The following is a 57,671-nucleotide window of genomic DNA, read 5'->3' on the forward strand; positions in this document are numbered from 1 at the left end:
CTGATTGCTCAGAGGCGCGTCGGAAATCGGCCTGGTCGTATCGAGCCGCGAGCCATAAAACGAAGACCTCAAGCCTACCCCTTGCTGACCAAACCACGTCGGTCAGCAAGGGCAGATGTCAGAAAAACGGGCACCCAAAACATGTTAAGTAAGTGCCATTCAAGTCTGTCCCCTTTTTCCCTTTTATTTGAATAAATCTCTAATCTCTTCAAAGGTTGGCATCGTTGCTGGAACCACCGAGAGTTCGCAGTCCAACGCAGCCAAAACGCGCGCGTAAGCGATCATGCCAACAGAAAGGGTACCTTTCTCCACCGCTATGACTTTGTATCGCGTCAGTCCCGCCAGATCGGAAAGCTGAGCCTGCGTCAGGCCACGATTTATACGTTTTTCACGTAATTGAATGCCCAGACGGGTAATTAAAAAGAGAGTAATCCATGTTGCGCTACCGTAACATTTTGATCTCAATGTGGCGTATGCGGAACATTTAATCTATTTGGCTCAAGAAGCCCGTCGTGAGACGGGCTTCTTTGTGAACGACTACTCCTTTAGTTCAACGTGATCCAGTGCCTGATTTACCGCCAATTCACCGAGCATGACCACTTGCGCAATGCCTAGGGCAGTCTTGCGGTGTGAGGTGTCGAGCATGGCGGCGAAGTTGTTGAGCATTTCGCTGGCTGAACCCAGAGTTTCGCTGGCGTTGGCCAGCAGGGATTCGGTGTTGTACTTCGGGTTGGCGAGGTACATGGGCTCGGGTTTATGCGTGCTGGCCATGATGAAGGCGGACGGTTTGAGGTAATGGTCAAGGGCGCGTTCGGCGGCGTCGTTGAGTTTTTTTGAATCGAGGGATTCGTAGGGGGATGCGAGATCTGTTTCTGGCGGGTGTGGCGTTGATCTGATCATGTTTCGTCTCCGGTAAATGGAGCCGACACCGGATCGCTACTAAACGAAGGGGTGGCAGCTGAACGCAGGTTAGTAGACCGGGGAGACGCGACCGGCGCACCCGAAGGCGCCCTGCGTACAGCTACCATCAAGTGCAGGCTTAGAAATACCTGACTGAACGGATGCACATACGCTTCGCGTAACCTCGGGCTACTAAACCCGATCACTGGAAATCAGTGACGCGAATCAAGTTACCGATGGCCCGCCAGGCGCACAAGCCGGCGGATTCTGGCGTAGTGGTAGGCAACGACGCAAGGTGTTGTAGGCATCCGGAAGTAACCGCCGACAGATCTAAACAGCACTGTTTAAAGGTAGGAGCTGCCGAAGGCTGCGATCTTTTGATTTTGTCTTTTTAGAATCAAAAACAAGATCAAAAGATCGTCCGATCGCGGCCCGAGCCTTCGGCAGCTCCTACGGTGGGGATTGGGCTATTTGTCGTGATCGATGTCGAGTTTGGAGAAGGTCACTTGGCCACCTTCGCTGGTGTACCCGGTGTTGTCCTGCACATAAACCCCAGCCTTGAAATACAGCGGCTTGTTGCGCCACGTCGCACTGATCTGTGAATCCCACTGATAACCCGCCGCACTCACACCCAGTGCACCGCCAGGACTGAGGTGAATGAGGTAGTTGAATTCGCGATCCAGTTTGACCCCGGTCGCAAGGGTGATGACGCGGCTTTCGTCGTCGTCCGGGTGCATGCGCACCTTGATCACCAGGTTGCCGGTTTCGGTTTTTGTCTTGTACTGATACTCAAGTTTGACCATCGGCTTCTGGCTTTCATAAGCATGAATCTGGCCGATGACGATCTTGCCGGAGCTCGGTACTTTGTTCACCGTGACGGTCGCGCGCAATGAATTGTCGGCATCCGGGTAATACCAGTTGCGCAGGGTGCCGTTGCTGTAGGTTTCGCGCAGTTCGGTGCGCGGATAAATGGCGTTTTCGGTTTTTGACCCGGTAACCGGTGACCAGAAGAACAAGGTGCCGGTGTCGGAATGGAAGTACTGATCTTTGAAGCCGTTCACCAGTTTGGAGGTTTCGACGGTGTATGGCGGGCTGCCAACGGGAACGCTGAGGTTCCAGGTTGCGAGATCGATCATGTCGGTTCTTCCACTCAAGTTTCACTGCACGTACGTGCCAGAAGCTCTAGCCCGCACGTTTTGGGGCGGACTTTATAAGCGTAGAGGGATTTTTTGTTAATGCCCGTTTGGCAGATGATTGACGTCAACATCCTGTCGAAATGCCATCTCTGCCGGTTTCCGGGGGCTTCAGCGGTGACCGTTAGTCGGCAAATTCACGCTTTGGTTAAATGATGGCCTGATGACAGCTTCTGCTTTCTTGGATCCAGTACTAGAGTGAAGGCTCAGTATGTGTGCGGTTTTTACCGGAAACCGACCGAAAGTCCCGACAAGAGAAGCAGCATGGAATGCGCGCAACCCCCGCCAGGTGAAGGCAGCTCTGTCCTTTTGATCGTTGATGATTACCCTGAAAATCTGATCAGCATGCGCGCGTTGCTGCAGCGCCAGGATTGGCACGTCCTCACGGCAGCCTCCGGTTTCGAAGCGCTCAATATTCTGCTCTCCCACGACGTCGATCTGGTGCTGCTGGACGTGCAGATGCCGGGCATGGACGGCTTTGAAGTCGCGCGCCTGATGCGTGGCAGCCAGCGCACGCGCCTGACGCCGATCATCTTTCTGACCGCCAACGAGCAATCCCAGGACGCCGTGATCAAGGGCTATGCCAGTGGTGCGGTGGATTACCTGTTCAAGCCGTTCGACCCGCAGATCCTCAAGCCTAAGGTGCAGGCGTTGCTGGAACACCAGCGTAATCGCCGCGCGTTGCAGCGCCTGAGTCATGACCTGGAAGTGGCGCGCGCCTTCAATGCCTCGGTGTTGGATAACGCCGCCGAGGGCATTCTGGTGGTGGGCGAAGACGGTTTGATCCGTTTTGCCAATCCGGCGATTTCGCGGTTATTGAATGCGCCGGTGAAGGAGCTGGAAGGTAAAGAGTTTCTCGATTTTCTTCAGAAGCCGCACATTCCGCTGTGGGCCGATTCCGAGTTTTATGCCAGCTACAAGCGTGGCGAGACGTTAAGGCTGCACGACGCCTTGCTGCGCACCGCGCCCGGCCAGCAAGTGCCGGTGGCGCTGTCCTGTGCGGCGTTGCCCGCCGAACAGCATGCGATGGTGGTGACCGTGCTCGATATGTCGGTGGTGCGTCACTTGCACCAACAACTGGAATTCCAGGCGGTGACCGATCCACTGACCGGGTTGCTCAACCGGCGCGGGTTTTACCAGACTGTTGAAAATCTGCTGTTGCGTGGTGAGCGCAGTGATAGCAGTTGGGTCTTGCTGTATCTGGATCTTGATGGCTTCAAACGGGTCAACGATTCACTCGGTCACGATGCCGGCGATCGGGTGTTGCGCTGGGTTTCCGAGCAATTGAAGGCATGTCTGCGGCCGTTCGACATTCTTGCGCGCATGGGCGGCGATGAATTTACCGCGCTGCTGGATCTGGAGTTTCCCGAGCAAGCGGCGAAGATTGCCGAAAAACTCATCGAACGGGTGTCGATCTGTCAGCAGATTGAAGGGTTGGACATCGCTCTCGGTGCCAGCATCGGCATCGCCACTTACCCGGACTGCGGCTCCAACCTTGACGGATTGCTGCGTGCCTCCGACATCGCCATGTATGAAGCCAAGCGCGCCGGACGTCAGCAATATCGCTTTTATGATCATGAAATGAACGGCAGGGCGCGTTCGCGATTGATGCTTGAAGAAAGTGTGCGTGCGGCCATCGAGAACCGCGATTTCAACTTGGTGTATCAGCCGCAAGTGGCCATCGACACGGGCCAGATTCGTGGCTTCGAAGCCTTGTTGCGTTGGCAGCATCCGAGCGTTGGCGATGTGCCGCCGGGGTTGTTCTTGCCGTTGCTGGAAGAGGCGCGGCTGATCAGCCGCCTCGGCAGCTGGATTTATCATCGTGGTGCCGGTCAGCGCAAAGCCTGGGAAACCCTGTTTGCCGAGGATCTGGTGCTCGGTGTGAGTTTGAGCAACACCCAGTTCAGCCTGCCGAATCTGGTCACCGAGTTGCGTCAGGTGATGGAACGACATGCCTTGCAGCCTCGGCAACTGGAGGTCGAGGTCACCGAAGAAGCGCTGATGCAGAATCCCGACGAAACCCGCAAACAACTGCGGTTGCTGCGCAATCTGGGCGTGCGGGTGGCGCTGGATGACTTCGGTTCCGGGCCGTGTTCGCTGGCGCATCTGCGTGATCTGGAGCTGGATACCCTCAAGCTTGATCGCCATCTTATTGCGCGGTTGCCGGACTCCAAACGCGACGCCTCGCTGGTCAGTACGGTGATCAGTCTGTGCAAACAATACGGTTTGCTGGTGATTGCCGAGGGGGTGGAAACCATCGAGCAATACCAATGGCTGCAAGCCCATGGCTGCGAATACGTGCAGGGTTTCCTCGTCGCGCGGCCGCTGATGGCCGAGGACGCGGTCAGCTTCGCCGAGCCGTTTGACTGGAGCGCACTGCCCGGTTGAATTCGCTACACTGGCGCACCTTTTCGAACCGTGTCGCTCGTCCATGACTGTGTTGAAGTACCTCCAGGCCTATCCCGCGCAATTACAGGATCAGGTGCGTCAACTGATTGCCGAAGGGCGTCTGGGTGATTACCTGAATCAACGCTATTCGGGGCGCCACGACGTGCAGAGCGACAAGGCTTTGTACAGCTACGCGCTGGACCTGAAGCAGGAATACCTGCGCAACGCCCCGGCCATCGACAAGGTGCTGTTCGACAACCGCCTTGACCTGACCCACCGCGCACTGGGTCTGCACACCACGGTGTCGCGAGTGCAGGGCGGCAAGCTCAAGGCCAAGAAAGAGATTCGTATCGCCTCGTTGTTCAAGGAGGCCGCGCCGGACTTTCTGAAAATGATCGTCGTGCATGAACTGGCGCACTTCAAGGAATCGGATCACAACAAGGCGTTCTATAAATTGTGCGAGCACATGCTGCCGGGGTATCACCAGGTCGAGTTTGATCTGCGTGTGTATCTGACGTGGCGCGATATGCAGGCTTAACAGTACGCAACCAGGAAGGTGTGGATGGACGTCAGCAAGACCAAAAGCAGTTTCTACCGTCGCTTATATGTGGCGTACCTGATCGACAGCGGTCTGGCGCCGAGTGTGCCGACGCTGACCGACGTGACCGGCATGCCCCGGCGCACGGCGCAGGACACGATTGCCGCGTTGGCCGATCTGGATATCGTTTGTGAGTTCGAGCAGGAAGAGGGCGCGCGCAATCACGCCGGGCGCTATCGGATTCGCGAGTGGGGAGCGATTGATCGTGGGTGGATCGAGCGTAATTTGCGGCAGATCAAGGCAGTTCTGGAGTATCCCTGAAAAAGAGCCCCTCACCCAGCCCTCTCCCGGAGGGAGAGGGCGCCGATTGGGGGATATTGGAGAGATACGCCGACCTGAACGAATTGCTGTGAATCCATAATCGACGCGGTTTTTCAGGTCGATGTCTGACGCAAGACAACTCGGTCAGTCCCCTCTCCCACTGGGAGAGGGCTAGGGTGAGGGCTGTTCAGGCCCGACGCATCCCAATGTGTGGAATGTCATCCTCCAGATACTCTTCACCCGCCACAACAAACCCGTACCGACCGTAATACCCCTGCAAATGCGCCTGCGCCGACAAATAGATCGGCACTTGCGGCCAGTGCTTCTCGGCCTGTTTCAGTGCTTGCTCCATCATTTCGTGCCCCAGCCCTTTGCCGCGCCCTTGCGGTGCGGTAATCACGCGGCCGATCACCACGTCACCCCCCTGGGATTCCGGATCCAGCAGGCGCAGGTACGCCATCAACTGGTCATCCTCCCACCCCATCAGATGGTAGGTGTCGCCTTCCAGATCCTGGCCATCGAGGTCCGGATAGGCGCATTTCTGCTCGACGACGAACACGTCCGAGCGCAGCTTCAACAGCGCGTATAGCTGTTCCTTGCCCAGATCACTGTGATGTTTGCAGACCCATTCGATTGTCATTTGCCGATTCCTTGAACGTGTCGCCCGATACTAAGCGCCCACGGCAAAGATGTCTGTATGGCGTAAGAGTCTGTGACAAGGGTCAAAATGCCATCATTCCTTTCTCGCAGCCTCGGTGACTTTGTGTAATCTGCTGGAGAGCCCTGTGCACTGGCTGCAATGAGCTAATGTTAGGGCCTGGGTTTTGCCGGTAAGGGGCCTTGGGGTTTTGGCTGAAAACATGCTGGGCAACTCGCCCGCTAAGGATTTTCAAGCATGCCGCGTTTGCATCGAGCCGTTGCTTTGACCGGATTGCTCTTGCTGGCTCAGACCGCTGCAGCGGAGAAGCTGCGGCTGGTGTTTGATATCTGGCCACCCTTTACCGACGACACGCTAGTCAACGGCGGTCTGGCTACCGACATTGTCACCACCGCACTCGCCCGGGCCGGCTATGCCAGCGGTTATGAGCAGGTGCCGTGGGCGCGGGCGCTGCTTGGCGTCGGCGAGGGCCGCTACGATGTGTTGGTCAACGCCTGGTACAACGACGAACGCACCAGGTTCGGCCAGTTCTCCGGGGAATACCTGCTCAACCGCATCCGCTTTCTCAAGCGCAAAGACACGCCACTCGACTATTCCAATCTGCAGCAACTGCACACCTATCCGATTGCGGTGGTGCGCGGCTACGCCTATTCGGCGCCGTTCGATGCCGACACGGCGTTGCAGAAAGTCCCTGTGCATAACTTCGCCATGGCCGTGCGCATGCTCGCGGCAGATCGGGTCAAGTTGACGCTGGAGGATGAATATGTGGCGAAGTATTACCTGGCGCGGGAATCCGCCAAGGTGCGCGATTCGGTGGAGTTTTTACCCAAGCCGTTGAGTGAGAACAGCCTGCATATATTGGTGAGCCTGAAGAATCCGCAGCATGAGCAGATTGTCGCGGGGTTTGATAAGGCGATTGCGGCGATGAAGGCGGATGGGAGTTATGACAAGTTGTTGAGGCAGCATGGGATGTGAGTTTCTGATTTCAGAGTTGCGTTGTTGCTGATGGCCTCATCGCTGGCAAGTCGAATCGTCGCACCGCAGCTCCCACAGGTTTTGCGGTGTACACAAATCCTGTGGGAGCTGGCTTGCCAGCGATGAGGCCCGCCAAGGCAACTCAAACTTCGGCGGTGTCCTTGATCAGATGCGCCGCCAACGTCCGCAGCGGCCCCAACTGCCTGCAAATCAACGCCAGTTGCGTCTGCACCAACCGCTGCCCCTCATCGATCTCATCGGCCATCTGCTCCAGCTCATTGGCCAGCGCTTCTTCTTCATCACTCTGAATCGCCACCGGCTGCTTGTTGGCCAGCCCTTGGGCGATTTCATCAATACTCGTCGCCAGTTTCACCCCGGCGCCTTCGATCAAATGCTCGCGCACATCCGCCGGCAACTGCGTCTCGCGATGCGCGCCCAGCCCTGACAGATAACTCAGCAAGGTGTGCGACAGCACCAGAAAGCGGAAGCCGACATCGGCTTCCTTACGGAAATGCCCCGGCTCCATGAGCATGTTCGCCAGCGTTGTCGACAGCGCCGCATCGGCGTTGTGCGCGTTGCGGCGGGCCAGCCGATAGGCGAGGTCATCACTCTTGCCGGCGGCGTATTGCTGCATGATCTGGCGCAGGTAGATGCTGTTGCAGGTCAGGGTGTTGGCCAGCACTTTGTTAAGGCGTCGGCCCTGCCAGTCCGGTAGGAACAGGAACACCGTCAGACCGGCAATCAGGCTGCCAAGCAAGGTATCGAACAACCGTGGCAGGAACAGTCCGTAACCGTCACCGACCTGATTGAAGCAGAACAGCACCATGATGGTGATCGCCGCTGTCGCCAGGGTGTAGCGGGTGGTGCGGTTGGTAAAGAACACCACGCCGGCAGCGATGGCGAAACACGACTGCACCAACGGGCTCGGGAACAGATCGAACAGCGCCCACGCCACGGTCAGGCCGATGGCGGTACCGAAAATCCGCTGACCGAGTTTGCGCCGCGTCGCGCCGTAGTTCGGCTGGCAGACGAACAGCGTGGTGAGGATGATCCAGTAACCCTGCGACGGGTGAATCAAATGCACCATGCCGTAACCGATACTCAGCGCCAATGGCAGGCGCAGGGCATGCCGGAACAGCAGAGACGTCGGCGTCAGTTGCGTGCGCAGGCGCACCCAGACGTCTTTGAGGTTGCGCGGCGAACGGTCGAGCAGGCTGCTGTCAGTCGCATCGGCCAAGGCGTCGGGGTTGCTCGCGTCGCTAAGCAAGCGGTCGAGGGTGCCGAGGTTGGCCGCCAGTGCGCGCAGCGAACGCAGCAATCCGCGCCAGGCCGGATTGCTCTGGATGCGCAGGTGTTCGAGGGAGGCGTCGAGGTCGCTGAGGGCTTCGGCGAAACTCGCGTCATAAATAAATGGCTGGCGCATCTGGATCGATTCGGCCAGAGCGCGGCAGGCCTTGCCTTGCTGGCGCAACAGGCGTTGGCAGCGGAACAGCACGTCGCTGTGGAAGAACGCTTCGGCCAGTGCGTTGTACGGATAGTGCGAAGAACTCGCGCGTTCGTGGATGTCCTGAGCGAGGAAGTACAGCTTCAGATAACGGCTGACTTTCGAGCCGGGGCGGCCATTGCCGACGCGGTGCAGAATGATTTCCTTGGCACTGTTCAGCGCCGCCACCACGCGACCGTTTTGCTGGGCCAGTTCCAGCCGCCGGGCTTCGACGTCCATCTGCCGGATCGGCTCGAACAGCGAAGATTTCAGCTTCAGGTAAAACCCCAGTTCGCGGAACAGTCGCGCCAGACTCTGCTGCACCGGCTGGTTGGAAAACATTGCCTGCCACAACACCGAGAGCAAGCCGTACCACGCCGCACCGGCGACCAGCAGCATCGGCTCGTGCCAGAAGTCGGTGACCGCGCCACCGCGCTGGTCAACACCGATCATCGTGTACACCGACAGAATCAGCGTCGCCGAGGCAATCGCGCCATAGCGCTCGCCGAGCGCCCCGAGCATGGTCAGGCCGAAACTGGCCAGCGCCAAAGCAATGGCAAACACAATGGGGTAAGGGAAGAGCAATTCCACCGACAGCGCGGCGATGCTGAAACACACCAGGGTCACGGCGAGGGCGTTGAGGCGGCCCTGCCAACTGTCGTCGGTTTCGGCCAGGGCGCTGGCGATAATCCCCAGGAACAACGGGATCAGCAGGCCCATTTCATCCTGATACCAACACAGCGCCATGCTGCCGGTCAGGGCGATGAACACCCGCACGCTGTAGCTGAATTTATCCAGCGCCCACAGGCGCCGCAAAGACTGACGAAACGAGGTCGAGGACATGAAGTGCGAAGGCCTTCCGAGGCGATGCCGCTAAATTGAGCCAGTAATGACGCCGACGCAATGGCGCCGATCACATCTGACAGCAAAAAGTGTTCCTTTGAGATCTTGTGTAGAACTAAATCTTGAATTGGGCACGGAACCCTGTGGGAGCTGGCTTGCCAGCGATGGCTGCATGACAGTCAACAATGATGTTGGATCTGCCGGCCTCATCGCTGGCAAGCCAGCTCCCACAGGTTTTTGTATTTAGCTTTGAATTAAGCGTACTGCGCGGCAGCGTAGCCGGAGGCCCAGGCCCACTGAAAGTTGAAACCGCCCAGATGCCCGGTCACGTCGAGCACTTCGCCGATGAAATACAGGCCAGGGCTTTTCAGTGATTCCATGGTCTTGGACGACACCTCGCGGGTATCGACGCCACCGAGCGTTACCTCGGCCGTGCGATAACCTTCGGTCCCCGCCGGCACCACTTTCCAGCTGCCCAGCTTGTCGGCGATTTCCGCCAGTTCCGCGTGGGTGTACTGCTTCATCGGCTTGGACACGAACCAGTTGTCCGCCAGTAGATTGGCCATCTTCTTGGTGAAAATCTCACCGAGCAGGGTTTTCAATTCACTGTTCGGACGCTCGGCCACTTGCTGCTGCAGCCAGCTCGCCGCGTCGTGATCCGGCAGCAGGTTGATCTCAACCGTGTCGCCGGATTCCCAGAACGATGAAATCTGCAAAATCGCCGGGCCACTGAGGCCACGGTGAGTGAACAGAATATTCTCGCGAAAGCTCTGATCGTTGCAGCTCACCAGACAATCCACCGAAGTGCCGGACAGCTCGGTGCACAGTTCCTTGAGCTGATCGGTGATGGTGAACGGCACCAGCCCGGCGCGGGTCGGCAGCAGTTCATGGCCGAACTGTTTGGCCACTTGATAACCGAAACCGGTGGCGCCCAGCGTCGGGATCGACAGACCGCCGGTGGCGATCACCAGCGACTGGCACTGGATCTGGCCCAGTGTGGTGTCGAGCAGGTAACCGCTTTCGATCTTCTCGATGGTCTGGATTGAGGTGTCCAGATGCAGCTCCACACCGACCTGATCGCACTCGGTCAGGAGCATTTCGAGGATGTCGCTGGATTTGTTATCGCAGAACAACTGGCCGAGTTTCTTCTCGTGGTACGGCACGGCGTGTTTGCCGACCATGCCGATGAAATCCCACTGGGTGTAGCGCGCCAGTGCCGATTTGCAGAAGTGCGGGTTCTGCGAGAGGAAATTGCTCGGTTCGGTGTACATGTTGGTGAAATTGCAGCGACCACCGCCCGACATCAGGATTTTCTTGCCGGCCTTGTTCGCGTGGTCGAGCAGCAACACCTGACGCCCGCGTCCGGCAGCGGTCAGTGCACACATCAACCCAGCGGCGCCAGCGCCAATGATCACGACTTCGGTAGAGCGCAAAACGGTGTCCTCACACAATGATCATTCCCACGCTCTGCGTGGGAATGCCGCCATGGACGCTCTGCGTCCGTTGTTATGTGACGCGGAGCGTCACGGGATGCATTCCCACGCAGAGCGTGGGAACGATCAGGTCAGAGGATGCGGACGCGCAGCGAACGGCCCTTGATCTTGCCGTCGTTCAAACGCTGCAAGGCTTGCATGGCCACGGTGCGGTCCACGGCTACATAAGCCTGGAAGTCGAAAATCGCGATCTTGCCAACCTGCGCACCCGGAATGCCGGCATCGCCAGTCAGTGCGCCCAGAATGTCGCCCGGGCGAACCTTGTCTTTACGGCCCGCGCCGATGCACAGCGTGGTCATCGGCGGTTGCAGCGGGGCGAGGCCCTGGGACTTGAGGTTATCGACCTGATCCCAGTTCAGCGGCGACTTCTGCAGTTGTTCGATGGCTTGCGCGCGGTGCGCTTCGCCCGGTGCAACCAGACTGATCGCGATGCCTTTCTCGCCAGCGCGACCGGTACGGCCAACGCGGTGAATGTGGATTTCCGAATCGCGCGCCAGTTCGACGTTAATCACCATGTCTAGCGCATCGATGTCCAGACCACGGGCGGCGACGTCGGTGGCAACCAGTACCGAGGTACTGCGGTTGGCGAACATCGCCAGCACCTGATCGCGGTCACGCTGTTCCAGATCGCCGTGCAGGCCGACGGCGGAAATGCCCTTGGCGGTCAGGTGATCAACGGTTTCCTGCACTTGCTGCTTGGTGAAGCAGAACGCCACGCACGATGCCGGGCGGAAGTGGTGCAGGACTTTGGTCACCACGCTCATGCGATCTTCCGGGGAAATCTCGTAGAAACGCTGCTCGATCTGCGTGTCATCGTGGAACGCTTCGGCTTTCACCGTTTGCGGATCACGCATGAACTTCGACGCCAGTTGCTTGATGCCCACCGGGTACGTCGCGGAGAACAGCAGGGTCTGACGACGTTCCGGGGTCTTGACGATGATGTCTTCGATGGCGTCGTAGAAACCCATGTCGAGCATGCGGTCGGCTTCGTCGAGAATCAGCGTATTCAGGCCATCGAGCACCAGCGAACCTTTGCGCAAGTGCTGCTGGATACGCCCCGGGGTGCCGACGATGATGTGCGCGCCGTGCTCCAGCGAAGCGATTTGCGGGCCGAACGACACGCCGCCGCACAGGGTCAGGACCTTGATGTTGTCTTCGGCACGGGCCAGACGACGGATTTCCTTGGCGACTTGGTCGGCCAGCTCACGCGTCGGGCAGATCACCAGCGCTTGGCAACCGAAATAGCGCGGGTTGATCGGGTTGAGCAGGCCGATGCCGAACGCGGCGGTCTTGCCGCTGCCGGTCTTGGCCTGGGCGATCAGGTCCATCCCCTTGAGGATCACCGGCAAGCTCTGCGCCTGGATCGGCGTCATCTGGGCATAACCGAGGGATTCGAGGTTAGCCAGCATGGCGGCGGACAGCGGCAGAGTATTAAAAGCGGTGGCGATGGTGGTCACGGGACTGGCCTGCAAAACAAAATGTCGCGCAGTGTAGCAGCCCCGTGCCACTTTCTTCGAAAGTTCTGGACGAACAGTGGTTAATGTTCGATGTGTTCTTCCGGACGTTTGGCGCGGCGCCCGTCTTCTTTCGACAGTTGCGAGAAGATCGTCGCGGCCAGCATCGCCATGATGCCGACGGTGACGAAGGTCAGCTGGAACGCACCCAGCACGGTTTCCACGCCATCGTTACCGATCTCTGCGGTAAACCCACCGAGCAAAGCACCGGCGCACGCCACCCCCAGGCTCAACGATAATTGCGCCACCACCGACAGCAAGCTGTTGCCGCTACTGGCGCTCGCATCGTCGAGATCGATCAGCGTCACCGTGTTCATCGCGGTGAATTGCAGCGAGTTGATCGCGCCGAGAATCGCCAGCAGACACAGTAGCAACCAGTACGGCGTCTGCTCGCTGACCAGGCCCATGCTCGCCAGCATGATCCCCAGTGCCAGGGTGTTGCCGGTGAGCACGATGCGATAACCAAGCCGCTCAATCAGCGGCCGTGCCATCCACTTGGCAAACATTGCCGCCGCCGCCAGTGGCAGCATGCTCATCCCCGCTTGCGACGGTGAATAGCCCAGCGCCACTTGCAGCAGCAACGGCACCAGAAATGGCAATGCGCCGCTGCCCAGGCGGGCAAAGAGGTTGCCGAGAATGCCGACGGCAAACGTGCGGGTCTTGAACAGCGATGGCGCGAACAGCGGGTTTTCGATGTGCCCGGCGCGCAACCAGTACGCCGCCAGACACGCCAGACCGGCGAACAGCAGCAACATCACCCGCAGATGCGGCAAGTGCAGTTCGCCAAGGCCTTCCATGGCGATGGTGATCAGGATCATCGCCGCGCCGAACAGCAGGAAACCCAGGCTATCGAAACGCGTGCGCTCGGTGCCGCGCAGGTCGGGAATGAATTTCCACACCGCGTAGCAACCAATCACGCCGACCGGCAGGTTGATCAGGAAAATCCAGTGCCACGTCAGGTACTCGACCATCCAGCCGCCCATGGTCGGGCCGATCAGCGGACCGAGCAGGCCGGGGATGGTGATGAAGCCCATGATCCGCACCAGTTCGGATCGCGGATAGGCGCGCAGTACGACGAGTCGCCCGACCGGTAGCATCAGCGCACCGCCCAGGCCCTGAATCACTCGGGCGCCGACCAGCATGCTCAGACTGCTCGACAAGGCGCAGAGCAGCGAGCCGAAGCTGAACAACAAGATCGCGCCGAAGAAGATTTTCTTGGTGCCGAAACGGTCGGCGATCCAGCCTGAGGCCGGTATCAGCAAGGCCACGGTGAGCATGTAGGCGATGATCACGCCCTGCATACGCAAGGGATCTTCGGCCAGATCGCGAGCCATGGCGGGCAGGGCGGTATTGAGAATGGTCCCGTCGAGGGACTGCATGAAGAAAGCGATGGCGACGACCCACGGCAACCAGCGGGCGGTGATGGCGTCGAGAGGCGGGCGGTTGGGCATGGAACCTCTTGTCGTTGGAGTTAATGCATATCCATGATCGTTCCCACGCTCTGCGTGGGAATGCCTCCACGGACGCTCCGCGTCCGCTTTTGGCTGGGACGCAGAGCGTCCCCTGCTGCATTCCCACGCAGAGCGTGGGAATGCTCGCCGTCAGAGGGTCAGAGTCAAACGGCTGACCAGCGCCCCCGGCAGCAACGCCGACGAAGTATTGCGCTGGCTGTACGTACTCGCTGACAGCAGCAACTCGCGCTCGGCGGTCAACGCTTCCAGCTGCGAACCGAGCAGGCTGTAAGCGCTATCGTCGAAGCGCATGGTGCTGACCGGCGCCTGGATCTCGCCGTTCTCGACCCAGAAGGTCGCGAAACGGGTCATGCCGGTCATGCGCGCCGCCGGTTGATCCGAGAAGTTCAGGTACCACAGGTTGCTGATGTACAGCCCGGTACCCAATTGCTTGAGGATCTCTGCTTGCGCCAGATCACCCGCCGCCATGTTCAACGCGCTTGGCATTTCACCGCCACCGGCGCCGTTGGCGGTCAGGCCATATTCCGCTGCACTGCGCGAGCCGACAAGTTGATCGCCAGCCTTGCCTTCGACGATCAGGCGCAAATCACTGCGCGGATACCCCTCGCCGGAAAACGCCGGGCTCAGCGATTCGCTGACTTTCTCATCCAGCGACAGCAGTGGACTGAACGCCTGATCGCCGACATACAGCTTCTGCAACGGGCTGCTCTTACTGGCGATCGACTGCGCCGAGAAACCGCCCCAGCTCAGCATGCCCATGATTTCTTCCAGCGCCGCCGGTGCCAGATACGCGCGGTACTGCCCCGGCGCCAAGGTGCGCAGTGGGCGGCCGAGAAACTCCAGTTGCTCGCGAGCCTGGCCGAAGCGCTTGGCGAAGCCTTCGCTGCTCCAGTCATGCCCGGCGTAGCTGGCTTTCACCGCTTCACCGTTCTCGTGGAACAGGCTGAAATCGAAGTTGAAGCTGTTCGCCTGATGCCAGCCAAACGCGCCTGAAGAACTGGCGAAACCACGGCTGATCGGGCCGGCCGCATAAAAGCCCACCAGATCCAGACCTTCAGCTGCAGCGCAGATTTCATCGACAACCTGCTCGGTGTCCGGCAGCGGATGTTCCTGCACGTTCTGACTCTGCCAGCCGTTGTGATTGAGCAGCAGGTACGGATCCTGCGGCAGCAACGGCAGGGTTTCGCGCAGTTGTTGCAGGCCTTCGGCGAGGCGTCGCAGATCGCCTTCCTGATCACCGGACAGGGTGACTTGCAGGTCGGCGTGGCGACCGTCGTTGATCAGTTTCAGAACGATATTGGCCTGCTGCACTTGCCCGGCCTGACGCACCTTGGCGTGATTGAAACGCACGAACGCCGAGGATTCGGCGGCAAAGCTGAGGGTGAACTGTTCCGGCTCGCGCACGCTGTCGCGCAGCCACTCGACCATGACCTTGAAGGCGTCGGACTGACTCTTCGAAATGCTCATCAGGCGTCTCCCCCAAACACATCAACGTTGCTGAATACGCAGGCCGGCGAAGCGTGGCCGACGCGGATCACCTGGTTCGGTTCGCCCTTGCCGCAGTTCGGCGTGCCCAGCACCTTGACGGTGTTGGCGTCGCCGACGGCGCGCAGGCTTTTCCAGAAGTGCGCGGAAATCGCCCGATAGTTCGGGTTTTTCACCACACCTTTGAGTTCACCGTTTTCGATCAACTGGCCCCATTCGCAGCCGAACTGGAATTTGTTGCGCGCATCGTCGATCGACCATGAGCGGTTGGTGCTCATCAGGATGCCGTTCTCGATGCCTTCGATCAGTTTGTTCAGAGGCTGATCGCCCGGTTCGATATTGAGGTTGGCCATGCGGTCGATCGGCGGCCGGTTCCAGCCGCAGGCGCGGCTGTTGGCAACGCCATCGAGGCCGGCGCGGAACTGCGACAGCGCACCGCCCAGCGGGCGCAACAACAGGCCATCGCGGATCAGGAATTGTTTGCTGGCCTTGCTGCCGTCGTCGTCATGACCGTAGCTGGCGAGTTCTTCGGGAATGCCCGGATCGAAGGTCACGTTGAGCAGCTTGGAGCCGTATTGCAGGCTGCCGAAGTCGCTGGCCTTGACGAAACTGGTGCCGGCGTAATTGCGCTCGTCGCCGAGGATGCGGTCGAGTTCCAGCGGGTGGCCGATGGATTCGTGGATTTGCAGCATCATTTGATCCGGCATCAACAGCAGGTCGCGCGGGCCTTGCGGGGTGTTCGGCGCGAGCAGCAGTTGCAAGGCCTGATCGGCGACTTGCGGGCCGGCGCCGATCAGGCCGCAGCGGCTGATCACGTCAGCGCCGCCCTGTTGGCCGAAGTTCTCGCGGCCGAGGCTACGGGTCTGGCTGTCGTTACCGTCGTAGGCGGTGACGTCGAGGCCTGGATAGACGAAGCGTTGGGCCTGGCGCAATTCAGCCCCGGCGCTGCTCAGGTAAATCTGTTCGACGTGGGTAATGCCAATGCTCACCTGCCAGTTCACCAGGCGCTCATCCTTTGGCACCGAGGCGGATTCCGCGCCGAGCAGCTCAAAACATTCGCTCAGGGACGGGAAGGCTTGGTCGAGATTGGGTGAAAAGTAATCAGCGCGATCGCTGGACACCGGCTGATCGCGCAGGTCGAGCAAGGCGTGTGGCTTGAGCCGGCGCGCTTGCAGCTCGGCGCGTTCGAGGGCGGCCTGCAGACCTTGTTGCGACAGGTCGTTGGTCGCCGCGTAGGCCTCAACGCCATTGACGCGCACGGTGAGCATCGCGCCTTCGTCGCGTCTCAGGCTCGGCGGCTCGGCGACATTCTTGCGCACCGACAGATATTGCCCGGACTCGCGTACATACCGCAGGGAAAAAAACTCAGCGCCCGTGCGCAAGGCAGCAAAGCGCTGCTTGAGCTGGGGGTGGAAATCGAACATTCGGGAACCTCCTTGTCAGGGGGAAGCGGTAGAGCAGCGGCGGGGAGGGGGTGAAACGGTTGCGCGAGGTCTAGAGTAGGCCTGCGTGGGGGTAGGATCAAGTGAAGAGGGGGTGTAGGGGGATTTACTGTGCGAGGCAGGAGATCGTTCCCACGCTCTGCGTGGGAACGCCGCCATGGACGCTCTGCGTCCGCTGTGTGACGCAGAGCGTCACGGGATGCATTCCCACGCAGAGCGTGGGAACGATCACTTCAGGCTACTGCGCAGCCGGGGTGATATCACGCATCGGTTTGCCCTTCACCGGCGCATCACCCGCGACGTAGTACGGCGCGGTGCTGCGCGGCAGCGGCTGGCGGCCACGGATCTTGTCGGCGATTTTCTCGGCGATCATGATCGTTGGCGCGTTGAGGTTGCCAGTGGTGATGATCGGCATGATCGAGGCATCGACCACACGCAGGCTCTGCATGCCGTGCACGCGACCTTCGCCATCCACTACAGCCATCTCGTCGGTGCCCATCTTGCACGAGCAGGACGGGTGGAACGCGGTTTCGGCGTGCTCGCGGATGAACTTGTCCAGCTGCTCATCGGTTTGCACTTCAATGCCCGGGCTGATTTCACGGCCACGGAAAGCGTCGAGTGCCGGCTGCTGCATGATTTCGCGGGTCAGGCGGATGCCGTCACGGAATTCCTGCCAGTCCTGTTCGGTAGCCATGTAGTTGAACAGGATGCTCGGGTGCTGGCGCGGGTCTTTCGACTTGGCCTGGATGCGACCACGGCTTGGCGAACGCATGGAACCCATGTGCGCCTGGAAACCGTGCTCTTTCACACCGTTGCTGCCGTTGTAGTTAATCGCTACCGGCAGGAAGTGGTACTGGATGTTCGGCCATTCGAATTCCGGACGCGAACGGATGAAACCGCCGGCTTCGAACTGGTTGCTGGCGCCGATGCCGGTGCCGTTGAACAGCCACTCGGCACCGATGGCTGGCTGGTTGTACCAGAGCAGCGACGGGTACAGCGAAACCGGCTGAGTGCACGCGTATTGCAGGTACAGCTCAAGGTGATCCTGCAGGTTTTCACCGACGCCCGGCAGGTCGTGAACGACCGGAATGTCGAGCGACTTCAGCAGTTCGGCAGGGCCGACACCGGAGCGCTGCAGAATCTGCGGCGAAGCGATGGCGCCGGAGCACAGCAGGACTTCTTTGCGCGCTTTGACTTCAACGCGTTCTTCCGCATCGCCGACCAGGTAACGCACACCGACGGCACGCTTGCCTTCGAACAGGATCTTGTCGGTCAGGGCGTGGGTGACGATGGTCAGGGTCGAACGCTTTTTGGCAACGTCAAGGTAGCCACGGGCGGTGGAAGCACGACGGCCGTTCGGCGTCACGGTGCGGTCCATCGGGCCGAAGCCTTCCTGCTGGTAACCGTTGAGGTCTTCGGTGCGCGGGTAACCGGCCTGCACGCCTGCTTCAACCATGGCGTGGAACAGCGGGTTATTGCCCGCCTTCGGCGTGGTCACACTGACCGGACCTTCGCCACCGTGGTAGTCGTTCGGGCCGATGTCGCGGGTTTCCGCTTTGCGGAAGTACGGCAGGCAGTCGAGGTACGACCAGTTTTCCAGGCCTGGCAGTTTCGCCCAGCCGTCGTAGTCCATAGCGTTACCACGGATGTAGCACATGCCGTTGATCAGCGAAGAACCGCCGAGGCCTTTGCCGCGACCGCATTCCATGCGGCGACCGTCCATGTGTGGCTCTGGATCGGTTTCGTAGGCCCAGTTGTAGCGACGACCTTGCAGCGGGAATGCCAGGGCAGCGGGCATTTGCGTGCGGAAGTCGAGACGGTAGTCAGGGCCGCCGGCTTCGAGCAGCAGAACGGTGACGCCTTCGTCTTCAGTCAGACGGGTCGCCAGGGTGTTACCGGCCGAGCCGGCACCGATGATGATGTAATCGAATTCTTGGGACATTGAATGCACCCTCTTTAGATATGGTCAGGTCTGACCTCGGCGAGTGCTGCGCACTCGAATCGCTGGCAAGTCAGCTCCCACAAAGATTGGGGGCTGCCACAGATTTGATGGACGACCCCAAAACTGTGGGAGCTGGCTTGCCAGCGAAGAGGCCTTCGCGGGCAATGCAAATCTCGGGTTAGAACACCGAAACGTAATCGCCCAGCTCGACCTGTACCGATTTGATGCGGGTGAAGTTGTTCAGCGAGCTGATGCCGTTTTCACGACCAACACCCGACTGCTTGTAACCGCCGACCGGCATTTTTGCGTCGGACTCGCCCCAGGCGTTGATCCAGCAGATACCGGCTTCCAGTTGATGAATCACGCGGTGTGCGCGGTTCAGGTCTTTGGTGACGATACCGGCGGCCAAACCGAAGTCGGTGTCGTTGGCGCGGCGGATCACTTCTTCTTCGGTCTCGTAGGAGAGGATCGCCATCACTGGGCCAAAGATTTCTTCACGAACGATGGTCATGTCGTCGGTGCAATCGGTGAACACGGTAGGTGCCACGAACGCGCCTTTGGCGAATTCGCCGTCGGTCAGACGGTCGCCGCCGCACAGCACGCGGGCGCCTTGTTCTTTACCTTTGGCGATGTAGCCCAGCACGCTTTCCATGTGCGCGAAGCTGACCAGTGGGCCGAAGTTGGTGTTTTCGTCTTCCGGGTTGCCGACGCGGATGCGTGCAACGCGCTCAACGATCTTGGCTTCGAAAGCGGCTTTCAGGTGCGCCGGAACGAACACGCGAGTGCCGTTGGTGCAGACCTGACCGGAGCTGTAGAAGTTGGCCATCATCGCGGTGTCGGCAGCGCGATCGAGATCGGCGTCGTCGCAGATGATCAGCGGGGATTTGCCGCCCAGTTCCATGGTTACGTCTTTCAGCGACGAAGCCGAAGCGCTGGCCATAACCTTCTTGCCGGTGTCGGTGCCGCCGGTGAAGGAGATTTTTTCGATGCGCGGGTGCTCGGTCAGCCAGGTGCCGACTTCACGGCCGCTGCCGGTCAGGACGTTGAACACACCGTTTGGAACGCCGGCTTCGGTGTAGATCTCGGCCAGTTTCAGGGTGGTCAGCGAGGTCACTTCGCTTGGCTTGAAGATCATCGCGTTACCAGCGGCCAGCGCTGGAGCGGATTTCCACAGGGCGATCTGGATCGGGTAGTTCCACGCGCCGATACCGGCGACAACGCCCAGCGGCTCGCGACGGGTGTAGACGAAAGAAGTGTCGCGCAGCGGGATCTGCTCGCCTTCGATCGCTGGCACCAGGCCTGCATAGTATTCCAGCACATCAGCGCCGGTAACGATGTCGACGTACTTGGTTTCGGAGAAGGATTTGCCGGTGTCCAGGGTTTCCAGCGCGGCCAGTTCATCGTTGCGCTCGCGCAGGATGTCGACGGCACGACGCAGAATGCGCGAACGCTCCATGGCGGTCATCGCAGCCCAGATTTTCTGGCCCTTTTCAGCGCTGACCACGGCGCGCTCGACGTCTTCCTTGGTCGCACGTTGCACCAGTGCGAGGACTTCACCGTTAGCCGGGTTGATGGCTTCGAAGGTGGCATCGCTGCCGGCGTCGGAGTACGCGCCATCGATGTAAAGTTTTTGCAGTTCGAAACGGGCCATAGTGTCCTCGCAAGTGCATTGGTGGTTGGCGTTGACCACCGCGGTGAGGCTGCGGTGGCGTTCAGGGGCCGAGCGTTTTCTGTGTGCTCTAGCTCACCTTCTTGGCCAATTGGAAATCCATGTATTCGTAAGCGATCTGTTGCGCCTGCGCGGTATCGAAAGCGTCTCCCGACAGCGCGCCGCGCAACCACAAGCCGTCAATCAACGCTGCCAGCCCCCGCGCTGCGCTGCGCGCATCTTCGAGCGGCAGCACACGGCGGAACTGGCAGCACAGGTTGGAATACAGACGGTGATCGTTGATCCGCTGCAACCTGTGCAAAGACGGCTGGTGCATGCTGGTGGCCCAAAAGGCCAGCCAGGTTTTCATTGCCGGGCCATTGACCTGGCTGGCGTCGAAGTTGCCTTCGATGATCACCTGCAGATGCGCCCGTGGGCTGTCATCTGCCAGCGCCTGCCGGCGCGCGGTGACGCTCTCGCTGAGGGCGGTCATCAGATACCGCATCGTGGCGGCAATCAGGCCGTTCTTGTCCTGAAAGTAATGACTGATGATGCCATTCGAGACACCGGCCAAACGGGCGATCAGCGCAATGCTGGCGTCCCCCATTCCGACCTGATCGACCGCCTGCAAAGTGGCTTCGATCAGTTGTTGGCGGCGGATGGGTTGCATACCGACCTTGGGCATCTTGCACATCTCCTTAGGCCTTCCGAGCGGCGAATCACGCCTATCGGATTAGCGGCCAGTCTATTTTGTTTTGATTGAACGTTCAATCAACAAAGAATAAGATCTGCGACAAATCGTCGCTGCCTACAGATTTTTCCTACGTGTAAGTGGCGATAAAACCGACATCCGAAAAAGCTCGAAACCTGCGTGGGGCATGGCGCGGTTCGCGATTCGATGGACGTGTTGAAAGGGCAAGACGCTCACGGCCAGGTTTCGGATGAACGTCCGTCCACCTTCGGCCACGAAAGCGATTCGCAGCGCCATTTCGGCAGGTTCGGGCATTTTTCGGGGTGTCTTTATATCACCCGCCGGTCGGCTGCCAACTAACCGATTGGTCGGGTTCCGTGTTGCCTTGTGTTCTTCTCTCGCACTGCCTGGAGCATTTGTGCCATGAGTTCTGCCTCGCTTATAAAGACCCCGCCCGAGAAGGTGACGGTCAACGGTTGGGTGTTCTACACCTCTACCGCGCTGATTCTGTTGTTGACCGCCATTCTGATTATCGCCCCGCAAGAGGCCGGCAGACTGTTGGGTATCGCTCAGGCCTGGTTGTCGCGCAGCTTCGGCTGGTACTACATGGTGGTCATCGCCGCCTACCTGGTGTTTGTGGTGGGCCTGGCATTTTCCTCGTACGGCAAACTCAAACTGGGCAGCAAGGACGACACCCCGGATTTCAGTTACGGAGCCTGGGCGGGGATGCTGTTCTCGTCGGGTATCGGTATTTCGCTGCTGTACTTCGGCGCATCCGAGCCATTGGATCACTACTTCAATCCGCCGGAAGGCGCATCGGCTACCAACATGGCCGCGCGTCAGGCGGTGCAACTGACCTTCCTGCACTGGGGCCTGCACGGCTGGGCGATCTACGCACTGGTCGGTCTGGCCGTGGCGTACTTTGCTTACCGGCATAACCAGCCGCTGGCCCTGCGTTCGGCGCTGTATCCGCTGGTGGGCGAGCGTTGGGTCAAGGGCGCGGCCGGTCACGCGGTGGACGGCTTCGGCATGTTCGTGACCCTGCTGGGTCTGGTGACCAACCTGGGGATTGGTTCGCTGCAAGTGTCCTCGGGCCTGGAAAACCTGTTCGGCATGGAACACAGCAACACTAACCTGTTGATCGTGATCATCGTGATGAGCACCGTGGCGACCATCGCTGCCGTGTCCGGCGTGGAAAACGGCATCCGTCGTCTGTCCAACCTGAACATCGTGCTGTTCAGCGGACTGCTGATTTTCGTGCTGTTGTTTGGCCCGACTTTGCACCTGCTCAACGGCTTCGTGCAGAACATCGGCGACTACCTCAATGGCATCGTGCTGAAAACCTTCGACCTTTATGTGTACGAAGGCGACAACGCCAAGTCCGAGCGCTGGATGGGCCTGTGGACCCTGTTCTACTGGGCGTGGTGGATTTCCTGGGCGCCATTCGTAGGCATGTTCATCGCGCGTATTTCCCGTGGTCGTACCGTGCGTGAACTGGTCGCCGGCGTGCTGCTGATTCCGCTGGGCTTCACCTTGGCCTGGCTGTCGATCTTCGGTAACTCGGCGCTGGATCTGGTGATGAACCAGGGGGCTGTGGAGCTTGGCAAGACGGCACTGGAACAGCCGTCGATGGCGATTTATCAGTTGCTTGAACACTACCCGGCGTCGAAAGTCGTTATCGGTGTGTCGATTTTTGTTGGCTTCGTACTGTTCCTGACCCCAGCTGATTCCGGCGCGGTGATGATGGCGAATCTGTCCTGCAAGGGCGGCAACGTCGATGAAGATGCGCCGCACTGGCTGCGGATCTTCTGGTCGGTGGTGATCACCCTGGTGACCATTGGTCTGCTGTTTGCCGGTAACTTCGAAGCCATGCAAACCATGGTGGTGCTGGCGGGTCTGCCGTTCTCGGTGGTGCTGGTGTTCTTCATGTTCGGCCTGCACAAGGCCATGCGTCAGGACGTGCAGATCGAACAGGAGCAGGCGCAGCTGGCGGAGCGCGGTCGTCGTGGTTTCAGCGAGCGTCTGACGCAACTGGACCTGCAACCGAGCCAATCGGTGGTGCAGCGTTTCATGGATAAGCAGGTCAGCCCGGCGCTGGAAGATGCCACCGCGCAGATGCGTGCGCAGGGTCTGGAAGTGCAGACGCTGCTGGGTAAATCCAAGCGCTGCATGGGCGTGCGCGTCGAGATGGAAGAGGGCAACCCTTTCGTTTACGAAGTGAGCCTGGATGGCTATCTGGCGACCCCGACCGAATCGGCGCAGTCCGATGAAGCGCGTCAGCGTTACTACCGCGCTGAAGTGTATCTGCACAACGGCAGCCAGGATTACGACCTGATGGGCTTCACGCAGGATCAGATCACACGCGATGTGCTCGATCAGTTTGAAAGCCATCGGCAGCTCCTTGGCCGGGTGTACAGCTAAACCGCTAAAACAAAAGGGGCTCGATTGAGCCCCTTTTGCATGATCGTTCCCCCGCTCTGCGTGGGAATGTCTCAATGGACGCTCCGCGTCCGCTGTTGTGGGACGCGGAGCGTCCCGGGCTGCATTACCACGCGGAGCGTGGGAACGATCAGGGATCGCTCACCGCGATCCCTTTTTTTATCCCCCTTAACCGAGGTTCTTGCCCAGCAACGCGTGATACAACTCGCTGTCGCCCAGGATCCCCACCACATGATTGTTATCGTGCAACACCAGCTTGTTGCCGGTCTGATAACGAATCTGCAACGCATCGCGCATGCCGATGTTCGAATCCACCAGCGTCGGCTTGCGCTCCAGTCCTTCCACCGCTTGCCCCGGTGCCCAGTTCTGCAGGTTCAGCACCGAACCATTCTGCCGCGCACCTTTGATGGTGTTGCCTTCGGCCAGGTCCAGCCACGAATCGCCGCCCGGATCGAGACACACCGAACCGTTGATGCGTTTGCACTTGTCCAGCGTGCGCATCAGGCTGCGGCCGCAGAGCACGTTGAGCGGATTGGTGTGTGCGACGAAGGTGCGCACATAGTCGTCCGCCGGGTTCAGCACGATCTCTTCCGGCACGCTGTACTGGATGATCCGGCCGTCTTTCATGATCGCGATGCGGCTACCCAATTTGAGCGCCTCGTCGAGGTCGTGGCTCACGAACACGATGGTCTTGCTCAGCTTGCGTTGCAGTTCCAGCAGTTCATCCTGCAGACCCTGACGGATCAGCGGGTCGAGGGCCGAGAACGGTTCGTCCATCAATAGAATGTCGGCGTCCATCGCCAGCGCTCGTGCCAGACCGACACGCTGCTGCATGCCGCCGGAGAGTTCATCAGGCTTCTTGTTGCGCCATTGGGTCAGGCCGACCAGTTCGAGTTTTTCATCGACGAGTTTCTTGCGTTCCTTCTCCGGTCGACCCTGCATTTCCAGACCGAAACTGATGTTCTCGCGCACCGTCAGCCACGGCATCAGGGCGAACTTCTGGAACACCATGGCGATGCGTTTGGTGCGCATCATTTTCAGCTCGGCCGGGGTGCAGGAGGCGATGTCGATCTGACGGTTTTCATGCTCGACGAACAGCTTGCCGCGGCTCACGGTGTTGAGGCCGTTGATGCAGCGCAGCAGGCTCGACTTGCCCGAGCCGGACAAGCCCATCAGCACGCAGATCTCGCCTTTGTTGATGTCCAGCGTGGCTTTTTCCACGCCGACAATCTGTCCGGTCTTTTTCAGGATTTCGTTGCGGGTCATGCCCTGATCCAGCAGCTTGAGTGCCTCGCGTGGATCTTTGGAAAAGATTACGTCGACGTCTTCGAAGCGAATTATGCTCATGCGTCACCCCCTACTTTGGCGTCGGGTTGTTTGCAGATACGGTCGAGCATGATCGCCAGCAGTACGATCGCCAGGCCCGCTTCGAAGCCCAGGGCGATATCAGCAGTGTTCAGTGCGTTGACCACCGGTTTGCCGAGTCCGTCGGCGCCTACCAGTGCCGCGATCACCACCATCGACAACGACAGCATGATGCACTGGGTGATGCCGGCCGCGATGCTCGGCATGGCGTGAGGCAGTTCGATCCGTGAGAGCAGTTGGCGACGCGAGCAGCCGAAGGCCTTGCCGGCGTCCATCAGTTCTTGCGGGACATCGCGGATGCCCAGATAGGTCAGGCGGATCGGCGCAGCGATGGCGAACACCACCGTGGAGATCAGGCCCGGGACCACACCCAGCCCGAAGAGGGTCAGGGTAGGAATGAGGTAAACGAAGGTCGGTACGGTCTGCATCAGATCGAGTACCGGACGCATGACAGTGTAGAACATCGGTTTGTGTGCGGCGACGATGCCCAGCGGCACGCCGATGACCACGCAGACCAGGGTCGCGAACATGACCTGGGCGAGGGTTTCCATGGTTTCCTGCCAGTACCCCAGATTGAGGATCAGCAGGAAGGAGGCGATCACGAAAGCGGTCAATCCCCATTTGCGCTGGATCAGGTGCGCGAGCAGGGCGATCAGGCCAATCAAGACCAGTGGGTTGAACCAGGTCAGCGCGAACGTCACGCCGTGGATCATCGTTTCCAGTGTCACGGCGATTGCGTCGAAGGTGTTGGCGCCGTGTTGCGTCAACCATTCAACGAAGCCCGCGATGTACTGGCCTAAAGGTATTTTCTGATCAATCAGCATGGTAGTGAACGTCCGCATGCAAGGAAATAAACAGCCCGGGTGGGCGAGCCCACCCGGCATAAGCGATTACTGAAGCTTGGCTTTAACGGCCTCCAGGCCAGGTTTACCGTCAATGGTGGTTACGCCAGCGAGCCAGGTATCGAGCACTTGTGGATTCTTTTTCAGCCAGGCCTTGGCGGCCGCGTCAGGCTTCATCTTGTCGTCGAGGATGTTGCCCATCAGTTCGCTTTCCATGTCGACGGTGAACTCCAGGTTCTTCAGCAACTGACCGACGTTGCTGCATTCCTCGGCATAACCCTTGCGGGTATTGGTCGCCACGGTCGCAGCACCGAAATCGGGGCCGAAGAAATCATCGCCACCGGTCAGGTATTGAATCTTGAAGCGCTTGTTCATCGGGTGCGGCGCCCAGCCGAGGAATACCACGGCGGTGTCGCGTTTTTGCGCGCGATCCACCTGCGAGAGCATGCCCGCTTCCGACGATTCGACGACTTTGAAACCGGCGGTTTTCAGGCCGAAGGCGTCCTTGTCGATCATGCTCTGGATCAGACGGTTGCCGTCGTTGCCAGGCTCGATGCCGTAGATCTTGCCGTCGAGTTCTTTCTTGAATTTGGCGATGTCGGCGAAGTCATGCAGACCTTTGTCATACAGGGCTTGCGGCACGGCGAGGGTGTACTTGGCGCCCTTGAGGTTGGTGCGCACGGTTTCCACGGTGCCGGCGTCGCGGTAAGCCTTGATGTCGTTTTCCATGGTCGGCATCCAGTTGCCGAGGAACACGTCCATGTTCTTGCCGTCGGCCAGCGACTTGTAGGTCACGGGCACGGAGATCATGGTGGTCTTGGTCTTGTAGCCGAGGGCGTTGAGCACAACAGAGGTGGTAGCGGTGGTAGCGGTGATGTCGGTCCAGCCGACATCGGAGAAGTTAACGGTACTGCACTGTGCCGGTTCTGCAGCTTGCGCCAGTAACGGCAGACTCAGCATGGCGGCCAACAACAACGACGGGGAACCTTTCATGGATGGACTCCTTGGTGTTTTTTTTGGCAGTGTTCCGACTGTGGACCACCGCACTTATAGGTTGCGGTTGGATGGCGTTCTGGAGACAGCTCTACCACGGCGCCTTGCAATCGAGTCATAACGATCATGTACCAGTGAAAATCTGACGCCTACAGGGGGGGTCGTATCCAGTACAGGGATGGTCGCATCCAGTGTCAGTGACGTCGTTTACAGCTTTTTTCAGCCCCGAATGGCCATCTGAACCGCACAAAAACGGCGAAAAACCGGGGCGAAAACGGCGCGGCGCTGGTGGACATGAGTGCGTCGGTGTCAGACGCCGTGCGCTCCGACAAAAGCCTGATGATGCGGGCATTCCGGCGGATCGCAGCTTGAGCGTAGCAGCTCCGCCAGCGGGCGCTTCACGCCCCGGACCGGCATCCTCAGGAGCTCTGCAGCAATGGCTATCAGCGTTTTCGACCTGTTCAAAATCGGCATCGGCCCTTCCAGTTCCCACACCGTCGGGCCCATGCGCGCCGCGGCGTTGTTCGTCGAGTCGCTACGGGACAAGCACCAGTTGGAACAGGTGCGCCGTATAGAAGTGCAATTGTTCGGATCGCTGTCGGCCACGGGCATTGGTCACGGCAGCGACAACGCGGTGATCATGGGTTTGATGGGCGAGTGGCCGGACGCAATCGACCCGTCGCAGATCGGCCCGCGCATACAGGCCCTGCGTGAAACTCACACACTGTTATTGGATGGTCGTTTGTCGGTGCCGTTTGTCTGGGCACGGGACATGCGCCTGATCGACGAGAACCTGCCATTCCACCCCAATGCCATGACTATCGTTGCCGAGGGTGATCACGGCGAACTGCATCGCGACACCTACTATTCGGTGGGCGGCGGTTTTGTCGTGGATCAAGCGCAGGCGTCCAGCGGCGTGGTCGATCTGGATCGCACTGAGTTGCCCTACGACTTTTCCAGTGCGGTTGAACTGTTGGAGTTGTGCAAGAAAAACAACCTGCGCGTCGCCGAATTGATGATGGCCAACGAAAAGGTCTGGCGCAGTGAAGAAGAGATCCGCGCCGGGCTGATGAAGTTGTGGCGGGCGATGCAGGATTGCGTCGAGCAGGGCCTGAAACACGAAGGCATCTTGCCCGGCGGACTGAATGTGCGTCGGCGCGCGGCAAAGCTGCATCGCAGCCTGCAGGAACTGGGCAAGCCCAATGTGATCGGTTCAACGTTGAGCGCGATGGAGTGGGTCAACCTGTTCGCTCTGGCGGTTAATGAAGAAAACGCGGCGGGCGGGCGCATGGTCACGGCGCCGACCAATGGCGCCGCAGGGATCATTCCGGCGGTATTGCACTACTTTATGAAGTTCAGTGAAGCGGTGACTGACGCCAACGTGGTCGATTACTTCCTCGGTGCAGCGGCGGTGGGGATTCTGTGCAAAAAGAATGCTTCGATCTCGGGCGCCGAAGTGGGTTGCCAGGGCGAAGTCGGTTCGGCGTGTGCGATGGCGGCGGCGGGGCTGGCGGAGATTCTTGGTGCCACGCCGGAGCAGTTGTGCAACGCAGCGGAGATTGGTCTTGAACACAACCTCGGGCTGACCTGCGATCCGGTCGGTGGTCTGGTGCAAGTGCCGTGCATCGAGCGTAATGCGATTGCCGCGGTCAAGGCGATCAACGCGGCGCAGATGGCACTGCGTGGCGATGGTCAGCACTTTATCTCGCTGGATCGGGTGATCCGCACCATGCGTGATACCGGCGCTGATATGCATGACAAATATAAAGAGACATCGCGTGGTGGGTTGGCGGTCAGCGCTGTGGAGTGCTGAGACCGAGTCGCCTCAATCGCGAGCAGGCTCACTCCTACATTTGGAACGCGTTCCCCTGTAGGAGTGAGCCTGCTCGCGATAGCGCCAGACCAGTCAAAACTGCTCACCAAGTGAACACAGACAATAAATCACGCCACCTTTTAGCGCGTCGCAATCAGATAAGAGTCTTTCCCACCTGTTACACGCGCTCAGCTCTCCTACCGTCCGTCACCCGTGCTTGCGGTGACACTGTCCGACAATCGCGCGCAGGCCAGTTCCCACAAGTGCTACCGATTTGCTCACACCCCTGGGGGCAGGGCGTTCAGCAACGCTGATGGCACTTCGAAACACCTTTCGTCGGACGGCTCGTATAGACACGTCGCGACGTCGTTTTCAGGAGTTATTGAACAGCCATTCAATTTTAGGCATGGCATTTGCTCTGTCATAACAAAGCCCGTCTCCCACGCGAGAACGCTGGCAATAACAAGAGCCTCCGCCTGAGGCCATCACCCGCTTTGTGTGAGGAGATACCGCGATGACGTCGTTCAACTCCGGGGCCCAACCCCAGAACCGTGCGCCTCAATCCATCGGCTTTCTGCTGCTGGACAATTTCACGCTGATTTCTCTGGCGTCCGCAGTAGAACCCCTGCGCATGGCCAACCAATTGTCCGGTCGCGAGCTGTATCGCTGGAGTACCCTCACTGTCGATGGCGGCCAGGTGTGGGCCAGTGACGGTCTGCAAATCACTCCCGACGCTTCCATGCACAAAGCCCCGCCACTGGACACTGTGATTGTCTGCGGCGGCATCGGCATTCAACGCACCGTTACCCGTGAACACGTTTCCTGGCTGCAAAGCCAGGCGCGTCAGTCCAAGCGCCTCGGCGCCGTGTGCACCGGCAGTTGGGCTTTGGCCTGCGCCGGGTTGCTCGATGGTTTCGATTGCAGCGTGCACTGGGAATGTCTGGCGGCGATGCAGGAAGCCTTCCCGCGCGTGGCCATGAGCACCCGTTTGTTCACCCTCGACCGTAACCGTTTCACCAGCTCCGGCGGTACCGCGCCGCTGGACATGATGCTGCACCTGATCAGCCGCGATCACGGCCGTGAACTGTCCGCCGCGATCTCGGAGATGTTCGTCTACGAACGAATCCGCAACGAACAGGATCACCAGCGTGTGCCGCTCAAGCACATGCTCGGCACCAACCAGCCGAAGCTGCAGGAAATCGTCGCGCTGATGGAAGCCAATCTGGAAGAGCCTATCGACCTCGATGAACTGGCGGTGTACGTCGCCGTGTCGCGTCGACAGTTGGAGCGCCTGTTCCAGAAATACCTGCACTGCTCGCCGTCGCGTTACTACTTGAAGCTGCGCCTGATCCGCGCCCGGCAGTTGCTCAAGCAAACGCCGATGTCGATCATCGAAGTGGCGTCCGTGTGTGGTTTCGTCTCGACGCCGCACTTCTCCAAGTGCTATCGCGAATACTTCGGCATTCCGCCGCGTGACGAGCGTGTGGGTTCCAACACCACTCAACAAGTGGCGATGTTGCCACTGCCGCAGGCCATCGTGATGTCGCCGCTGTCGGGGCCGATGTCGGCGTTGAGTCAGGCTCGGAATGAGTCGACGTTTGCCAGCGTAAGGCTCTGATGAGGGTCGTTCCCACGCTCTGCGTGGGAACGCAGCCCGGGACGCTCTGCGTCCCAAAAGGCCGAACGCGGAGCGTCCGTTGAGGCATTCCCACGCAGAGCGTGGGAACGATCAGGTGAGCAACGTCAGGCGCTATGGCTTTGCTGATAGTCCGCCAATGCCGGCAGTAATTGTTTGTCGATCGCCTGGCGCACCGCCGGCTGGATACTGGCGCCGCTGGTGTACATGTCCTTGACCATTTTGCGCAGTTCAAACGCGCGAACATTATCCAGACCGCGCACCGCGCACTCGCAAGCCTTATCGGCAGTAGTGCCACTGGGCACTTGAATACCCAACGCCTTGAGCTGGCCCAACAAATCTTCCTGATCGATCAAATCGGCATACATCATGACGCGCATCCTTCTTCGGTAACGGAGGTCGTGGCTCGATTCTGGTAGCCACGTCGGGGCACGGCAAGGGCGTTTTGTCGCAGTGGCTGCGACGGCTATGAACAGGTCGTTTTCGGCTAACTCGCCGCTCAAGGGAGTGGGCACACTGAACTCAGCTTGCAACACGAAGGTTTGGTCACCCTCGCTTGGCAGCTCCTCAACAGTAGCTTGAGCCCCGATCCAGTCACGGCTGGTATCGGGGCTTTTTTTGTCTGTGAATCAGTTAGAAATTTGTTGTTCCTGCCGACGTCATCGCTGGCAAGCCAGCTCCCACAAGTTTTGAGTCTGGTCGCATATTTGTGAAACGCCGCCGAACCCTGTGGGAGCGGGCTTGCCCGCGATGAACGATGACGCGGTCTATCTTTGCAACACGAGGATCCGCGACAACAACTCATCCCGGTCGATATAGCAGCCCTGAAAATGCCGCGCCCCGGTCGCCGGATCGAAGGCATTACGCGCGTGCAACGTACGGCGATTATCGAAGCACCACAGCTCACCGGAATTAAGCCGCTGCATCAGCCGAAACCGTGGCTCGCGTGTCATCGCGATAAAGCGTCGATAAGCCCGATACAACCGTGGCATCTGCTCTACCGACGTATCGAACGCTCCGCGCAGAAAGTTTGCCATGCGAATTTCCGCCACACGTCCCAAGGCGTCCAAAGCAATGATCGGCGCCAGGCAGCGATAGTCGCTATGGCGATCCTTGTTGCGAAACTCCACGGGGATTTCACACAGCGCCTGAAACGCCTCCGGGTCTTCACTGCGCAACGCATCGGCAATCGCAAAACCATCGACAAAAATGCTCTCGCCACCCTCGGCGTCATTCACCAGACAATGCAGAAACTGCAGCCCCGGTTGCAGCTCGCGGGTCGGTAGATCGGTGTGCAACGGCAGGTTGAAAGCGGTGTAGGCATTGCTGTCGGCATCGGCTTTGGATTGCACGTTGAACAGCACACCGAAGTTGCTCTCGCGAATGAAGGAAATGCGTTGCGCGATGAGCTTCAGTGAACCGGGCTCGGTAGGCACGCCGCGCACTTGCGTCAGGCCGATGTCGCGTACGGCAAGCAGCCATTGCAGCAGGGCGGCGTTGTCGTTCATCAGTGCCGCGTATTCGAACACCGGCAGCTGCGAGTCGCTGCGCCACAGATAAGGCTTGGGTTTGCCAGCCAGACGTTCGGCGCGGGAATCATCGTCGTAGGCATGAGCGCGCAGCCAGCCGGGATCGAAACGGCTGAGGTGACCGTCCTGCCAGTCGATGCGCAGGCAGCCGTCGGTATCGATATGGGCGGCGGCAGGCTTGAGGTCTTCAGCGGCATCGACAATCTCGAACACCTGCTCGCGGGTAACGTTGTAGACGCACTGCGGGCACGGGCAGTTATCCCGCAACCAGACGTGGTGAAACGGGCTGATGCGACCGTCAGCCCATGCGATGGCAACGCGATCCGCCAGGGTCTGCACGCCACCGAGCGCGCTGATCAACGGATAAGTACGGAAATCGGCAACAGCGGCAGCGGTGTTCATGGCGGCTCCTTGTGATCGATGGATTACCTGGCGGGTGGCAGTGCGATAACGCGGCCGATGTAAGCGGGAGCGGGCAAGTCTTTCTGCTCGGCGACGATGCTTTGCAGGCGGCTCAGGGTGTCCGCGCTGAACGTTGCCGAACGCGGGCCGGCGAGGTCGACGTGCAAGAGCATTTGTTCGTTGCCGGCCAGTTCCTGCTCGTCACCGACCTTGTGCAGGCTGTGATAGAGGTGCAGGCGTTTGCTGTCGTGGGCGATGATTTGCGTGCGTACTTCCACCTCGGTATCGAGTTTCACTTCGTGCAGATAATTGAGGTGCAGTTCGAGGGTGAACAGCGAGTTGCCACTGGCTTCGCGGTTGTTGCTGTCCATGCCGAGGCGGTCCATCAGGGTGTCGGTGGCGTAGCTGAAAATCAGCAGGTAGAAGGCGTCGCGCAGGTGGCCGTTGTAGTCGACCCAGTCGGGGATGATTGTGGTTTGGTAGGTGGTGAGAGTGGGCATGATTGGGTTCCGGCAGTGGGCGGGTCGTTAGGATCAAGAGCTACCCCCTCACCCCAGCCCTCTCCCCCAAGGGGGCGAGGGGGAAAGGGAGCCGATCTTTATGCTATTCAAAACTTGAGTTCGGCTCGGTGGTGCAAGTCGGCGTAACTCGAACAATCAACACGGTCAGTCCCCTCTACCTCCGGGAGAGGGCTAGGGTGAGGGACTGCAATGTCACGGCAGACATATCACTCGCTGAACGCCATCCCATGCTTTTCCTTTGTGGTCTTCACCGCCTCAAGCACCGCCAGCAAGCAATCATCACGATAGCGCTCCAGCGCCGAAATGCTGTGACGACCAAGCTGATCACTGGTGCCATCAACCACATCATCAATCAACTTGTCAGTCAGTTCCGGCGCTGGCAGATACGTCCACGGCAACTGCAACGCCGGGCCGAATTGCGACATGAAGTGGCGCATGCCGGCATCACCCCCGGCCAAGGTATAAGTCAGGAACGTACCCATGAACGACCAGCGCAGGCCGGCGCCAAAGCGAATCGCATCATCGATCTCGCCAGTGGTCGCGACACCATCGTTGACCAGGTGCAGCGCCTCACGCCACAGCGCTTCGAGCAAGCGGTCGGCGATGAAACCGGGCACTTCTTTGCGCACGTGCAGCGGACGCATGCCGAGGGATTCGTAGACTTTCATCGCTGCCTGAACGGCCTCGGGCGCGGTGTTCTTGCCACCCACGACTTCGACCAGCGGCAGCAGATAAACCGGGTTGAACGGGTGGCCGACCACGCAACGTTCGGGGTGCGTTGAGCTCTCGTAGAACTCACTTGGCAGCAGGCCCGAGGTACTCGAACCGATCAACGCATTAGGCTTGGCCGCGGCGCTGATTTTGCTGTGCAGCTCGAGTTTCAGTTCCAGGCGTTCCGGGGCGCTTTCCTGAATGAAGTCGGCATCGCGTACGCATTCTTCGATGGTCGCGACAAAGCGCAGACGATCCTGCGACGCGCCCGGCGCCAGACCGTTTTTCTCCAGTGCGCCCCAGGCATTGGCTACGCGTTTACGCAGCGCCGCTTCGGCGCCCGGTGCCGGGTCCCAGGCCACCACATCGAGGCCATGGGCGAGGGCGCGCGCGACCCAGCCACTGCCGATGACACCGCTGCCCAGCGCGGCGAAGGTTTTGATTTCGGTGATAAAGCTCATAGGAATTTTCCCGTGGAAGGTAATCCCTGTAGGAGCTGCCGAAGGCTGCGATCTTTTGATCTTGATCTTGATCTTGAGAAACAAAATCAAAAGATCGCAGCCTTCGGCAGCTCCTACAGGTGAAATTTGGGGGGCAGTTAGAGCCCCATTTTTTGAGCTGAGGGTTAACCGCGCTGGGTCAGGCCCATTTTCTTGCGGCCCTCGGCCGGGGTGAGCACCCGGGCGCCGAGGCGGCTGAGGATTTCGGTGGCGCGTTCGACCAGTTGGCCGTTGGTCGCCAGCACGCCCTTGTCCAGCCACAGGTTGTCTTCCAGCCCGACCCGCACGTTGCCGCCCAACAGCACCGCTTGCGCTGCCATTGGCATCTGCATACGGCCAATGCCAAACCCGGCCCACACCGCATCGGCGGGCAGGTTGTCGACCATGGCTTTCATCGTGGTGGTATCCGCCGGCGCGCCCCACGGGATGCCCAGGCACAGCTGGAACAACGGGTTATCGAGCAGACCTTCCTTGATCATCTGCTTGGCGAACCACAGGTGACCGGTGTCGAAAATCTCCAGCTCGGCCTTCACGCCCAGCTCGGTAATGCGCTTGGCGCCGGCACGCAGTTGCGCCGGAGTGGAGACATAAATGGTGTCGCCATCGCCGAAGTTCAGCGTGCCGCAATCGAGGGTGCAGATTTCCGGCAGCAACTCTTCAACGTGGGCGAGACGGGTCAGCGGGCCGACCAGATCGGTGTTCGGGCCGAACTCCATCGGGTTCTCGCCCGCGCCGATCTCCAGGTCGCCGCCCATACCGGCGGTGAGGTTGACGATGATGTCGACGTCGGCCTCGCGGATGCGCTCCATCACTTCGCGGTACAGCGCCACGTCGCGGCTGAACTTGCCGGTCTGCGGATCGCGCACATGGCAGTGCACAACCGTGGCGCCAGCCTTGGCCGCTTCAACGGCCGCCGCAGCGATTTGTTTCGGGGTGACCGGCACGTGTGGGCTCTTGGCGGTCGTGTCGCCAGCACCGGTGAGTGCGCAGGTGATGATGACGTCGTGGTTCATGGTGCGGTTTCCTTCAGGCGTGATGGGTCTGTCCGCAGCCCTTTTCCGGGCTGCGAAGCGTCGTTCAGTTCCCTCTCCCCTTGGGAGAGGGCTAGGGTGAGGGGCTTTTAAATGAGAGGGTTATTTGCTGGTCAGCTGCAGGTTTTCAGCCGCCGGTTTGCCATCGAACGTGGTCACACCTTCCAGCCAGCGCTGCTTGTCTTCCGGGTGATCCTTGAGCCATTGCTTGGCCGATTCGAAGGCGTCCTTGTGGTCGAGCAGCGGCTGCATCATCCGGCTCTCGTCCTCGGCGGTGAACGTCAGATTGGTCAGCAGGCGACCAATGTTCGGGCATTGCTCGGCGTATTTCGGCGCGGTCACTGTCCACACGGTGGCCATGCCTTCGTTCGGGCCGAGGGCGTCGTCGCTGCCGGTCAGATAAGTCATCTTGACGTTGACGTTCATCGGGTGCGGCGCCCAGCCGAAGAACACCACGGCCTCTTTGCGGCGCACGGCGCGGTCGACGGCGGCGAGCATGCCGGCCTCGCTCGACTCGACCAACTGGAACTTGCCGAGGCCGAACTGGTTCTTGGCGATCATCGCCTTGATCTGCGTGTTGGCGCCCGAGCCTGGCTCGATGCCGTAGATCTTGCCGCCCAGTTCTTTTTCGAACTTGGCAATGTCGGCGAAGGTTTTCAGGCCCTTGTCGGCCAGATAAGTCGGCACGGCGAGGGTCGCACGGGCATCTTTCAGGCTTGGCGCTTCGAGGACTTTGACCTGATTGGCGTCGACGAACGGGGTGATGGTCTGGGTCATCAGCGGGTTCCAGTAACCGAGGAACAGGTCCAGGCGCTGATCGCGGATCCCGGCGAAGATGATTTGCTGGGACGCACTGGTTTGTTTGGTGTTGTAGCCGAGGCCGTCGAGCAGGACCTGGGTCATGGCACTGGTGGCGATCACGTCGGTCCAGTTGACCACGCCCATGCGCACGTTCTGGCACGAGGCGGGTTCGGCCGCCATGACGCTGGCGCTCAAGAAAGCGGTACCGCTGAGTGCAAGAACACAGCTGCTGATCAGTCGTTTCATGTCGGGTTCCTCGGCAGGTCGTTTATTGTGAGTTCCGGTGTCTGATGCGCCGGTGATGCAAAGTTACGCAGCTGTGGGCCGGTGAAAGCGCACTGCGGCGACTGGCATTTGCACTGTAGCGACCTGTGCCCTTGAACGCCGACGACAATCGGCGTATCAACGAGCCACGCTACCCTCCCTCTCGTTACCCGCGAATCGAGTGCGCACATGTCCCAGGATTTCTACTTCTTGCTGATGCCGGGGTTCTCCGCCATCGGTTTTATTTCCGCAATTGAACCGCTGCGTGTGGCCAACCGCTTTCGTGGCGAGTTGTACCGCTGGCATGTGTTGAGTGCCGATGGCGGGGCGGTGCTGGCGAGCAACGGCATGTCGGTCAACGCCGACGCGGCGCTGGAGCCGTTGAAGAAAGGCGCGACGCTGCTGGTGGTGGCCGGGTTTGAACCACTGAAGTTCGCCACGCCAACCCTTGAACACTGGTTGCGGCGGCTGGATAACGAAGGCGTGACCCTTGGTGCCATTGACACCGGCAGCTTCGTCCTCGCCGAAGCCGGTTTGCTCGACGGCCATCGCTTGACGCTGCACTGGGAAGCGATCGATGCGTTCAAGGAATCTTATCCACAGCTCAGCGTCACTCAGGAGCTGTTCGAGATCGACCGTCGGCGCATCACCTCAGCGGGCGGCACCGCCTCCATCGATTTAATGCTCGATCTGATCGCCCAGGCCCATGGGGCGCAACTGGCGATTCAGGTCAGCGAGCAATTTGTGCTGGGGCGAATTCGACCGCGAAAAGATCACCAGCGCATGGAAGTGGCCACGCGTTACGGGATCAGCAACAAGAAACTGGTGCAGGTGATTGGCGAGATGGAGCAGCACAGCGAACCGCCGCTGACTACGCTGCAATTGGCGGAATCGATCAAGGTCACGCGGCGGCAACTGGAGCGCTTGTTCCGGCTGCACCTGAACGACACGCCGAGCAATTTCTACCTGCGTCTGCGCCTGGAAAAGGCCCGGCAACTGCTGCGCCAGACTGACATGAGCGTGCTCGAAGTCAGCATCGCCTGCGGCTTCGAATCGCCGTCGTACTTCACCCGCAGTTACCGCGCAAAATTCGCCCGCTGTCCCCGCGAAGACCGCCGTACCGCCCAGGCCTGAATGGATGTACCCAAAACCCCTGTAGGAGTGAGCCTGCTCGCGATAGCGGTAAGTCAGACAACACTGATGTCGACTGACACTTCGTCATCGCGAGCAGGCTCACTCCTACAGTTTGATCGCGTTACTTCTTCACCAACGCCGAACACGCAGCCTTATAAGCCTCATGCTGATACTTGTTCAGCGTCCCCGGCAGTTCGAAATTATGCTTCTTCGCCTGCGCATTGATCGTCTGCGGCGACAACAACGTCACTTCACAGCCATCCAGCAGCTGCAAAATCCCCTCAATCTTGAAAGTGGTCGGCCCGCCGGCAAACTCACCCTTCTTGCTGCGCTTCTTGATCGCAATCCGGTCAACCGAATTCTCCCGCACAAACGACGCCACCTGCGCCGCGAACAACTTCACGTTGGCCGCTTCGTCATCGTCTTCGAGGGCGATTTTCTTGGTGGCAAGGGGAATGTGGCTCAAGGTCGAACCGTCGAGAGCGGCCACGGCGATGATCGCTTCGCTGCCTTTGATTTCGATGCCGCAGATGTTCATGGGCGAGTGACCTTATGAGCGAATTGGATGGCAGTCATGTTGACGCAGTCGGGCGGTCAAGTCACTCGCGTCGGTGCCCCAGCGGTGCAATACCGCTGGTCGGAATTCGTTACTGACCTGTAATTTCTGACAGTAGACGGCCTTCCGGCAGGCGCCTAGCTTGGTTGCCGGGGGATTGGGACGATTATCGTCCTTTCCCATTCGTGACCTCGCTCAAGGGACTGAAGACATGAAACTACGCAAGAACATTCGCTCATTGACCCAAAACGAAAAAACCAACTTCGTCGCCGCCTGCCTCCAGCTCAAACAGTCAGGTCAATATGACGAGTATGTACACCTGCATCACCAAGTCATGAAGCCTACAGTTCTGCCACATGAACCAAACGATCCAAACTACCGCAATGGCGCCCATCGGGGGCCTTCATTCCTGCCATGGCACCGCGCGTTTTTGCTGAAGTTCGAAAATGACCTTCAGGCGATTGACCCCTCCATCACGATTCCGTACTGGAACTGGACCGAAGATGCTGCCGACCCGCTCAACTCTCCGGTATGGGCTGAGGATTTCATGGGCGGTAATGGTGTTGAAGGCGATGACTGGCGTGTCGCAACCGGTCGGTTTGCCTTTAAGCATGGACAATGGCCGGTTCCCTCCTATCCGGATGACGATTTGCCAGGTCCTGGTTTGAAGCGCCAGTTCGGGCTGGTCGTGAACTCATTGCCGACCCCGGAAGATCTGCAAATGGCCTTGCGTGAAAGTCTTTACGACACCCCGCCTTATGATTCAGGCCCGACTGTGCGCGGCTTCCGAAATCGTCTGGAAGGCTGGATCACCCAGCGCGGTGATCCGCAGGTAACCACTGCGGGTTCACAACTGCATAATCGCGTCCACCTCTGGGTGGGCGGCAATATGTTGCCGATGACCTCTCCAGATGATCCGGTGTTCTTCCTTCATCACTGCTTTGTCGACAAAGTGTGGGCAGACTGGCAGTCGCTGATGCTCCAGAGCAACGAACGTTGGGCGCCGCATTACGCGCCGCTGATCAATGGTCCGAAGGGACATAACTACGATGATGTGCTCGAGCCGTTTGCGCAGTCTGCTCGGAATGTGAGCGACATTACTGACTTGGGGTATGAGTATGAGGCGCCACGTCTGATCCTCGATCATGTGAAACCTCGTTCTCCATTTCACGACTGATGCTGGCATCGGGTGGCGGTGTGAATGCCTGGCTTTTGCAGCAGGCAAACACGCCGTTACCGGCTAGAGCTCAAGCTGCTCAGAGGTGATTCCAAAGGCCGCCGCAATCTTTTCGCGAGTTGCTTTTCGTGGCTTGGACACCGTTTCCTGTTGAGCAAACGCCGGTTGCGAAATGCCCATGCGTTTGGCGACTTCTTCCTGAGTCAGGTTTAGGTATTCGCGCCAGGCACGGATCGGTGTCGCTCCGTCGACCATCCGACTGACCACTTCATGGGGAATCAGATCGGGCTGCATTTTCTGCGCGACATATTGCGCATAGGGAATGACCACGAAGGCCGGTTTGCCCTCGGCGTCGTTGATGATTTGGATGTCAGTAGGTGCGTTCATCGCGTTTTTTGACCTCTTGAATACTGACCACTTTGATTGCGCCGTCCCAGTCGAACATGACCCGATAGTTGCCGACTCGCAATCGGTAAGCATATTCATGTCCAACCAATGATTTGACGTTGCCGACATTAGGCATGTTAGCGAGCGCCGTGATGGCATCACGAACCTGTCCTTGATGAGCGCAGTGCAATTTCAGGAGTTGCTTAACGGCCTTTCGTGTCCAGTGGATGCTGTTCATGGAAGAATATAAGTCTTTTATAAGATTCGCGAATCTTTGCTTATATTTTCAAGGCGGCCAATCAAGAACAGTTGTCAGGATATTGCGTGAAGCGCCCGTAGATCGGGGCTTTCACGCAATAGGTGTAGGCGAAGTCGGCATGTGCCGTAAGAAGAAGAGATTCACGAGGCAATTGCAGAAAGCAGTGCCAATTTTCCTTCAAATTTTGAGGACTATTCCTGCCCAATCGACTCCAAAAACTCCGACCGTTCATCACTCATCCGCGCCACGCAATCATTCTGCGCAATCGTGAACGCCTTGCTCCCCGCCGTAGCCGGGAACGCCTCCACCGCACAATCCGCGTCCCGCGTCTTCAACCACTGCTGCTGAGCCGTCTTGATCTTGGCGGTAATGTCCGCCAATTGCGTCGGGTTCTTGCCATACGCCGTCTGCATGCGTTCGTTGAGGCTGGCGTAGTTGTCCTTGAGCAGGTCTTCTGCAGTAGTGCGGCTGTAGGTCGAGCATTCCAGGGTCTGGACGTCGTTTTCGACGGCGTCGCACGGGTTGTTGTCGGACTCTTCAGCGGCGTGTACGCCGGTCGCAAGCAAAGCCAAAGCCAGGAAGATCGATTTCATTGTTGTCGCCGCTCTAATCCAGTGGTGTTTCCAAGATGGGCCAGATTCTGGCTCAAGCTGGCGGGCTTGAACAGGTAGCTGATCGGGGCGCCTGGCGACCCTTTGTCGCGGATTGACGCTTTCGGCAATTCCCCTGTCGTTTTTGCACCCGGTCGCCCCGGCACCGAGGCATATGCTGGCCCCAAAGCGCCGGCAGACGATTCGGCGCATGAATCGCCAATAAGGGGACGCCTGATGAGCCCAGCCGAATTACACGCCGACAGCATCGTTATCGACGGTCTGATCATTGCCAAATGGAACCGCGAGCTGTTCGAAGACATGCGCAAGGGCGGTCTGACGGCGGCCAACTGCACTGTTTCGGTGTGGGAAGGCTTTCAGGCGACCGTGAACAACATCGCTGCCAGCCAGAAGCTGATCCGCGAAAACAGCGACCTGGTGATGCCAGTGCGCACCACTGCCGACATCCGTCGCGCCAAGGAACAAGGCAAGACCGGCATCCTCTTCGGCTTCCAGAATGCTCACGCGTTTGAAGACCAGATCGGCTATGTCGAGGTGTTCAAACAGCTCGGCGTCGGCATCGTGCAGATGTGCTACAACACCCAGAATCTGGTCGGCACCGGTTGCTACGAGCGTGACGGCGGCCTGTCGGGTTTCGGTCGCGAAATCGTCGCCGAGATGAACCGCGTTGGCGTCATGTGCGACTTGTCCCACGTCGGTTCCAAGACTTCCGAAGAAGTCATCCTCGAATCGAAAAAACCGGTCTGCTATTCCCACTGCCTGCCGTCGGGTCTCAAAGAGCACCCGCGCAACAAGTCCGATGCAGAACTGAAGTTCATTGCCGACCACGGCGGTTTCGTCGGCGTGACCATGTTCGCGCCGTTCCTCGCCAAGGGCATCGATTCGACCATCGACGACTACGCCGAAGCCATCGAATACGTAATGAACATCGTTGGCGAAGATTCCATCGGCATCGGCACCGATTTCACCCAGGGTCACGGTCAGGACTTCTTCGAATACCTGACCCACGACAAGGGCTACGCCCGCCGTCTGACCAGCTTCGGCAAGATCATCAACCCGCTGGGCATCCGCACCGTCGGCGAGTTCCCGAACCTGACCGAAACCCTGCTCAAGCGCGGCCACTCCGAGCGCGTCGTGCGCAAGATCATGGGCGAAAACTGGGTGAACGTCCTCAAAGACGTCTGGGGCGAATGAATAACTCTGGAGCCTACTCCGCTCGCCGATAGCTGCGTCAGGTCCTCGCGCCAAACTCGCCGTACGTCCCGTACTGTCTCGCTTGTCGCTCCGGTCCTTCCTTGCTCTCGACGTGCTCGCTACGGCTCCAAAGTCATTCATACGGCTTGTTTATAAGAGCAGAGCAAAAGCTTTGCTCGGCACCAACCACGAATTTTTCTGGAGTTAAGTTTCCATGGCCAAGATCGCCCCGCAATTGCCAATCGAAGTCGACAGCGAGACCGGTGTCTGGACCTCCGACGCCCTGCCAATGCTGTACGTACCGCGTCACTTCTTCGTCAACAACCACATGGGCATCGAAGAGGTTTTGGGCGCTGAAGCTTATGCCGAGATCCTCTACAAGGCCGGCTACAAGTCCGCCTGGCACTGGTGCGAGAAAGAAGCTGAATGCCACGGCCTGGAAGGCGTCGCGGTATTCGAGCATTACATGAAGCGCCTGTCGCAGCGCGGCTGGGGCCTGTTCAAGATTCAGGACATCGACCTCGACAAAGGCACTGCCAGCGTCAAGCTCGAACACTCGGCATTCGTCTACGTCTACGGCAAGGTCGGGCGCAAAGTCGATTACATGTTTACCGGTTGGTTTGCCGGGGCCATGGATCAGATTCTTGAGGCTCGCGGCAGCAAGATTCGCACCGTCGCCGAGCAAGTCTACGGTGGCTCCGAAGAAGGCCACGACGACGGCCTGTTCACCGTCAAGCCGTTGTAAGTCGAGGAACCCGCCATGGCTTTCGAAGCAATGTTCCAGCCGATCCAGATCGGTAAACTGACCATCCGCAACCGCGTGCTCAGCACCGCGCACGCTGAGGTCTACGCAACGGACGGCGGCATGACCACCGACCGCTACGTCAAATACTACGAAGAGAAAGCCAAGGGCGGCATCGGCCTGGCGATTTGCGGCGGCTCCTCTGTGGTCGCCATCGACAGCCCGCAGGAATGGTGGAGCTCGGTGAATTTGTCCACCGACCGCATCATTCCGCATTTCCAGAACCTGGCCGATGCCATGCACAAGCATGGCGCTAAAATCATGATTCAGATTACCCACATGGGCCGGCGCTCGCGCTGGGACGGCTTCAACTGGCCGACGCTGATGTCGCCCTCGGGCATCCGTGAACCGGTACACCGCGCCACCTGCAAAACCATCGAGCCGGAAGAAATCTGGCGGGTGATTGGCAACTATGCCCAGGCGGCGCGTCGGGCCAAGGCCGGTGGTCTCGACGGCGTTGAGCTGTCAGCGGTGCACCAGCACATGATCGACCAGTTCTGGAGCCCGCGCGTCAACAAGCGTACCGACGAATGGGGCGGCACCTTCGAAGGCCGGATGAAGTTCGGTCTGGAAGTGCTGAAAGCCGTGCGCGCCGAGGTCGGTGACGACTTCTGCGTGGGCATGCGTATCTGCGGTGACGAGTTCCACCCGGACGGCTTGTCCCACGAGGACATGAAGCAGATCGCTAAGTACTACGACGACACCGGCATGCTCGACTTCCTCGGTGTTGTCGGCTCGGGTTGTGACACTCACAACACCCTGGCCAACGTGATTCCGAACATGAGTTATCCACCGGAGCCGTTCCTGCATCTGGCCGCCGGGATCAAGGAAGTGGTCAAGGTGCCGGTGCTGCACGCACAGAACATCAAGGATCCGAACCAGGCCACGCGCATCCTTGAAGGCGGTTACGTCGACATGGTCGGCATGACCCGCGCGCACATTGCTGACCCGCACCTGATCGCCAAGATCAAGATGGGCCAGATCGACCAGATCAAACAGTGCGTCGGCGCCAACTATTGCATCGACCGCCAGTATCAAGGCCTCGACGTGCTGTGCATCCAGAATGCTGCAACGTCCCGTGAATACATGGGCGTGCCGCACATCATCGAGAAATCCACCGGGCCGAAGCGCAAAGTGGTGATCGTCGGTGCCGGCCCTGCCGGGATGGAAGCGGCACGGGTTGCTGCCGAGCGTGGCCACGACGTGACCCTGTTCGAGAAGAAGGAATTCATCGGCGGACAGATCACCACCGCATCGAAAGCGCCGCAGCGTGACCAGATCGCCGGTATTACCCGTTGGTTCCAACTGGAACTGGCGCGGCTGAAAGTCGATTTGCGCCTGGGCACGGCAGCTGATGCCGACACCATCATGGACTTGCGTCCGGACGTGGTGGTGCTGGCGGTCGGCGGGCATCCGTACCTGGAACAGAACGAACACTGGGGCGCCGCCGAAGGGCTGGTGGTCAGCAGCTGGGACGTGCTCGACGGCAAGGTCGCGCCGGGCAAGAACGTGCTGGTCTACGACACCATTTGCGAGTTCACCGGGATGTCGGTTGCTGACTTCCTCGCCGACAAAGGCAGCCAGGTCGAGATTGTCACCGACGACATCAAACCGGGCGTGGCCATCGGCGGTACGTCGTTCCCGACCTACTACCGCAGCATGTACCCGAAAGAAGTGATCATGACCGGCGACATGATGCTGGAGAAGGTTTACCGCGAAGGCGACAAACTGGTCGCGGTGCTGGAAAACGAATACACCGGCGCCAAAGAGGAGCGGGTGGTCGACCAGGTGGTGGTGGAGAACGGCGTGCGTCCGGATGAAGAAATCTACTACGCGCTCAAAGAGGGTTCGCGCAACAAGGGCCAGATCGACGTTGAAGCGTTGTTCGCGATCCAGCCGCAACCTTCGCTGAGCACCACCGGCGACGGCTACTTGCTGTTCCGCATCGGCGACTGCGTGGCGCAGCGCAACACCCACGCCGCGATCTACGACGCCCTGCGGCTCTGCAAGGATTTCTAAGGGCTAGTGAACCGATCGTTCCCGCGCTCTGCGTGGGAATGCCGCAATGGACGCTCTGCGTCCGCTTGGGACGCGGAGCGTCCCGGGATGCATTCCCACGCAGAGCGTGGGAACGATCATTGAACGCCGTGTTTCTCCAGGTTGTACTGGTGGGAGCTTCACCATGTTGAACACCCTTCTTCCAATCCTGTTGTTCGCAGCTATCGGGCTTGGTGTCCTCGGCGCGTTGCGGCGGGTAGCGATGTGGCGCCGGGGCCGGGCCTCGAAGGTCGATCTGATCGGCGGCCTGTTCGCCATGCCCAAGCGCTACATGGTCGATTTGCACCATGTCGTGGCGCGGGACAAATACATCGCCAACACCCACGTGGCCACGGCCGGCGGTGCGGTGGCGTCGATTGTGCTGGCGCTGCTGGTGCACGGTTTCGGCCTGCATAACCGCATACTCGGTTACGCCTTGCTGCTGATGACGGCGGTGATGTTCGTCGGTGCGATCTTCGTTTATCTGCGTCGGCGCAACCCGCCGGCGCGGCTGTCGAAAGGCCCGTGGATGCGCCTGCCGAAAAGCCTGCTGGCGTTCTCGGCGTCGTTCTTTCTGCTGACCTTGCCGGTGGCCGGGATTCTTCCGGAAAACTTTGGCGGCTGGATACTCGCGGTCATCCTCGGGATCGGCGTGTTGTGGGGCGTGTCGGAACTGTTCTTCGGCATGACCTGGGGCGGGCCGATGAAACACGCCTTTGCCGGTGCCTTGCACTTGGCGTGGCACCGTCGCGCTGAACGTTTTGGTGGTGGTCGTTCCACCGGCCTCAAACCGCTGGATCTCAATGATCCTTCAGCGCCATTAGGGGTAGAGAAACCCAAGGATTTCACCTGGAACCAGTTGCTCGGTTTCGACGCCTGCGTGCAGTGCGGCAAGTGCGAAGCGGCGTGCCCGGCGTTCGCTGCCGGTCAGCCGCTGAACCCGAAGAAACTGATTCAGGACATGGTCGTCGGTCTCGCCGGTGGCACCGATGCGAAGTTCGCCGGCAGCCCGTATCCCGGCAAACCAGTGGGCGAACACAGCGGTAATCCACATCAACCGATCGTTAACGGTCTGGTCGACGCCGAAACCCTGTGGTCGTGCACCACCTGCCGTGCCTGCGTCGAGGAGTGCCCGATGATGATCGAGCACGTCGACGCCATCGTCGACATGCGCCGGCACCTGACCCTGGAAAAAGGCGCGACCCCGAATAAGGGCGCCGAGGTCCTCGAAAACCTGATCGCCACCGACAACCCAGGCGGTTTCGCCCCGGGCGGGCGGATGAACTGGGCGGCGGATCTGAACCTCAATCTGCTTAGCGAGAAGAAATCCACCGACGTACTGTTCTGGGTCGGCGACGGTGCCTTCGACATGCGCAACCAGCGCACTTTGCGCGCGTTCGTCAAAGTGCTGAAAGCGGCGAAAATCGACTTCGCCGTGTTGGGGCTGGAAGAACGTGACAGTGGCGACGTGGCCCGCCGTCTCGGCGATGAAGCAACCTTCCAGTTGCTCGCCAAGCGCAACATCCAGACCCTGGCCAAATACAGCTTCAACCGCATCGTTACCTGCGATCCGCATAGCTTCCATGTGTTGAAAAACGAGTACGGCGCGTTCGACGGCAACTATCTGGTGCAACACCACAGCACCTACATGGCGGAAATTATTCAGGCCGGTGCGTTGAACCTCGGTCAGCACAAAGGCAACAGCGTGACCTATCACGACCCGTGCTACCTCGGTCGTTACAACGGCGAGTACGAAGCGCCGCGCGAAGTGCTGCGTGCCCTCGGTATTGAAGTCAAAGAGATGCAACGTTCCGGCTTCCGTTCGCGCTGCTGCGGCGGCGGTGGCGGGGCGCCGATCACCGACATTCCGGGTAAGCAACGGATTCCTGATATGCGCATGGAAGACATCCGCGAGACCGGCGCCGAACTGGTGGCGGTGGGTTGTCCACAGTGCACGGCGATGCTCGAAGGCGTGGTCGAACCGCGGCCGCTGATCAAGGACATCGCCGAACTGGTCGCCGACGCGCTGCTCGAAGACGCCGCGCCAAGCAAGCCTGCCACTCCGGCCAAACGTGAACCTGCGGAGGCCCACTGATGAGCGACATTATCCGCCGCGACCCGCGCGCCGAATGGATTGCGCGTAACCGCCTGCACCCGCTGCACGCGGCCATGCAACCGGCGCAACACAGCTGGATGGGGCCCAACGGCGTCATTCGCAAGAATCTGCATGGCATCGGTTTTATCGGCCCCAACGGCATCAAGCGTATCGACCGCAGCGGCGCGCAACAGGGCGGGGCGGTCAAACGCTCGGCGGCTGTGGAAGTGCAATTGCCGCTGCATCAGGTGCCCGCGCCGGCGTTCTATATCAGTGTGGTTCCGGACATGGTCGGCGGCCGCCTGAGCAGCCACGATCGCGACTTGCTCGGCCTCGCTCATCAGCTCGCCGGCAATGACGGCGCGGTGCTGGCGGTGGTCTTTGGCGAGCATAAGGAAAACGCTTTCGCGACCGCTGGCGTCGATCGCTTGCTGGTACTCGAGGGCGAAGCCTTTAGTGGTTATGCACCGGAGCAACGGGTGCAAGGTTTGCGCGCTGTGGATAACCAGTTCAACCCGCGTCATTGGTTGCTGCCGGACAGCCGCAGCGGTGGCGGTGAACTCGGTCGACGCTTTGCGGCGGCATTGGGCGAGCGCCCGGCGACACGGGTCTGGCAGGTCAAGGATCAGGAATGCATCGGCCGCGCTGGCGCGGGGCTGCAAGACCTTGCCCGTCCCGTCGCACGGTTGATTCTGGCGGCGGCCGAATGCGCGGAGCCGGTCAGTGAAACCCGTCACGAAGCGTTGCCGGTGGAGTTATCCACAAGTGTCGCTCGTAGCCTGTCGCGGATTGAAGATCTCGGCGCCGTTGCGGTCGACCCGGCAGCGATTCCGATGGCCGAAGCGGAGTTCATTTTCTCCGGCGGCAACGGCGTCAAGGACTGGGCACTGTTCCACGAAACGGCGGCGGCACTCGGCGCTACCGAAGGTGCGTCGCGGGTGGCGGTGGACGATGGCTTCATGGCCCGTGATCGCCAGGTCGGTGCGTCCGGCACCTGGGTTACCGCGCGGGTGTATGTTGCGGTGGGGATTTCCGGGGCGATCCAGCACCTGCAAGGCATTGGTGCCTGTGACAAGGTGGTGGCGATCAACCTCGATCCGGGTTGCGACATGATCAAGCGTGCAGACCTCTCTGTGATCGGCGAGAGCGCAGAGATTCTTCAGGCGTTGATCGAGGCGGTGGCGGCTTACCGCAACGAAGCCAAGCGCGATGCGGCTTAAGGAAACGCTATGAACACGAAAGTAATCAGTCTGGTTTCAATCGGCGCTCACCCTACTTCCGGGCGGCCACGCCGCGCTGATCAGGACGCGCGCGCCGTGGAACTGGGTTTGCAACTGGCTGGGGATAACTTGCAAGTGCTGCATTCCGGCGACGTTGCGGAGCCGGCGTTGCGCGCCTATCTGGGCATGGGTCTTGAGCAGATGCATGTGCTGGAGCAACCGGCTGGTGCCGATGCGCTGCCGGCGCTGACCGCGTATCTGCGTGATGCCGGTGCGCAGGTGGTGCTGACCGGCAGCCAGGCAGAGACCGGTGAAGGTTCGGGGATGTTGCCGTTCTTGCTGGCGGAAGGTCTGGGCTGGCCGCTGGTGGTGGGACTGGCGCAGGTCGAGTCGATCAATGACGGTTCAGCACTGGTGCTGCAAGCGTTGCCGCGCGGGCAACGGCGCCGGTTGAAAGTGAAGCTGCCGTTTCTGGCGACTGTGGATAACGCCGCGCCGAAACCTCGGCAGAGTGCCTACGGGCCGGCGCGACGCGGGGTCTTGCAGGCTGACGACGTCGAAGTGGTGGACGATGAGTTGCTCGCGGTTGCTACTTTGCAACCGGCCAAGCCACGGCCGAAACGCTTGAAGGTGATCAAGGCCAAGAGTGGGGCGGACCGGATGAAGGCCGCGACGGCCAAGGCCAGTGGCGGCGGGGGGCAGGTGCTCAAGGGTGTTACTGCACAGGCTGGCGCTGAAGCGATTCTCAAGTTGCTGATTGAAGAAGGTGTGGTTCGCTGAAAAGCCCCTCACCCTAGCCCTCTCCCGGAGGGAGAGGGCTAGGGTGGCGTACTCAAGCGTTACATCGACCTGAGAGATCGGCGTGAACTCAGGTCTGGCCAAGCTAAGGAAACCGCATAAGTCGCAAGTCGCTGCATATTTCCAATACACCTGGGTCGGCTCCCTCTCCCGGAGGGAGAGGGCTGGGGTGAGGGGGGCTGTTTACCCACAATCCCTGTTGGCGGATCTGTGGATAACGTGTTCGCCCATCCCTGCACCCCGCGCCAATCAAGCCCTACAGCCCTTTGATCAAAAAACAACCAGCCTAAGTCACGGATTTTCAGGGCTTTTTCGGCAGGATAACTCAGCAAGTTGCCCCCAATCTCTGTTGGCGTTTCTGTGGATAAGATGTTCGCTATCCGCTGAGACCCTTACTAAACGTGGCCTGCGAAGGATCGATCAAAAAACAATCAAATCATCTGTTTCAACGAAAAACTCCCGCACAAACCTCGATTTCACACAGCCTTCAACGCTTTTCCACAGACAAGACAAAGTTACCCCCGATCTCTGTTGGCGCTTCTGTGGATAACGTGTTTGCCATCCCCTACAGGCCTTACAGAACGTGGCTTGCAAGAATGTGATCAAAAAACAACCAATACGTCTGGCAAACCGTCATTCTGGATAAGTCACGATTTTTCTCTACAAATCAGCAAGTTATTTTTTTAATCATCCACAGTTACCCCCATTTGCTGTGGGTGGCTATGTGGATAACTTGTTCGTCAAACCCCGCAAGCCCCGTCCGGCATAGTCCAAATGGCAATTGATCACATTTCATACAGTTCTAAGACGTTGCCTTGACTTCGATTCCTGCGCTGTCTTCACTGCAATGGCACAAGGACAGCCGTCACTTATCCACATCAGGTTCTGGGAGAACGCATGATGGATAGTCAGCCGCACCGCCCCCCGCCCTCGCCACGCAAGCGCACGCTACGGCGCGCCGCCAATCAGCACGCTCGCCTGTAGCGCGCCCCACCCGCCAGACCGCTGTGCTGTCGCCGGACTTGATCCGGTGGCCAGGTGCCCGTCCGCCCATTGATTGCAGGCAACCGCAGAGTTGCCCCATCTGCCTGATTAGAGGAACCACCTCATGACACGGATCGCAACGCCCATCAGCGAGATCAAGGAACACTACGATGTGATTGTCATTGGTTCAGGCTACGGCGGCGGCATTGCTGCCTCGCGCCTGTCCCGTGCCGGCAAACGTGTGTGCCTGCTCGAACGCGGTCGGGAAATCCAGCCCGGCGAATACCCCAACACCATGATCGCCGCCACCGAGGAACTGCAGGTGCATGACCCGGACGGCCATATCGGCTCGCGCACCGGGCTGTTCGACTTGCATGTGAATGCCCAGCAGAACGTCGTGGTCGGTTGCGGCCTCGGCGGCACGTCGCTGATCAATGCCAACGTGGCCCTCGAACCGGAGCCGGGCGTATTCGACGATCCGCGCTGGCCGCAAGCGGTGCGTGAGCACCGCGATACGTTGCTCAAGGACGGTTATGCCCGCGCCCGGGAAATGCTCAAACCCAATCCCTACCCGAGCACTGCACCCAACCTGCCCAAACTCGACGCCAACAAGAAATCCGCGGAATACCTCAAGCAGGGCGCGCATTTCTACAAGCCGCCGATCAACGTGACCTTCGACAAGCTGCCAAACAACCTCAACCATGTCGGCGTCGAGCAACTGCCGTGCAACCAGTGCGGCGACTGCGTGTCGGGCTGTAACAACAAGGCCAAGAACACCACGCTGATGAACTATCTGCCGGACGCCTGGAACTACGGCGCGGAGATTTTCTGCCAGGCCGAAGTGCGGCACCTGGAGCGTGATGGTGAAGGCTGGATCGTGCACTTCCAGTACCTCGACAGCGGGCGGGAGATGTTCAACGCGCCGACGCTGTTCGTGAAGGCCGACATCGTCGTGGTCTCCGCCGGCACCCTCGGCTCCACGGAAATTCTTCTGCGCACGCGCGACAAAGGCGTGGTGATGTCCGCCCAGCTCGGCGAGAACATGAGCGGCAACGGCGACATCCTCGGCTTCGGCCACAACTGCGAGCAGACCATCAACGGCATCGGTTTCGGTGCGCACCCGGCCAAGGAACTGCACCCGGTCGGCCCGTGCATCACCTCGGTGATCGACATGCGCACGGAAGGCGACTGGCGCAGCCGCATGGTCATCGAGGAGGGCTCGATCCCCGGCGCGCTCGGCCGGCCGATGGTGCCGGCCATGGCCGGGTTTGCCGAGATGATAGGCGTCGCCACGGATGACAGCTTCAGCGGCAAGGTCAAATACAAGGCGCGTGAAGCGGAAAGCTTTCTGCGCGGCCCGTATTACGGCGCACTGCACAACATGCAGACTTACCTGATCATGAGCCACGACAGCGGCCAGGGACGGATGGTCCTCGACAACAAGGATCAACTGCGTATCGACTGGCCGGGCGTTGGCGAGCAGGAGAACTTCAAGCTCGGCAACGAGCGTTTGCACCAGAGCACCAAGGCGCTCGGCGGCGTGTGGGTGGAGAACCCGATCTGGACCAAATTGCTCAAGCACAGCATCGTTTCAGTCCACCCGTTGGGCGGTTGCGTGATGGGTGAAGACGCGGCGCAAGGCGTGGTCAATCACAAGGGGCAGGTGTTCAGCGGTGCCAGTGGCAGCGATGTTTACGCCAACCTGTACGTGACGGACGGTGCGGTGATTCCGACCTCGCTGGCGGTCAATCCGCTGCTGACCATCTCTGCTGTGAGTGAGCGCAACATGGGCCTGCTTGCCGCCGACCGTGGCTGGCAGATCGACTACACGCTGCCATCCGCACCGCGTAAACCAGTGGCACCGCCAACCCTCGGCGTGCAGTTCACCGAAACCATGAAGGGCTATTTCTCCCGGGCTTTCACTGAGGCGCAAAGCACCGACCTGAAAGTCTACGAAGCAGCGGCCAAACGCGGCGAGGCGGACAATTCGCCGATCGACTTCACCCTGACCATCACCGCCAACGACCTCAACCGCATGATCAAGGAACCCGAGCACGCGGCGACCATCGTTGGCACTGTCATCGCCCCAGCGCTGTCACCGCAGCCGCTGACCGCGAGCAACGGCGTGTTCAACCTGTTCGAACAATTCGAGCAACAGGTCGATACGCGCCACATGCAGTACGACATGAAACTGACCGCCGAGGACGGTAACGACTATTTCTTCAGCGCCTTCAAAACCGTGCCGGAAGACAACGGCGTGCTGAATATCTGGCATGACACCAGCACGCTGTACGTGACGCTGTATCGCGGGCCGGACAAGACCGGTGAGGTGATCGGTTCCGGGGTGATGCATATTCATCCGACCGATTTCGCCAAACAGATGACCACCATGAAAGTCCTCAATGCGCGCAACGAGCGCGAGCGCATTGAAGGCCTGGCGCGGTTCGGCAAGTTCTTCGCCGGGATCCTCTGGGAAAGTTACGGCGGGGTGTTTGCCGGCGATATCTACTTCAATCCCGACGCGCCGCCACGGTTGAAACGGCCCTTGGATGCGCCGACGCCGGCGGTGCATTTCTTCCCCACCGAAGACGGCGTTGAATTGCGCCTGACCCGGTATCAGGCCGGGAGCAAAGGCCCGGTGATGCTGGTGCATGGCTTGGGCGTGGGTTCGAATATCTTTTCCACCGACACCATCCAGACCAATCTGCTGGAATATCTGTGCAAGCACGACTACGACGTGTGGTTGCTGGATTTTCGCGTGAGTATCCTGTTGCCGGCGAGCAAGAAAGAGTGGAACGGCGACCAGATCGCCCAATACGATTTCAAGGCTGCCATCGCGCAGATTCAGCAGCAGACCCAGGCCAAGGACGTGCAGTGCGTGGTGCATTGCTACGGCGCAACGACCTTCTTCATGTCGTTGCTCGCCGGTTTGCAGGGTGTGCGTTCGGTGGTCTGCTCGCAGATTGCCGCTGACACCGTAGTTGCTACTGCCACAGGGCTGAAGGCCGGATTGCACCTGCCGGGGATGCTCGATGCGATCGGCATCAAGTCGATGACCGCTTACGCCGACAGCAAGGAAAACTGGTTCAACAGACTCTACGACAAGGCCCTCAACGGCTACGCGCGGATCGAGGCGCAGGGCTATTGCACCAATCCGGTGTGCCACCGGATCACCTTCATGTACGCGTCGCTGTATCGCCACGACACCCTCAACGAAACCCTGCACGACAACCTGCACGAGTTGTTCGGTGAGTCGAACATCGAAACCTTCGAGCACCTGGCGCTGATCGTGCGCAAAGGGCACCTGGTGGATTTCAAAGGCAACGATGTGTACATGCCGCACTTTGATCGACTGACCATGCCGATCTGTTTTATCAGCGGTGCCGACAACCAGTGCTACCTGCCGGAAAGCACCCTCAAGACCTACCAGCGCTTGTGCGAAATGCATGGGCCGGAGCGCTATAGCCGGCAAGTGGTGCCGGGCTACGGCCACATTGACTGCATGTTCGGCAAGAACGCGGTGGTCGATGTCTACCCGATCATCCTTGCACACCTGGAGAAAACCGCCCTCGGGTAGTCACTGATCGTTCCCACGTCGAGGCGTCGAACCGTCCGCGTGGGAATGCCGCCATGGACGCTCTGCGTCCGCTTGTGTGACGCAGAGCGTCACGGGATGCATTCCCACGCAGAGCGTGGGAACGATCAGGGGAACTGATATGGACAGCTACATCCGCTGGTTTCAACGCTTCATCTGGATAGGCATTGCGATGAACATGGTGTTCGCCCTCCCTGCGCTGTTCGCGCCGGGGTTGCTGACATCGGTGGTCGGGCTGCCGCCGCAACTCTCTGACCCATGGCTGGAGAACGCTGGGATGCTGCTGGTTGGCATCAGCGTGTTTTACATGCCGTCGGGTTTCAACGCGCCGCGTTACGTGGTGCATTCCTGGTTGTGTGTGCTGACGCGATTGATCGCGGTGATTTTCTGGATTTACCTGATCAACACCAGCTCTCAAGGCTCGGTATTCGTGCCGATGTTGATGGGCGATCTGAGCTTCTTTCTGATCCTCGGCATTCTGCTCTACCTCGGCACCGCGCCGGAGAACCGCCCTTGGGCATTGCTTTGCGATGGCTGGCGCGAGTGGCGCGCGGCATGGCAGCGGCAATGGCAGAGTCACGCCTTCAAGGTAGGCACGCTGATTGTCGTCGCGGTACTCGGTTTCATCGGTTACGAGACCTGGTATCAGATGCTCCGCGTCGTGCCTGAACAGCAATATGCCTCCGACGAAGACCACTACAAGTACGCTGCCATCGGCCTCGGCATCGAAGCGCGCATCCCGTATTACCTGTTCGCCGTGCTGCCGCAGATGTGCCCGGAGAAAATGCCCAAACCCGGTGGCTGGGAGGTTTTCGGTTTCCTCTTTGAAAACGGCAAGGATCTGCCGATCGGCATGGCCAAGCGGCAGATCGGCTACCCGACGGTAGAGCCGAACTGCGCGCTGTGCCATACCGGCTCCTACCGCGCCAATGCCAGCGACGTCGCCGTCAATGTGCCGAGCGCGCCGGCCAACACCCTGCAACTGCAAGCCTTCCAGTGGTTCGCTTACGATTGCGCCAGCGATCCGAAATTCACCACCGACGCGGTGATGGCGGCGATCAACAGCAAGTTTCAGTTGGGCTTCTTTGAGAAGCTCTACAACCGCTACCTGATCATGCCGATGGCCAAAAGCGCACTGCTCAAGCAGAAGCAGGCTTACGCCTGGCAAAAGCTGCGTCCGCAACAAGGCCCGGGCCGCACCGACACCTTCAATCCGACGAAAATGGTGGTGTTCGGCTTCCCGGATGACTCGACCATCGGCACCGTCGACCTGCCGCAAGTGTGGAACCAGAAACCCCGCGAATCGATGTACCTGCACTGGGACGGCAATAACAACAAGATCCACGAACGCAACTACGCCGCCGCGATGGCCGTGGGCGCAACGCCAGAATCGGTGTTGCCGCCGAGCTTCAACCGCGTGACCAACTGGCTGCTCGGGCACAAGGCGCCGGCGTGGCCGTGGGCGCTGGATCAGGCCAAGGTCGCCCAGGGCAAACCGATCTGGGAGGCCAACTGCGCGGCTTGTCATGACTTCGGGCGCGCCGATACCGGGCAGGTCACGACCAATATCGATCAGCTTGGCACTGATCCGCACCGGCTCGACTCGTTCACCACCGGTCTGGTGGCCGCGTTCCACACCTTCAAAAAACCGCCGTTCGATTTCGGCGCCTACCGCAAGACCCAGAGCTACAGCAACACGCCCACCGACGGCGTCTGGTTGCGCGCGCCGTACCTGCACAACGGCTCGGTGCCGACCCTATGGGACTTACTGCAACCGCCGGAAAAACGTCCGCAGGTGTTCATCACCGGCTCGGATATTTACGACCCGGTCAACGTCGGTTTCGTCACCAGCGGCGCCCAGGCCAAAGCCTCGGCGGACTTCAAATACGACACGCGGCTGGAGGGCAACCACAACAGCGGTCACCTGTACGGCACAACCCTGTCGGACGACGACAAGCGTGCATTGATCGAATTCATGAAAACCCTGTGAACCCTTACGGAGAGAGGATTACACCATGTCACTGGTCAGTCATTGGGAACACGAATACGACAAGGTCAAAGTGCGCATTCACGGCTTGTTCACGCGCATGGAAATGGCCTGGATGAAACTCATCAGCGAGCTCGAGCCGCAGGAGTTTCAGGCGATCATCAAGCTGCTGCAACGCGGGCATGATCAGGCGCAGTACGTGCTGAAGAACGGCGAGTTGCCGGACGACGAACCGAGCGTACCCTGGGAGCTGTCCCACGGTCTGTCGATCCTGCGCATCGGCAACGCCGCACCGTTGCCGCAGTCCACCGATCAACTGGCGACCCGGGTGCTCAAGGACGGCAGCCTGCTCGGCTGTCGCAAGTGGGAACTGCTGGATCTGCTGTGGAGCGAGGCGCTGCTGAAGTGGATCGAAAACCTGCGCCATCACGCGACCTTCGGTACTGACCCGGCGGTGGTGCAAATGGATCGCGACGTGACCCTGGCGATTGCCGGCGACTGGGGCACCGGGCCGTTCGACAGTCATGCGCCGGCGGTGTCGGTGGCCAATCAGATGCAACTGGCCCAGGCCGATTTCACCATTCATTTGGGCGATGTGTATTACGCCGGCAGTCATTCCCAGGAAGACGTCGACATGGCCGGTTGGCCGATGGGTACGCATGGCTCGTTTACCCTCAATTCCAACCACGAGATGTACAGCGGCGCCCACGGCTACTTCAAGGAACTGGCCAAGCGTTTTCCGGGGCAGCAGGGCACCAGTTACTTCGCCTTGATCAACGATGACTGGCTGGTGGTAGGGCTGGATTCTGCGTACGCGTCTGATGCGATGAATTTGTACATGGACGGCACTTTGAACGAGCCGCAGATCGCGTGGATGAAAGGCCTGCCAAAACGCAAAAAGCTCATGGTGCTCAGCCATCATCAGGGCTTCGATATTTCCGGGCACAACAAGACCGCGCTGTATCAACCGGTGTGCGATGCGCTGGGGCGCGAGCCGGATTATTGGTATTGGGGGCATCTGCACAACGGCATCGTGTATGCGCAGCAGGGTGGTTTGCATGCGCGTTGTGCCGGGCACGGGGCGATTCCCTATGGCAATGCCAGCGAGCTGGACGGGCATTCGCGGGTGTTGTGGTCGGAGACGCAGGATGCCAAGGACCCGGCATATCCGCTGCGGGTGTTGAACGGGTACGCGAAAATCAGGTTGGTGGGGGAGGAGATATTTGAGGAGTTTATTGGTGAGGATGGATCGGTGAGGTGGTCATCACACTGACTGATCGTTCCCACGCTCTGCGTGGGAACGCCTCAACGGACGCTCCGCGTTCGGCCTTTTGGGACGCAGAGCGTCCCGGGCTGCACTCCCACGCAGAGCGTGGGAACGATCAAGCAGAAGACATCAGCCCTGGACCGGGACACCTTTTAGGTACGGCGCAGGCTCGGCGCCGAGGTTGCTCAACAGGCGCTCGCTGTACCAGTCGACGAAGTTAACCACGCCAAACTCATAGGTCTTGGAGTAAGGCCCGGGCTGGTAGGCGGTGGAGTTGATCCCGCGCTGGTTCTCTTCGGCCAGGCGACGATCCTGATCGTTGGTCGCGTCCCACACCTGACGCATACGCTCCACGTCGTAATCGACACCCTCAACCGCATCCTTGTGCACCAGCCATTTGGTGGTGACCATGGTTTCCTGCGCGCTGATCGGCCACACGGTGAAGACGATGATGTGGTCGCCCATGCAGTGGTTCCACGAGTGCGGCAGGTGCAGGATGCGCATCGAACCCAGATCCGGGTTCTTGATCCGGCCCATCAGTTTCGCGCAGCCCTGTTTGCCGTCGAGGGTCATCGACACGGTGCCCTTGAGCAGCGGCATGCGCACGATGCGGTTGCGCAGGCCAAAGCTGGCGTGGGCGTAAGGGATTTTCTCAGCTTCCCAGGCAGCAGCGGACGCAGCAACGTGATCCTTGAACGCTTGATCGGCGCGCGGGTCGGTGACGTCGTCCCACTCCAGCAGGGTTTTCAGCAGTTCCGGGTGAGACGCGTTGCAGTGGTAGCACTCGCGGTTGTTTTCCAGCACCAGTTTCCAGTTGGCCTTTTCCATCAAGGTGGTGGTGATCGCCACCTTGGTGTTCTCCATGTCGTACGGTTCCATGTAGTGGTTCAGCGTCGCCAGGAAGTCATCAATGGCCGGTGGATTCTCCGCTAGGCTGATGAAGATATAGCCGCCAGCAGTCTTCACGTTCACCGGTTTGAGGCCATATTGCTTCATGTCGAAGTCGGCGCCCATCTCGGTGCCGGCGAACAGCAGGCGACCGTCCAGCTCGTACGTCCACTGGTGGTAGTGGCAGACCAGTTTGGCAACCTTGCCTTTTTCGCTGGTGCACAGTCGCGAACCACGGTGGCGGCAGACGTTATGGAACGCGTGCACCACGCCTTCGGCGCCACGGATAACGATGATCGGGTTTTTGCCGATCTGCAGGGTCAGGTAGTTGCCCTTGGCCGGGATCTCGCAGGTCATGCCGGCGATCAACCACTCTTTCTGGAAGATCTCCTGCATGTCGATATCGAACAGCCGCTCGTCGCTATAGAACGGTTGCGGCAGCGAAAACGTGCGCTCGCGCTCCTGGAGCATTTGTGCGGTGGCCTTGCGTGCGGGTTCCAGCGGATCGCCCAGGCTGATTTTTGCGGTGACGTCCATCGATGTGATCCTCATGGCCATCTGCGTGGCCGGCGAAAAGTGGCTGATCAGGTGTGCTGCTAACGGTTGCTACGCAAGGTGTAAAGAATCTGTATTGGTGTTGGGGCGAGTGTGGGGCCGGCGCTGCCGCGAACCTTATCCATGGGCGACATGGTGCAATCTGTTCCCGACGCGCAACCCCCGGTGGTTGGGGGCTGGTCGCGATAAGTATGCCGATGTCGCGGATAGGTAAACGGGCGGTTCGCGCTATACGCAGAATCGCCGACATGAGGCCGACAGTCGGCCGTGGAGAACAGCATGTCCAACAGCT

The 57,671-nt window shown here is 59.7% G+C and carries 45 protein-coding genes and 2 pseudogenes (1 of these 47 running past the window's edge); 20 read left to right on the forward strand and 27 right to left on the reverse strand.

Annotated elements, in window-relative coordinates:
- Window positions 1-152, forward strand: a pseudogene (locus tag CKW26_RS30150) (IS4 family transposase); the annotation flags it as partial.
- 31 nt (window positions 153-183) lie between these two features.
- On the opposite strand, the pseudogene CKW26_RS30555 reads toward CKW26_RS30150, so the two are convergent.
- The 3 genes and pseudogenes from CKW26_RS30555 to CKW26_RS22645 form a co-directional block, all read right to left on the reverse strand.
- Window positions 184-436: pseudogene (locus CKW26_RS30555) on the reverse strand (helix-turn-helix domain-containing protein).
- Between the two features lie 101 nt (window positions 437-537).
- On the reverse strand, window positions 538-900 hold the full coding sequence (locus CKW26_RS22640) for a DUF6124 family protein (RefSeq protein WP_095050239.1): 363 nt from the start codon (window positions 898-900) through the stop codon (window positions 538-540).
- A 467-nt stretch (window positions 901-1,367) separates the two neighbouring features.
- Window positions 1,368-2,036 (reverse strand): polysaccharide lyase family 7 protein, encoded by a 669-nt coding sequence (locus tag CKW26_RS22645; protein WP_095050240.1) that lies wholly within the window; start codon window positions 2,034-2,036, stop codon window positions 1,368-1,370.
- Window positions 2,037-2,357: 321 nt separating this feature from the next.
- Between CKW26_RS22645 and CKW26_RS22650 the strand changes: the two genes are divergently transcribed.
- From CKW26_RS22650 to CKW26_RS22660, 3 genes are read left to right on the forward strand one after another with little or no spacing between them, the layout of a single operon-like run.
- On the forward strand, window positions 2,358-4,481 hold the full coding sequence (locus tag CKW26_RS22650; RefSeq protein ID WP_095050241.1) for a bifunctional diguanylate cyclase/phosphodiesterase: 2,124 nt from the start codon (window positions 2,358-2,360) through the stop codon (window positions 4,479-4,481).
- Between the two features lie 43 nt (window positions 4,482-4,524).
- Window positions 4,525-5,019 (forward strand): M48 family metallopeptidase, encoded by a 495-nt coding sequence (locus CKW26_RS22655; RefSeq protein WP_095050242.1) that lies wholly within the window; start codon window positions 4,525-4,527, stop codon window positions 5,017-5,019.
- Window positions 5,020-5,043: 24 nt separating this feature from the next.
- On the forward strand, window positions 5,044-5,340 hold the full coding sequence (locus CKW26_RS22660; RefSeq protein ID WP_008081019.1) for a helix-turn-helix domain-containing protein: 297 nt from the start codon (window positions 5,044-5,046) through the stop codon (window positions 5,338-5,340).
- 187 nt (window positions 5,341-5,527) lie between these two features.
- Here CKW26_RS22660 and CKW26_RS22665 read toward each other — a convergent pair whose 3' ends face one another.
- Complete coding sequence (locus tag CKW26_RS22665; protein ID WP_034153611.1) at window positions 5,528-5,980, reverse strand: GNAT family N-acetyltransferase; 453 nt, start codon at window positions 5,978-5,980, stop codon at window positions 5,528-5,530.
- Window positions 5,981-6,235: 255 nt separating this feature from the next.
- Between CKW26_RS22665 and CKW26_RS22670 the strand changes: the two genes are divergently transcribed.
- On the forward strand, window positions 6,236-6,973 hold the full coding sequence (locus tag CKW26_RS22670; RefSeq protein ID WP_095050243.1) for an ABC transporter substrate-binding protein: 738 nt from the start codon (window positions 6,236-6,238) through the stop codon (window positions 6,971-6,973).
- Window positions 6,974-7,115: 142 nt separating this feature from the next.
- Here the strand turns inward: CKW26_RS22670 and yccS are convergent, their stop codons facing one another.
- The 9 genes from yccS to betI all read right to left on the reverse strand — a co-directional run bounded on the left by yccS (window position 7,116) and on the right by betI (window position 20,980).
- Window positions 7,116-9,299 carry a YccS family putative transporter gene (gene yccS, locus CKW26_RS22675; RefSeq protein WP_095050244.1) on the reverse strand — a complete coding sequence of 728 codons (2,184 nt, stop codon included), beginning with the start codon at window positions 9,297-9,299 and terminating at the stop codon, window positions 7,116-7,118.
- 254 nt (window positions 9,300-9,553) lie between these two features.
- Window positions 9,554-10,732, reverse strand: a complete 1,179-nt coding sequence (locus CKW26_RS22680; protein WP_095050245.1) for an NAD(P)/FAD-dependent oxidoreductase — start codon at window positions 10,730-10,732, stop codon at window positions 9,554-9,556.
- Between the two features lie 131 nt (window positions 10,733-10,863).
- Window positions 10,864-12,249, reverse strand: a complete 1,386-nt coding sequence (gene dbpA, locus CKW26_RS22685; protein WP_008085781.1) for an ATP-dependent RNA helicase DbpA — start codon at window positions 12,247-12,249, stop codon at window positions 10,864-10,866.
- Window positions 12,250-12,329: 80 nt separating this feature from the next.
- Window positions 12,330-13,757, reverse strand: a complete 1,428-nt coding sequence (gene mdtD, locus CKW26_RS22690) for a multidrug transporter subunit MdtD (protein ID WP_093429880.1) — start codon at window positions 13,755-13,757, stop codon at window positions 12,330-12,332.
- A gap of 150 nt (window positions 13,758-13,907) precedes the next feature.
- A complete protein-coding gene (locus tag CKW26_RS22695) occupies window positions 13,908-15,245 on the reverse strand; it encodes a TldD/PmbA family protein (RefSeq protein ID WP_095050246.1) in 1,338 nt (445 codons plus the stop codon).
- A complete protein-coding gene (locus tag CKW26_RS22700) occupies window positions 15,245-16,687 on the reverse strand; it encodes a TldD/PmbA family protein (RefSeq protein ID WP_095050247.1) in 1,443 nt (480 codons plus the stop codon). Before CKW26_RS22700 ends, CKW26_RS22695 begins: the two co-directional genes overlap by 1 nt.
- A 256-nt stretch (window positions 16,688-16,943) precedes the next feature.
- A complete protein-coding gene (betA, locus tag CKW26_RS22705; protein WP_095050248.1) occupies window positions 16,944-18,647 on the reverse strand; it encodes a choline dehydrogenase in 1,704 nt (567 codons plus the stop codon).
- A 178-nt stretch (window positions 18,648-18,825) separates the two neighbouring features.
- On the reverse strand, window positions 18,826-20,298 hold the full coding sequence (gene betB, locus CKW26_RS22710) for a betaine-aldehyde dehydrogenase (RefSeq protein ID WP_077574839.1): 1,473 nt from the start codon (window positions 20,296-20,298) through the stop codon (window positions 18,826-18,828).
- Window positions 20,299-20,386: 88 nt separating this feature from the next.
- A complete protein-coding gene (betI, locus tag CKW26_RS22715) occupies window positions 20,387-20,980 on the reverse strand; it encodes a transcriptional regulator BetI (RefSeq protein ID WP_008085771.1) in 594 nt (197 codons plus the stop codon).
- 429 nt (window positions 20,981-21,409) lie between these two features.
- On the opposite strand from betI, the gene betT reads away from it, so the two are divergent.
- Window positions 21,410-23,407: a choline BCCT transporter BetT gene (betT, locus tag CKW26_RS22720; RefSeq protein ID WP_095050249.1), complete on the forward strand. Its 1,998-nt coding sequence runs from the start codon at window positions 21,410-21,412 to the stop codon at window positions 23,405-23,407.
- Between the two features lie 186 nt (window positions 23,408-23,593).
- Here betT and choV read toward each other — a convergent pair whose 3' ends face one another.
- From choV to CKW26_RS22735, 3 genes are all read right to left on the reverse strand, one after another.
- Window positions 23,594-24,772 carry a choline ABC transporter ATP-binding protein gene (gene choV, locus CKW26_RS22725; protein WP_016772804.1) on the reverse strand — a complete coding sequence of 393 codons (1,179 nt, stop codon included), beginning with the start codon at window positions 24,770-24,772 and terminating at the stop codon, window positions 23,594-23,596.
- Window positions 24,769-25,614 (reverse strand): choline ABC transporter permease subunit, encoded by an 846-nt coding sequence (gene choW, locus CKW26_RS22730; RefSeq protein WP_016983941.1) that lies wholly within the window; start codon window positions 25,612-25,614, stop codon window positions 24,769-24,771. Before choW ends, choV begins: the two co-directional genes overlap by 4 nt.
- 66 nt (window positions 25,615-25,680) lie before the next feature.
- Entirely contained in the window at window positions 25,681-26,625 is a 945-nt protein-coding gene (locus CKW26_RS22735; RefSeq protein WP_007918300.1) for a choline ABC transporter substrate-binding protein, read from the reverse strand.
- A 436-nt stretch (window positions 26,626-27,061) separates the two neighbouring features.
- Between CKW26_RS22735 and CKW26_RS22740 the strand changes: the two genes are divergently transcribed.
- A complete protein-coding gene (locus CKW26_RS22740; RefSeq protein ID WP_034153599.1) occupies window positions 27,062-28,438 on the forward strand; it encodes an L-serine ammonia-lyase in 1,377 nt (458 codons plus the stop codon).
- A 514-nt stretch (window positions 28,439-28,952) separates the two neighbouring features.
- Window positions 28,953-30,056, forward strand: coding sequence for a GlxA family transcriptional regulator (locus CKW26_RS22745; RefSeq protein WP_007949927.1), 1,104 nt, complete (start codon window positions 28,953-28,955; stop codon window positions 30,054-30,056).
- Between the two features lie 125 nt (window positions 30,057-30,181).
- On the opposite strand, the gene CKW26_RS22750 is transcribed toward CKW26_RS22745, so the two are convergent.
- The 6 genes from CKW26_RS22750 to CKW26_RS22775 form a co-directional block, all read right to left on the reverse strand.
- On the reverse strand, window positions 30,182-30,445 hold the full coding sequence (locus CKW26_RS22750) for a hypothetical protein (RefSeq protein ID WP_095050250.1): 264 nt from the start codon (window positions 30,443-30,445) through the stop codon (window positions 30,182-30,184).
- Window positions 30,446-30,841: 396 nt separating this feature from the next.
- Complete coding sequence (locus CKW26_RS22755; RefSeq protein WP_095050251.1) at window positions 30,842-32,005, reverse strand: gamma-butyrobetaine dioxygenase; 1,164 nt, start codon at window positions 32,003-32,005, stop codon at window positions 30,842-30,844.
- 23 nt (window positions 32,006-32,028) lie between these two features.
- The gene (locus tag CKW26_RS22760; protein ID WP_095050252.1) at window positions 32,029-32,505 is read right to left on the reverse strand and encodes a thioesterase family protein; all 477 of its coding nucleotides are present in this window, start codon (window positions 32,503-32,505) and stop codon (window positions 32,029-32,031) included.
- Between the two features lie 227 nt (window positions 32,506-32,732).
- The gene (locus CKW26_RS22765) at window positions 32,733-33,698 is read right to left on the reverse strand and encodes an L-carnitine dehydrogenase (protein ID WP_095050253.1); all 966 of its coding nucleotides are present in this window, start codon (window positions 33,696-33,698) and stop codon (window positions 32,733-32,735) included.
- Between the two features lie 164 nt (window positions 33,699-33,862).
- On the reverse strand, window positions 33,863-34,750 hold the full coding sequence (locus tag CKW26_RS22770; protein ID WP_016983621.1) for a 3-keto-5-aminohexanoate cleavage protein: 888 nt from the start codon (window positions 34,748-34,750) through the stop codon (window positions 33,863-33,865).
- A 120-nt stretch (window positions 34,751-34,870) separates the two neighbouring features.
- Window positions 34,871-35,815 carry a choline ABC transporter substrate-binding protein gene (locus tag CKW26_RS22775; protein WP_095050254.1) on the reverse strand — a complete coding sequence of 315 codons (945 nt, stop codon included), beginning with the start codon at window positions 35,813-35,815 and terminating at the stop codon, window positions 34,871-34,873.
- 207 nt (window positions 35,816-36,022) lie between these two features.
- On the opposite strand from CKW26_RS22775, the gene CKW26_RS22780 reads away from it, so the two are divergent.
- Complete coding sequence (locus tag CKW26_RS22780; RefSeq protein WP_095050255.1) at window positions 36,023-36,967, forward strand: GlxA family transcriptional regulator; 945 nt, start codon at window positions 36,023-36,025, stop codon at window positions 36,965-36,967.
- 121 nt (window positions 36,968-37,088) lie between these two features.
- Here CKW26_RS22780 and CKW26_RS22785 read toward each other — a convergent pair whose 3' ends face one another.
- A complete protein-coding gene (locus CKW26_RS22785) occupies window positions 37,089-37,505 on the reverse strand; it encodes a DUF3010 family protein (protein WP_095050256.1) in 417 nt (138 codons plus the stop codon).
- Window positions 37,506-37,734: 229 nt separating this feature from the next.
- Here CKW26_RS22785 and CKW26_RS22790 point away from each other — a divergent pair, with 229 nt between their 5' ends.
- The gene (locus CKW26_RS22790; RefSeq protein ID WP_095050257.1) at window positions 37,735-38,700 is read left to right on the forward strand and encodes a tyrosinase family protein; all 966 of its coding nucleotides are present in this window, start codon (window positions 37,735-37,737) and stop codon (window positions 38,698-38,700) included.
- 63 nt (window positions 38,701-38,763) lie between these two features.
- Here the strand turns inward: CKW26_RS22790 and CKW26_RS22795 are convergent, their stop codons facing one another.
- The 3 genes from CKW26_RS22795 to CKW26_RS22805 all read right to left on the reverse strand — a co-directional run bounded on the left by CKW26_RS22795 (window position 38,764) and on the right by CKW26_RS22805 (window position 39,939).
- Complete coding sequence (locus CKW26_RS22795) at window positions 38,764-39,087, reverse strand: helix-turn-helix domain-containing protein (protein ID WP_095050258.1); 324 nt, start codon at window positions 39,085-39,087, stop codon at window positions 38,764-38,766.
- Window positions 39,071-39,325: a type II toxin-antitoxin system RelE/ParE family toxin gene (locus tag CKW26_RS22800; RefSeq protein WP_095050259.1), complete on the reverse strand. Its 255-nt coding sequence runs from the start codon at window positions 39,323-39,325 to the stop codon at window positions 39,071-39,073. Before CKW26_RS22800 ends, CKW26_RS22795 begins: the two co-directional genes overlap by 17 nt.
- A gap of 212 nt (window positions 39,326-39,537) precedes the next feature.
- On the reverse strand, window positions 39,538-39,939 hold the full coding sequence (locus CKW26_RS22805) for a lysozyme inhibitor LprI family protein (RefSeq protein WP_077574880.1): 402 nt from the start codon (window positions 39,937-39,939) through the stop codon (window positions 39,538-39,540).
- A gap of 234 nt (window positions 39,940-40,173) precedes the next feature.
- Here CKW26_RS22805 and CKW26_RS22810 point away from each other — a divergent pair, with 234 nt between their 5' ends.
- The 9 genes from CKW26_RS22810 (at window position 40,174) to CKW26_RS22850 (ending at window position 55,942) form a co-directional block, all read left to right on the forward strand.
- Window positions 40,174-41,151 carry a dipeptidase gene (locus CKW26_RS22810; protein ID WP_095050260.1) on the forward strand — a complete coding sequence of 326 codons (978 nt, stop codon included), beginning with the start codon at window positions 40,174-40,176 and terminating at the stop codon, window positions 41,149-41,151.
- A 214-nt stretch (window positions 41,152-41,365) separates the two neighbouring features.
- Entirely contained in the window at window positions 41,366-41,896 is a 531-nt protein-coding gene (locus CKW26_RS22815; RefSeq protein ID WP_008083165.1) for a DUF5943 domain-containing protein, read from the forward strand.
- 15 nt (window positions 41,897-41,911) lie between these two features.
- On the forward strand, window positions 41,912-43,972 hold the full coding sequence (gene dgcA, locus CKW26_RS22820) for a dimethylglycine demethylation protein DgcA (RefSeq protein WP_095050261.1): 2,061 nt from the start codon (window positions 41,912-41,914) through the stop codon (window positions 43,970-43,972).
- A 163-nt stretch (window positions 43,973-44,135) separates the two neighbouring features.
- A complete protein-coding gene (gene dgcB / locus CKW26_RS22825; RefSeq protein WP_095050262.1) occupies window positions 44,136-46,085 on the forward strand; it encodes a dimethylglycine demethylation protein DgcB in 1,950 nt (649 codons plus the stop codon).
- Entirely contained in the window at window positions 46,085-47,305 is a 1,221-nt protein-coding gene (locus CKW26_RS22830; protein ID WP_095050263.1) for an electron transfer flavoprotein subunit alpha/FixB family protein, read from the forward strand. Before dgcB ends, CKW26_RS22830 begins: the two co-directional genes overlap by 1 nt.
- 9 nt (window positions 47,306-47,314) lie before the next feature.
- Window positions 47,315-48,085, forward strand: coding sequence for an electron transfer flavoprotein subunit beta (locus CKW26_RS22835; RefSeq protein ID WP_095050264.1), 771 nt, complete (start codon window positions 47,315-47,317; stop codon window positions 48,083-48,085).
- A gap of 1,126 nt (window positions 48,086-49,211) precedes the next feature.
- Window positions 49,212-52,664, forward strand: a complete 3,453-nt coding sequence (locus CKW26_RS22840; RefSeq protein ID WP_095050265.1) for an alpha/beta fold hydrolase — start codon at window positions 49,212-49,214, stop codon at window positions 52,662-52,664.
- 139 nt (window positions 52,665-52,803) lie between these two features.
- Window positions 52,804-54,672, forward strand: coding sequence for a hypothetical protein (locus CKW26_RS22845; RefSeq protein WP_095050266.1), 1,869 nt, complete (start codon window positions 52,804-52,806; stop codon window positions 54,670-54,672).
- A gap of 25 nt (window positions 54,673-54,697) precedes the next feature.
- The gene (locus tag CKW26_RS22850) at window positions 54,698-55,942 is read left to right on the forward strand and encodes a metallophosphoesterase (protein WP_095050267.1); all 1,245 of its coding nucleotides are present in this window, start codon (window positions 54,698-54,700) and stop codon (window positions 55,940-55,942) included.
- 123 nt (window positions 55,943-56,065) lie between these two features.
- Here CKW26_RS22850 and gbcA read toward each other — a convergent pair whose 3' ends face one another.
- Window positions 56,066-57,361: a glycine-betaine demethylase subunit GbcA gene (gene gbcA, locus CKW26_RS22855; protein ID WP_095050268.1), complete on the reverse strand. Its 1,296-nt coding sequence runs from the start codon at window positions 57,359-57,361 to the stop codon at window positions 56,066-56,068.
- A 297-nt stretch (window positions 57,362-57,658) separates the two neighbouring features.
- Here gbcA and gbcB point away from each other — a divergent pair, with 297 nt between their 5' ends.
- A protein-coding gene (gene gbcB / locus CKW26_RS22865; protein WP_007911227.1) for a glycine-betaine demethylase subunit GbcB crosses the window boundary here: on the forward strand, window positions 57,659-57,671 show its start. 1,088 nt of this gene lie beyond the right edge of the window; the window shows 13 of its 1,101 coding nt (coding positions 1-13); it begins with the start codon at window positions 57,659-57,661; the stop codon falls past the right edge of the window.

It is taken from the genome of Pseudomonas sp. Irchel s3h9 (genome assembly GCF_900187475.1).
Taxonomy (GTDB): domain Bacteria; phylum Pseudomonadota; class Gammaproteobacteria; order Pseudomonadales; family Pseudomonadaceae; genus Aquipseudomonas; species Aquipseudomonas neuropathica.

Coding starts and splice junctions, on each gene's coding strand:
- dgcA (WP_095050261.1), top strand. CDS start 41,912: ATGGCTTTCGAAGCAATGTTCCAGCCGATCCAGATCGGTAAACTGACC.
- betT (WP_095050249.1), top strand. CDS start 21,410: ATGAGTTCTGCCTCGCTTATAAAGACCCCGCCCGAGAAGGTGACGGTC.
- CKW26_RS22795 (WP_095050258.1), bottom strand. CDS start 39,087: ATGAACGCACCTACTGACATCCAAATCATCAACGACGCCGAGGGCAAA.
- betA (WP_095050248.1), bottom strand. CDS start 18,647: ATGTCCCAAGAATTCGATTACATCATCATCGGTGCCGGCTCGGCCGGT.
- mdtD (WP_093429880.1), bottom strand. CDS start 13,757: ATGCCCAACCGCCCGCCTCTCGACGCCATCACCGCCCGCTGGTTGCCG.
- CKW26_RS22800 (WP_095050259.1), bottom strand. CDS start 39,325: ATGAACAGCATCCACTGGACACGAAAGGCCGTTAAGCAACTCCTGAAA.
- CKW26_RS22805 (WP_077574880.1), bottom strand. CDS start 39,939: ATGAAATCGATCTTCCTGGCTTTGGCTTTGCTTGCGACCGGCGTACAC.
- CKW26_RS22765 (WP_095050253.1), bottom strand. CDS start 33,698: ATGAGCTTTATCACCGAAATCAAAACCTTCGCCGCGCTGGGCAGCGGT.
- CKW26_RS22740 (WP_034153599.1), top strand. CDS start 27,062: ATGGCTATCAGCGTTTTCGACCTGTTCAAAATCGGCATCGGCCCTTCC.
- gbcA (WP_095050268.1), bottom strand. CDS start 57,361: ATGGACGTCACCGCAAAAATCAGCCTGGGCGATCCGCTGGAACCCGCA.
- CKW26_RS22845 (WP_095050266.1), top strand. CDS start 52,804: ATGGACAGCTACATCCGCTGGTTTCAACGCTTCATCTGGATAGGCATT.
- CKW26_RS22650 (WP_095050241.1), top strand. CDS start 2,358: ATGGAATGCGCGCAACCCCCGCCAGGTGAAGGCAGCTCTGTCCTTTTG.
- CKW26_RS22735 (WP_007918300.1), bottom strand. CDS start 26,625: ATGAAAGGTTCCCCGTCGTTGTTGTTGGCCGCCATGCTGAGTCTGCCG.
- CKW26_RS22850 (WP_095050267.1), top strand. CDS start 54,698: ATGTCACTGGTCAGTCATTGGGAACACGAATACGACAAGGTCAAAGTG.
- betI (WP_008085771.1), bottom strand. CDS start 20,980: ATGCCCAAGGTCGGTATGCAACCCATCCGCCGCCAACAACTGATCGAA.
- CKW26_RS22810 (WP_095050260.1), top strand. CDS start 40,174: ATGAGCCCAGCCGAATTACACGCCGACAGCATCGTTATCGACGGTCTG.
- CKW26_RS22790 (WP_095050257.1), top strand. CDS start 37,735: ATGAAACTACGCAAGAACATTCGCTCATTGACCCAAAACGAAAAAACC.
- CKW26_RS22700 (WP_095050247.1), bottom strand. CDS start 16,687: ATGTTCGATTTCCACCCCCAGCTCAAGCAGCGCTTTGCTGCCTTGCGC.
- CKW26_RS22815 (WP_008083165.1), top strand. CDS start 41,366: ATGGCCAAGATCGCCCCGCAATTGCCAATCGAAGTCGACAGCGAGACC.
- CKW26_RS22775 (WP_095050254.1), bottom strand. CDS start 35,815: ATGAAACGACTGATCAGCAGCTGTGTTCTTGCACTCAGCGGTACCGCT.
- CKW26_RS22835 (WP_095050264.1), top strand. CDS start 47,315: ATGAACACGAAAGTAATCAGTCTGGTTTCAATCGGCGCTCACCCTACT.
- CKW26_RS22655 (WP_095050242.1), top strand. CDS start 4,525: ATGACTGTGTTGAAGTACCTCCAGGCCTATCCCGCGCAATTACAGGAT.
- CKW26_RS22830 (WP_095050263.1), top strand. CDS start 46,085: ATGAGCGACATTATCCGCCGCGACCCGCGCGCCGAATGGATTGCGCGT.
- dgcB (WP_095050262.1), top strand. CDS start 44,136: ATGTTGAACACCCTTCTTCCAATCCTGTTGTTCGCAGCTATCGGGCTT.
- CKW26_RS22660 (WP_008081019.1), top strand. CDS start 5,044: ATGGACGTCAGCAAGACCAAAAGCAGTTTCTACCGTCGCTTATATGTG.
- CKW26_RS22780 (WP_095050255.1), top strand. CDS start 36,023: ATGTCCCAGGATTTCTACTTCTTGCTGATGCCGGGGTTCTCCGCCATC.
- CKW26_RS22670 (WP_095050243.1), top strand. CDS start 6,236: ATGCCGCGTTTGCATCGAGCCGTTGCTTTGACCGGATTGCTCTTGCTG.
- yccS (WP_095050244.1), bottom strand. CDS start 9,299: ATGTCCTCGACCTCGTTTCGTCAGTCTTTGCGGCGCCTGTGGGCGCTG.
- CKW26_RS22665 (WP_034153611.1), bottom strand. CDS start 5,980: ATGACAATCGAATGGGTCTGCAAACATCACAGTGATCTGGGCAAGGAA.
- CKW26_RS22785 (WP_095050256.1), bottom strand. CDS start 37,505: ATGAACATCTGCGGCATCGAAATCAAAGGCAGCGAAGCGATCATCGCC.
- CKW26_RS22760 (WP_095050252.1), bottom strand. CDS start 32,505: ATGCCCACTCTCACCACCTACCAAACCACAATCATCCCCGACTGGGTC.
- CKW26_RS22745 (WP_007949927.1), top strand. CDS start 28,953: ATGACGTCGTTCAACTCCGGGGCCCAACCCCAGAACCGTGCGCCTCAA.
- CKW26_RS22770 (WP_016983621.1), bottom strand. CDS start 34,750: ATGAACCACGACGTCATCATCACCTGCGCACTCACCGGTGCTGGCGAC.
- choV (WP_016772804.1), bottom strand. CDS start 24,772: ATGAGCATAATTCGCTTCGAAGACGTCGACGTAATCTTTTCCAAAGAT.
- CKW26_RS22750 (WP_095050250.1), bottom strand. CDS start 30,445: ATGATGTATGCCGATTTGATCGATCAGGAAGATTTGTTGGGCCAGCTC.
- choW (WP_016983941.1), bottom strand. CDS start 25,614: ATGCTGATTGATCAGAAAATACCTTTAGGCCAGTACATCGCGGGCTTC.
- CKW26_RS22695 (WP_095050246.1), bottom strand. CDS start 15,245: ATGAGCATTTCGAAGAGTCAGTCCGACGCCTTCAAGGTCATGGTCGAG.
- CKW26_RS22755 (WP_095050251.1), bottom strand. CDS start 32,005: ATGAACACCGCTGCCGCTGTTGCCGATTTCCGTACTTATCCGTTGATC.
- CKW26_RS22840 (WP_095050265.1), top strand. CDS start 49,212: ATGACACGGATCGCAACGCCCATCAGCGAGATCAAGGAACACTACGAT.
- betB (WP_077574839.1), bottom strand. CDS start 20,298: ATGGCCCGTTTCGAACTGCAAAAACTTTACATCGATGGCGCGTACTCC.
- CKW26_RS22640 (WP_095050239.1), bottom strand. CDS start 900: ATGATCAGATCAACGCCACACCCGCCAGAAACAGATCTCGCATCCCCC.
- CKW26_RS22645 (WP_095050240.1), bottom strand. CDS start 2,036: ATGATCGATCTCGCAACCTGGAACCTCAGCGTTCCCGTTGGCAGCCCG.